General features: G+C 72.0%; 45 protein-coding genes and 3 pseudogenes (1 of these 48 only partly in view). 19 read left to right on the top strand and 29 right to left on the bottom strand.

Going from position 1 to position 49,967, the window contains the following annotated elements; translation table 11 throughout:
• Nucleotides 1–163: 163 nt before the first annotated feature.
• Nucleotides 164–886, top strand: coding sequence for a DUF2625 family protein (locus OO52_RS31945; protein ID WP_030651288.1), 723 nt, complete (start codon nucleotides 164–166; stop codon nucleotides 884–886).
• A gap of 54 nt (nucleotides 887–940) precedes the next feature.
• On the opposite strand, the gene OO52_RS31940 is transcribed toward OO52_RS31945, so the two are convergent.
• Both OO52_RS31940 and OO52_RS31935 read right to left on the bottom strand, forming a co-directional pair.
• Nucleotides 941–1,579: a DedA family protein gene (locus tag OO52_RS31940; RefSeq protein ID WP_030651285.1), complete on the bottom strand. Its 639-nt coding sequence runs from the start codon at nucleotides 1,577–1,579 to the stop codon at nucleotides 941–943.
• 322 nt (nucleotides 1,580–1,901) lie between these two features.
• On the bottom strand, nucleotides 1,902–2,981 hold the full coding sequence (locus OO52_RS31935) for an endonuclease/exonuclease/phosphatase family protein (protein ID WP_030651282.1): 1,080 nt from the start codon (nucleotides 2,979–2,981) through the stop codon (nucleotides 1,902–1,904).
• A 276-nt stretch (nucleotides 2,982–3,257) separates the two neighbouring features.
• On the opposite strand from OO52_RS31935, the gene OO52_RS31930 reads away from it, so the two are divergent.
• Entirely contained in the window at nucleotides 3,258–3,953 is a 696-nt protein-coding gene (locus OO52_RS31930; RefSeq protein WP_030651278.1) for a response regulator transcription factor, read from the top strand.
• Nucleotides 3,946–5,034, top strand: coding sequence for a sensor histidine kinase (locus tag OO52_RS31925; protein WP_030651275.1), 1,089 nt, complete (start codon nucleotides 3,946–3,948; stop codon nucleotides 5,032–5,034). Before OO52_RS31930 ends, OO52_RS31925 begins: the two co-directional genes overlap by 8 nt.
• A gap of 62 nt (nucleotides 5,035–5,096) precedes the next feature.
• On the opposite strand, the gene OO52_RS31920 is transcribed toward OO52_RS31925, so the two are convergent.
• The 3 genes from OO52_RS31920 to OO52_RS31910 all read right to left on the bottom strand — a co-directional run bounded on the left by OO52_RS31920 (nucleotide 5,097) and on the right by OO52_RS31910 (nucleotide 7,351).
• Entirely contained in the window at nucleotides 5,097–5,501 is a 405-nt protein-coding gene (locus OO52_RS31920) for a tautomerase family protein (protein ID WP_030651272.1), read from the bottom strand.
• A 49-nt stretch (nucleotides 5,502–5,550) separates the two neighbouring features.
• Complete coding sequence (locus OO52_RS31915) at nucleotides 5,551–6,354, bottom strand: MBL fold metallo-hydrolase (protein WP_030651269.1); 804 nt, start codon at nucleotides 6,352–6,354, stop codon at nucleotides 5,551–5,553.
• A 139-nt stretch (nucleotides 6,355–6,493) separates the two neighbouring features.
• The gene (locus tag OO52_RS31910; RefSeq protein ID WP_231406663.1) at nucleotides 6,494–7,351 is read right to left on the bottom strand and encodes a LysR family transcriptional regulator; all 858 of its coding nucleotides are present in this window, start codon (nucleotides 7,349–7,351) and stop codon (nucleotides 6,494–6,496) included.
• Nucleotides 7,352–7,690: 339 nt separating this feature from the next.
• Between OO52_RS31910 and OO52_RS31905 the strand changes: the two genes are divergently transcribed.
• Nucleotides 7,691–8,719: a nitronate monooxygenase gene (locus OO52_RS31905; protein WP_030651265.1), complete on the top strand. Its 1,029-nt coding sequence runs from the start codon at nucleotides 7,691–7,693 to the stop codon at nucleotides 8,717–8,719.
• A 33-nt stretch (nucleotides 8,720–8,752) separates the two neighbouring features.
• Here the strand turns inward: OO52_RS31905 and OO52_RS31900 are convergent, their stop codons facing one another.
• The 3 genes from OO52_RS31900 to OO52_RS31890 all read right to left on the bottom strand — a co-directional run bounded on the left by OO52_RS31900 (nucleotide 8,753) and on the right by OO52_RS31890 (nucleotide 11,715).
• The gene (locus OO52_RS31900) at nucleotides 8,753–9,397 is read right to left on the bottom strand and encodes an FMN-binding negative transcriptional regulator (protein WP_030651263.1); all 645 of its coding nucleotides are present in this window, start codon (nucleotides 9,395–9,397) and stop codon (nucleotides 8,753–8,755) included.
• Between the two features lie 8 nt (nucleotides 9,398–9,405).
• Entirely contained in the window at nucleotides 9,406–10,359 is a 954-nt protein-coding gene (locus OO52_RS31895) for a MerR family transcriptional regulator (protein WP_030651261.1), read from the bottom strand.
• 135 nt (nucleotides 10,360–10,494) lie between these two features.
• The gene (locus OO52_RS31890) at nucleotides 10,495–11,715 is read right to left on the bottom strand and encodes a metallophosphoesterase (RefSeq protein WP_030651259.1); all 1,221 of its coding nucleotides are present in this window, start codon (nucleotides 11,713–11,715) and stop codon (nucleotides 10,495–10,497) included.
• Nucleotides 11,716–11,896: 181 nt separating this feature from the next.
• Between OO52_RS31890 and OO52_RS53120 the strand changes: the two are divergent.
• Nucleotides 11,897–12,216, top strand: a pseudogene (locus OO52_RS53120) (transposase family protein); the annotation flags it as partial.
• 213 nt (nucleotides 12,217–12,429) lie between these two features.
• Here the strand turns inward: OO52_RS53120 and OO52_RS31885 are convergent.
• Nucleotides 12,430–12,804 carry a hypothetical protein gene (locus OO52_RS31885; RefSeq protein ID WP_030651257.1) on the bottom strand — a complete coding sequence of 125 codons (375 nt, stop codon included), beginning with the start codon at nucleotides 12,802–12,804 and terminating at the stop codon, nucleotides 12,430–12,432.
• A 253-nt stretch (nucleotides 12,805–13,057) separates the two neighbouring features.
• On the opposite strand from OO52_RS31885, the gene OO52_RS31880 reads away from it, so the two are divergent.
• On the top strand, nucleotides 13,058–13,717 hold the full coding sequence (locus tag OO52_RS31880) for a class I SAM-dependent methyltransferase (protein WP_030651255.1): 660 nt from the start codon (nucleotides 13,058–13,060) through the stop codon (nucleotides 13,715–13,717).
• Nucleotides 13,718–14,077: 360 nt separating this feature from the next.
• The gene (locus OO52_RS31875) at nucleotides 14,078–14,422 is read left to right on the top strand and encodes a DUF4333 domain-containing protein (RefSeq protein ID WP_030651253.1); all 345 of its coding nucleotides are present in this window, start codon (nucleotides 14,078–14,080) and stop codon (nucleotides 14,420–14,422) included.
• Nucleotides 14,423–14,716: 294 nt separating this feature from the next.
• Here the strand turns inward: OO52_RS31875 and exaC are convergent, their stop codons facing one another.
• The 8 genes from exaC to xylB all read right to left on the bottom strand — a co-directional run bounded on the left by exaC (nucleotide 14,717) and on the right by xylB (nucleotide 24,645).
• Nucleotides 14,717–16,240, bottom strand: a complete 1,524-nt coding sequence (gene exaC / locus OO52_RS31870) for an acetaldehyde dehydrogenase ExaC (protein ID WP_030651252.1) — start codon at nucleotides 16,238–16,240, stop codon at nucleotides 14,717–14,719.
• 55 nt (nucleotides 16,241–16,295) lie between these two features.
• On the bottom strand, nucleotides 16,296–17,603 hold the full coding sequence (locus tag OO52_RS31865; protein WP_030651250.1) for a GAF domain-containing protein: 1,308 nt from the start codon (nucleotides 17,601–17,603) through the stop codon (nucleotides 16,296–16,298).
• A gap of 187 nt (nucleotides 17,604–17,790) precedes the next feature.
• The gene (locus OO52_RS31860; protein WP_030651248.1) at nucleotides 17,791–18,390 is read right to left on the bottom strand and encodes an N-acetylmuramoyl-L-alanine amidase; all 600 of its coding nucleotides are present in this window, start codon (nucleotides 18,388–18,390) and stop codon (nucleotides 17,791–17,793) included.
• Between the two features lie 81 nt (nucleotides 18,391–18,471).
• On the bottom strand, nucleotides 18,472–19,485 hold the full coding sequence (locus OO52_RS31855; RefSeq protein ID WP_030651246.1) for an acetamidase/formamidase family protein: 1,014 nt from the start codon (nucleotides 19,483–19,485) through the stop codon (nucleotides 18,472–18,474).
• A gap of 79 nt (nucleotides 19,486–19,564) precedes the next feature.
• The gene (locus OO52_RS31850; RefSeq protein ID WP_030651243.1) at nucleotides 19,565–21,049 is read right to left on the bottom strand and encodes an APC family permease; all 1,485 of its coding nucleotides are present in this window, start codon (nucleotides 21,047–21,049) and stop codon (nucleotides 19,565–19,567) included.
• Nucleotides 21,050–21,405: 356 nt separating this feature from the next.
• A complete protein-coding gene (locus OO52_RS31845) occupies nucleotides 21,406–21,897 on the bottom strand; it encodes an NUDIX hydrolase (protein WP_037630058.1) in 492 nt (163 codons plus the stop codon).
• Nucleotides 21,898–21,939: 42 nt separating this feature from the next.
• Complete coding sequence (locus OO52_RS31840) at nucleotides 21,940–23,148, bottom strand: ROK family transcriptional regulator (protein ID WP_030651238.1); 1,209 nt, start codon at nucleotides 23,146–23,148, stop codon at nucleotides 21,940–21,942.
• A gap of 51 nt (nucleotides 23,149–23,199) precedes the next feature.
• Nucleotides 23,200–24,645, bottom strand: coding sequence for a xylulokinase (xylB, locus tag OO52_RS31835; protein ID WP_030651235.1), 1,446 nt, complete (start codon nucleotides 24,643–24,645; stop codon nucleotides 23,200–23,202).
• Between the two features lie 159 nt (nucleotides 24,646–24,804).
• On the opposite strand from xylB, the gene xylA reads away from it, so the two are divergent.
• Nucleotides 24,805–25,971 carry a xylose isomerase gene (gene xylA, locus OO52_RS31830; RefSeq protein ID WP_030651232.1) on the top strand — a complete coding sequence of 389 codons (1,167 nt, stop codon included), beginning with the start codon at nucleotides 24,805–24,807 and terminating at the stop codon, nucleotides 25,969–25,971.
• A gap of 59 nt (nucleotides 25,972–26,030) precedes the next feature.
• On the opposite strand, the gene OO52_RS31825 is transcribed toward xylA, so the two are convergent.
• The 3 genes from OO52_RS31825 to OO52_RS31815 all read right to left on the bottom strand — a co-directional run bounded on the left by OO52_RS31825 (nucleotide 26,031) and on the right by OO52_RS31815 (nucleotide 31,639).
• A complete protein-coding gene (locus OO52_RS31825) occupies nucleotides 26,031–27,371 on the bottom strand; it encodes an esterase-like activity of phytase family protein (RefSeq protein WP_030651230.1) in 1,341 nt (446 codons plus the stop codon).
• Between the two features lie 129 nt (nucleotides 27,372–27,500).
• Nucleotides 27,501–28,784 carry an SWF or SNF family helicase gene (locus OO52_RS31820; RefSeq protein ID WP_030651228.1) on the bottom strand — a complete coding sequence of 428 codons (1,284 nt, stop codon included), beginning with the start codon at nucleotides 28,782–28,784 and terminating at the stop codon, nucleotides 27,501–27,503.
• Nucleotides 28,781–31,639, bottom strand: a complete 2,859-nt coding sequence (locus tag OO52_RS31815; RefSeq protein ID WP_030651227.1) for a DEAD/DEAH box helicase — start codon at nucleotides 31,637–31,639, stop codon at nucleotides 28,781–28,783. Before OO52_RS31815 ends, OO52_RS31820 begins: the two co-directional genes overlap by 4 nt.
• Nucleotides 31,640–32,380: 741 nt before the next feature.
• Here OO52_RS31815 and OO52_RS31810 point away from each other — a divergent pair.
• Nucleotides 32,381–32,563, top strand: a complete 183-nt coding sequence (locus OO52_RS31810; protein WP_014671229.1) for a hypothetical protein — start codon at nucleotides 32,381–32,383, stop codon at nucleotides 32,561–32,563.
• Between the two features lie 179 nt (nucleotides 32,564–32,742).
• On the opposite strand, the gene OO52_RS31805 is transcribed toward OO52_RS31810, so the two are convergent.
• On the bottom strand, nucleotides 32,743–33,582 hold the full coding sequence (locus OO52_RS31805; RefSeq protein ID WP_030651226.1) for a hypothetical protein: 840 nt from the start codon (nucleotides 33,580–33,582) through the stop codon (nucleotides 32,743–32,745).
• Nucleotides 33,583–33,725: 143 nt separating this feature from the next.
• On the bottom strand, nucleotides 33,726–34,022 hold the full coding sequence (locus OO52_RS31800) for a hypothetical protein (protein ID WP_030651224.1): 297 nt from the start codon (nucleotides 34,020–34,022) through the stop codon (nucleotides 33,726–33,728).
• Nucleotides 34,023–34,146: 124 nt separating this feature from the next.
• Between OO52_RS31800 and OO52_RS54720 the strand changes: the two are divergent.
• Nucleotides 34,147–35,036: pseudogene (locus OO52_RS54720) on the top strand (oxygenase MpaB family protein).
• On the opposite strand, the gene OO52_RS31790 reads toward OO52_RS54720, so the two are convergent.
• A complete protein-coding gene (locus OO52_RS31790) occupies nucleotides 35,013–35,546 on the bottom strand; it encodes a PadR family transcriptional regulator (protein WP_030651222.1) in 534 nt (177 codons plus the stop codon). The pseudogene OO52_RS54720 and the gene OO52_RS31790 overlap by 24 nt on opposite strands.
• A 106-nt stretch (nucleotides 35,547–35,652) precedes the next feature.
• Between OO52_RS31790 and OO52_RS31785 the strand changes: the two genes are divergently transcribed.
• On the top strand, nucleotides 35,653–36,408 hold the full coding sequence (locus OO52_RS31785) for an alpha/beta fold hydrolase (RefSeq protein ID WP_030651220.1): 756 nt from the start codon (nucleotides 35,653–35,655) through the stop codon (nucleotides 36,406–36,408).
• Nucleotides 36,409–36,468: 60 nt separating this feature from the next.
• Here OO52_RS31785 and OO52_RS31780 read toward each other — a convergent pair whose 3' ends face one another.
• On the bottom strand, nucleotides 36,469–37,068 hold the full coding sequence (locus OO52_RS31780; RefSeq protein WP_037630067.1) for a class I SAM-dependent methyltransferase: 600 nt from the start codon (nucleotides 37,066–37,068) through the stop codon (nucleotides 36,469–36,471).
• 152 nt (nucleotides 37,069–37,220) lie between these two features.
• Here OO52_RS31780 and OO52_RS31775 point away from each other — a divergent pair, with 152 nt between their 5' ends.
• From OO52_RS31775 to OO52_RS31755, 5 genes are all read left to right on the top strand, one after another.
• Nucleotides 37,221–37,994, top strand: coding sequence for an MHYT domain-containing protein (locus OO52_RS31775; RefSeq protein ID WP_030651217.1), 774 nt, complete (start codon nucleotides 37,221–37,223; stop codon nucleotides 37,992–37,994).
• A 47-nt stretch (nucleotides 37,995–38,041) separates the two neighbouring features.
• On the top strand, nucleotides 38,042–40,663 hold the full coding sequence (locus OO52_RS31770; RefSeq protein WP_199819988.1) for a sensor histidine kinase: 2,622 nt from the start codon (nucleotides 38,042–38,044) through the stop codon (nucleotides 40,661–40,663).
• On the top strand, nucleotides 40,660–41,097 hold the full coding sequence (locus tag OO52_RS31765) for a roadblock/LC7 domain-containing protein (RefSeq protein ID WP_030651213.1): 438 nt from the start codon (nucleotides 40,660–40,662) through the stop codon (nucleotides 41,095–41,097). The genes OO52_RS31770 and OO52_RS31765 overlap by 4 nt, the downstream gene beginning before the upstream one ends.
• Before the next feature lie 18 nt (nucleotides 41,098–41,115).
• The gene (locus OO52_RS31760) at nucleotides 41,116–41,529 is read left to right on the top strand and encodes a DUF742 domain-containing protein (RefSeq protein WP_030651212.1); all 414 of its coding nucleotides are present in this window, start codon (nucleotides 41,116–41,118) and stop codon (nucleotides 41,527–41,529) included.
• Between the two features lie 230 nt (nucleotides 41,530–41,759).
• Complete coding sequence (locus tag OO52_RS31755; RefSeq protein ID WP_030651209.1) at nucleotides 41,760–42,362, top strand: GTP-binding protein; 603 nt, start codon at nucleotides 41,760–41,762, stop codon at nucleotides 42,360–42,362.
• Between the two features lie 9 nt (nucleotides 42,363–42,371).
• Here OO52_RS31755 and OO52_RS31750 read toward each other — a convergent pair whose 3' ends face one another.
• Nucleotides 42,372–42,800 carry a PPOX class F420-dependent oxidoreductase gene (locus tag OO52_RS31750; RefSeq protein ID WP_030651207.1) on the bottom strand — a complete coding sequence of 143 codons (429 nt, stop codon included), beginning with the start codon at nucleotides 42,798–42,800 and terminating at the stop codon, nucleotides 42,372–42,374.
• A gap of 91 nt (nucleotides 42,801–42,891) precedes the next feature.
• Here OO52_RS31750 and OO52_RS31745 point away from each other — a divergent pair, with 91 nt between their 5' ends.
• Both OO52_RS31745 and OO52_RS53115 read left to right on the top strand, forming a co-directional pair.
• Complete coding sequence (locus OO52_RS31745) at nucleotides 42,892–43,305, top strand: roadblock/LC7 domain-containing protein (protein WP_030651205.1); 414 nt, start codon at nucleotides 42,892–42,894, stop codon at nucleotides 43,303–43,305.
• Between the two features lie 126 nt (nucleotides 43,306–43,431).
• Nucleotides 43,432–44,268, top strand: a pseudogene (locus tag OO52_RS53115) (DUF6397 family protein); the annotation flags it as partial.
• 573 nt (nucleotides 44,269–44,841) lie between these two features.
• Here the strand turns inward: OO52_RS53115 and OO52_RS31735 are convergent.
• Together OO52_RS31735 and OO52_RS31730 are read right to left on the bottom strand one after the other, a co-directional pair.
• Complete coding sequence (locus OO52_RS31735; RefSeq protein ID WP_030651200.1) at nucleotides 44,842–45,708, bottom strand: acyl-CoA thioesterase; 867 nt, start codon at nucleotides 45,706–45,708, stop codon at nucleotides 44,842–44,844.
• A gap of 40 nt (nucleotides 45,709–45,748) precedes the next feature.
• Entirely contained in the window at nucleotides 45,749–48,262 is a 2,514-nt protein-coding gene (locus tag OO52_RS31730) for a DEAD/DEAH box helicase (protein WP_030651197.1), read from the bottom strand.
• Between the two features lie 145 nt (nucleotides 48,263–48,407).
• Between OO52_RS31730 and OO52_RS31725 the strand changes: the two genes are divergently transcribed.
• Nucleotides 48,408–49,202: a metal-dependent hydrolase gene (locus OO52_RS31725; RefSeq protein ID WP_030651194.1), complete on the top strand. Its 795-nt coding sequence runs from the start codon at nucleotides 48,408–48,410 to the stop codon at nucleotides 49,200–49,202.
• A 32-nt stretch (nucleotides 49,203–49,234) separates the two neighbouring features.
• Here the strand turns inward: OO52_RS31725 and OO52_RS31720 are convergent, their stop codons facing one another.
• Nucleotides 49,235–49,498, bottom strand: a complete 264-nt coding sequence (locus OO52_RS31720) for a type B 50S ribosomal protein L31 (RefSeq protein ID WP_030651191.1) — start codon at nucleotides 49,496–49,498, stop codon at nucleotides 49,235–49,237.
• 51 nt (nucleotides 49,499–49,549) lie between these two features.
• Nucleotides 49,550–49,967, bottom strand: partial view of a DUF5709 domain-containing protein gene (locus tag OO52_RS31715; RefSeq protein WP_030651189.1) — the 3' portion only. Its footprint extends 50 nt past the window's final position; only the last 418 of its 468 coding nucleotides appear in the window; the start codon falls outside the window, past its right edge; it ends in the stop codon at nucleotides 49,550–49,552.

The raw sequence follows: 49,967 nt of genomic DNA, 5'->3' as shown, positions 1-49,967 counted from the left end.
CGCCACCCGGTACGACAAGACCACCGAGTCCTACCAAGCAGCCATCACCCTCGCATCGCTCCTGATGTGGGCGTGACATTTGACGACAGAACCTAGGGCGGCAGGCCCGTACGGCGTCGCAGGCCGGTGAGCCGACGCCGGACCCTGCTGCGATCATCTACGGATGCGAGAGATCGACGAGCTGGTCCAGGTGGCCGATCCGGCCTGGCCGGAGCTTCAGCAGGCGTTCGCCGGCAGTGCCGTACCCGTCCGCGTGCTGCCCGCCGACCTCGACGAGGGCCGCCGCTGCCTCCACCGGTTGCAGGTGACCGCGCGGTCGGTGCTGGGTGCGCTGACCCTGCACTGCGGCGGGCTCGTCCTGGACGACGGCTGGCTGCGGGTGTACGGCGCGGGCAGCGCCGGCGGCGGGTTGCCGAGCCTCGGCCGGGTCAACGGGTTTCCCGAGGAGCCGGCCCCCGACTGGCACCCGGCGGCCGGGCTCGTCGTCGGCCATGACGTGCTCGGCGGTGTGTTCTGCCTCAACGGCCACGACCCGGCGGGCAGCGGCCGGCCCGGGGCTCCGGGACAGATGACCTACTTCGCGCCCGACACGCTGGAGTGGGAAGCGCTGGACATGGGTCACTCGGCGTGGATCGGCTGGCTGCTGTCCGGCGGACCGGACAGGTTCTACGAGGGGCTGCGCTGGCCGGGCTGGCGGGAGGAGGCGGCGGCCCTGGAGCTGTCCCAGGGCATCAGTGTCGTCCCGTTCCTCTGGTCCAAGGAGGCGCACGAGGACCTCGCCGCCACCAGCAGACGGGCCGTGGCGCTCCGCGAAGTCGTGGGCGTGTCCGCCGACTTCGCCCGGCAACTGGGACCGGCGGATCCGGGGTTCCTGGGCGAGCTGTGACCCCACCGGGGAGCGGGGCCGGTGCGGACATCCAGCGGGTGAGCCGGGGCGCGTTCAGCGTGTGGAGTCGCGTCGGTCCCGGCGGGCGCGGAGGGCCTCCGGCAGTAGCGGAAGCAGCGACAGGACGACCACCACGGCGACCAGCGGCAGCAGATAGTCGTCGATGTGCGGGACGGACGCACCCAGGGTGTACCCGGCGAGCACCAGTGTCTGCGACCACAGCACACCGCCCACCGTCTGCCAGAGGGTGAAGGTCCGTGCCGGCACGCCCAGGACCCCCGCCACCGGGTGCAGGACCGTCCGCAGCAGCGGCACGAACCGGCCGATCACCAGCGCCTTGCCGTAGCCGTAGCGCGCCAGCAACCGCTCCGCCCGCGCCGCCGCGCCCTTCACCCGGGCGCTGCTCGTGCGCGCGAGCAGCGCCCGGCCGCCGTGCCGGCCGATCAGATACCCCACCTGTCCGCCCGCCACCGCCCCGATCGCCGCGCACACCAGCACCTGCCACAGCGCCAGCCGCGGCGGCTGCTGGGCGCTGCCCGCGCACAGCACACCGGCCGGGAACAGCAGCGTGTCACCGGGAAGGAAGAAGCCGACGACCAGCAGACCCGACTCGGCGAAGATCATGACCAGGACGCCCAGCGCGCCGAAGGCGGCCAGCACCGAGGCGCTGTCCAGCGGGTTGACGGCGATCACCGGCCACGCCTCCCGGCCTCCTCGGGGACCTTGTCCGCTCCCAGCATCGCCTGCCCGGCGCACGTGTGCGCGCCGGTCGCGGAGATCAGCCGTAGGAGACGTCTCGTCGGGCGGTGGGCCCCGGCGTGACGACCTGGTCGCCGCGGCACGCCGGCCGGCGCTCGCCATGGCGGATCCGCGGCCCGTTCGCGGGTGCCTGGGGTTCGTACCCCGACACCTCCGGGGGCCCGCCTGAGGCCCGGACCAGCGTGCCGTCGGCGAGCGGCCGGCCAGGTGCCGGGTGACCCGCCTGTCGCTTCGGTGGGGACGCTTCGAGCGGTGTTCACCAGCTGATCCTGGCGGCCACCGGCAGGTGGTCGCTGCCGGTGGCCGGCAGCACCCAGGAACTGTCCGGCCGGACGCCGCGGACCAGGATCTGGTCGATCCTCGCCACCGGGAACTTCGCAGGCCAGGTGAAGCCGAAGCCGTTCCCGGCCTCGCCCTGGGCCGAGCGCATCCGCGAGGTGATGCCGGCGAGCGCGCGGTCGTCCACGGTGCCGTTCAGGTCGCCGAGCAGCACCACCCGCTTGTTCCGCTCGGCGGCGACGGCCTCGGCGAGCGCCGTCGCGCCGCGGTCCCGGCTCTCCGTCCAGAAGCCCTTCCTGGGAAACACGCGTACGGACCCCAGGTGGGCCACGTACACCGCCAGCGGACCCCGGTCCGTGGCCACCGTGGTCCGCAGCGCCCGGTTGTAGGTCATCTTGACCGCGGCCGGCTTGGTGTCCCCCAGCGGCCCGTAGTCCATCTTGATGTCGACCGGCCGGGTGTCCGACAGCGGCAGCTTGCTCCACAGCCCGACCGTGCCCTGCACCGTGTGGTACGGGTACGCCTTCGCCAGTTCCTTCTCGTACGTTCCCCGGGCCCGCTCGGTCAGCTCCACCAGGGCCAGCACGTCCGCCCCGGAGTCGGTCAGGTGGCGGGCGGTGCCGACCGGGTCGGGATTGGCGTCGCCGACGTTGTGCTCGGCCACGGTGAGGTCACCGCCCGGGTGGGACCGGTCGCCGAGCAGCCCGCCGAAGAGGTTCAGCCAGGCCACGACCGGCACCAGCAGCGCGACCACCGCGGAGGCGGAGCGACGCCACAAGGCCGCGACGAGCAGGACGGGGATGAACAGGCCGAGCCACGGCAGGAAGGTCTCCACCAGGCTGCCGAGGCCCCCGCGGTCCGTGATCCGCGCGTGCAGCAACAGGATCAGGCCGAGCAGCACCGCCAGCGCCGTGAGCACCAGGCCGCGCTTCCAGGGCCCCGGCCGGGCGGCGGCGCGCGCCGCCCGGCGGATGCGCGCGGGCCAGATCCCGGCCCCGGTGTCCCGGCGGCCGGCGCCGCCGCTTCGCCCGGCCTCCGCCGTGTCCACCTGCGTCATCGCCCGTCCTCGCTCACTGCCGGTTCCCGGCGGAGGGCGGGCGCGGCGGAAGACGGCGCGGCGGCCGAGGGCCGCGGCACCCGGGAGACGCGGGCTGCGGAGGGCGCCGCCACGGCTGTCAGGCAGACGGCGGGGAGCCGGCGAATCCGGTGGGTCGTGGCGCGTGTGGAAGGTGCGGTTCGGCGCATGCCGCCCAGTCAAGGCGACGTGATGTTGCAGGCACGTATGTGTTTTCCGATACGCCGACGATATGCGCCGACTCGTAGCATTACGTGCATGCGTGTGTTGATCGTCGAGGACGAACCTTATATGGCGGAAGCCATCCGCGATGGCCTGCGCCTGGAAGCGATCGCGGCCGACATCGCGGGCGACGGCGACACCGCGCTGGACATGCTGGGCACCACCACGTACGACATCGCCGTACTCGACCGCGACATTCCCGGGCCTTCCGGTGACGAGATCGCCAAACGCATCGTCGCCTCCGGCAGCGGCATGCCGATCCTCATGCTCACCGCGGCCGACCGTCTCGACGACAAGGCGACCGGGTTCGGACTCGGCGCCGACGACTACCTCACCAAACCCTTCGACCTCCGGGAACTCGTGCTGAGGCTCAGGGCACTCGACCGCAGGCGTGCCCACAACAGGCCGCCCGTGCGGGAGATCGCGGGGCTGCGGCTGGACCCGTTCCGCCGCGAGGTCCACCGCGACGGCCGCTACGTCGCGCTGACCCGGAAGCAGTTCGCGGTGCTCGAAGTCCTCGTCGCCGCCGAAGGCGGAGTCGTCAGCGCCGAGGAACTCCTCGAACGCGCGTGGGACGAGAACGCCGACCCGTTCACCAACGCCGTGCGCATCACCGTCTCGGCACTGCGCAAGCGTCTCGGCGAACCCTGGATCATCGCCACCGTGCCGGGCGCCGGCTACCGCATCGACACGGGACCGGAGGCCGGGCACGAGGGACGCGACCGTGGATAGGGCGCCCGGGCTGAGCGTCCGCCTGAAACTCGCCCTCAGCTACGCCGGATTCCTCATGGTCGCGGGCGCCCTGCTGCTCGCGGCCGTGTGGGTGTTCCTGCTGCGTTACGTTCCCGAGCGTGCGCTCCTCGTCAACGCTGACACCCCCACCGACGGTGTCTTTCCCGTCCGGTACAACCTCCTGCGCGCCTTCGCCCCTTCGGCAGCCGCGGTACTGGTCTTCCTGCTGATGTTCGGTCTCCTGGGAGGGTGGCTCCTCGCCGGCCGCATGCTCGCGCCCCTGACCCGGATCACGGACGCCACGCGCATGGCCACGAACGGATCGCTCTCCCACCGAATCGGGCTGGCGGGCCGCAAGGACGAGTTCCGCGAACTCGCCGACGCCTTCGACGCGATGCTCGCGCAGCTCGAAGCACACGTCGCCGAACAGCAGAGATTCGTAGCCAACGCCTCTCACGAGTTGCGTACCCCGCTGGCGATCTCGAAGGCGCTCCTCGACGTGGCCCGCACCGACCCGGACCGCGACACCGGTGAACTCGTCGACCGCCTCCACGCCGTCAACACCCGGGCGATCGACCTCACCGAGGCCCTGCTCCTGCTCAGCCGCGCGGAGCGGCGGTCCTTCACCCGGGAACCCGTCGATCTGTCCTTGCTGGCCGAAGAGGCTACGGAGACGCTCCTGCCCCTCGCGGAGAAGCACGGTGTCACCGTCGAGACGAGCGGCGACATCGCCCCCACGAGCGGGTCGCAGGCGCTCCTGCTGCAACTGACCACGAACCTCGTGCACAACGCGATCGTCCACAATCTGCCGGAACAGGGCGCCGTGCGGGTCAGCACCGGCGTCCGCCCCCGGAGCGTGGTGCTCACCGTCGAGAACACCGGCGAGAAGCTGACCCCTCGGCTGGTGTCCACGCTCACCGAACCGTTCCGGCGTGGCACCGAACGGGTCCGCACCGACCACGCGGGCGTCGGCCTCGGCCTGGCGATCGTCAGGACCATCACCCACGCACACGACGGGACACTCACCCTCACCCCGCGCGCCGCCGGCGGCCTTCGCATCACCGTGGAGCTACCCCGCTGAATCGAGGACAAGAAGCCCGAGGGGCCGGGGGCGAGGGACGACGGGCGAGTTCAGCGACGCCTTCAGCGGCCCGGTACCGCCAAGTCACCCTCCACGTACTGGGCGCGACCGAAGCCGAAGGACCAGTCCTGGGGGCCGTTCTCCACGAAGCTGACGAAGACGTCCTCGCCGGCGATGCCGAGGGCTTCCAGCTGCTTGGCGACGGTCCGGTAGACGCGTTGCTTGACCTCGGTCGAGCGCCCCGACTGGGTGAAGATCTGGATCATCACCAGACCGTCGGTCCGCTCGAAGCCGAGGCCGGCGTCGAGGGCGATGACATGGTCGGCGTCGTGCTCGGTGATGATCTGGAACCTGTCCCGCTCGGGGATGTCCAGCACATCCACGAGCGTCCGGTGGGTCGCGTCGGCGATCGCCCTGATGTCGTCGGGACGGCGTCCGCGGATGAGATCGATGCGTACGAGCGGCATGTGCCCCGTTCCTCTTCTGGGGGGTGCTGTCGTGCGGAGGGCGAGGGGTTCAGTGGGTCAGCGGCACCCACGTGCCGTGGGGTGCGACCCGCAGCAGGGAGGAGAGACCGGCCTCGTGGAAGGCCAGTTCGAGCTCGGGCAGCCCCTCGGAGAAGTGGGCCCAGCCGTCGTAGTGGGCCGGTACGACGATCTCCGCGCCCAGGACGGCGGCAGCGGCGGCGGCCCGGCGGCTGTCCAGGGACAGGGGCCGCCCGTCGAACTTCGCCGGCACGCGTGCCGCTCCCGCGTGCAGGACGGCCGCGTCGATGCCGGGCACCCGGCGGGAGATCTCCGCGACCGTGCGGATCGAGGCGTTGTCGCCGCTGACGTACACGGTCGGCAGCCCCTGCCCGGACAGCACGAACCCGATGACCTCGCAGTTGACGTTGCCGTTGGCGTCGCGTTCGCCGTCCTCGGGGCCGTGGACGGCGGGAACGGCCAGCACGGTCAGCTCGCCGCCGCCGTCCGGGCGCGGCAGACGGTGGCCGGTCCACGGGGAGAGGCCGACGGCGGGTGAGCCCAGCCGCTCCGCCGCGAGCGGCCCGGTGAGCACCAGCGGGGCGGTCTTCGCGAACGCGCGGCCCCGGCCGTCGAGATTGTCCGGGTGGGCTTCATGGCTGACCAGGACGAGGTCGACCGGTCCCACCGCGTCCTCGTCGGCGGCAGGCCCGGCGGTCTTGGTGAGGTACCCCTGGGGACCCGCCGCGTCGAAGGTCGGGTCGCTGACGATGCGCAGGCCACCGATGTCGATGACGGCCGTCGGACCGCCCAGCACGGTGACCGCGCATTCCTGCCGGGACAGCCCAGTGCTCATCGCGGCCCCCGCCGAGTGCGCTTGGTGGTTCGGTTCACGGGGTCGACGCTAACGATGTCCCGGTGGCCCGTGAAATGCCTGCGGTGACGCATCCATGCGTCGCGGACATGGACGCCGCATCACCCGGTCACGGCGGGTGTCACTCCGCCGCCGTCTCAAGGGAGGCGTCCAGGAACCGGCGGACCAGTGTCCGCTGGGAGTCCGGGAAGTACACGAGGCGCACCGCGCTCGGCGGTGCGTTGGTGAGGGGGACGAAACGGACCGCGGGGTGCTGGGTACGGCGCCGCGCGACCTCCGGGACGATGCCGATGCCACGGTTGGCCGCCACCGACTCCAGCCACTCGTCGTAGTTCGCCGTTTCGATGATCCGGTCCGGACGCTGGTCCGCCGGCCATGACCAGGGACCGGTCGTACCGCTGACCGTGTTGACCACCAGCGGCCAGTACCGGACGTCCGACCAGTCCAGATGACCGAGCCTGGTCAGATCGTTGTGCTCGGAGCACACGGCGACGCGCGGCTCGTCGAACAGGTGCACGGTGTGCGCCCCCGCCGGTGCGTCACGCTCGCCGCGGACCACCGCGACGTCGACGGTGCGCCGGCGCAACGCCTGAAGGGGATCGTCGGTCCGGATCAGGGCAACCGTCGCTCCGGTGCTCTCCTCGAAGCGGCCGACGGTCCGCTGCGTCCACGGATCGGGCAGCAGCCAGCTGAAGCCGAGCCGCAGGGTGACGCGGTGGCGGGCGACGGCGAGGGCCTGGTCCAGGGTGGCGAGGACCCGCTCGACGTGCACGAGGAACTCCGCACCGGTCTCCGTCAGTTCGACGTGCCGTGAGGACCGGTCGAGCAGGCGGACGCTCAGGTTTCCCTCCAGCTGCGCGATCGTACGGCTCAGTGCCGGCTGCGTGATCAGCAGTTCCTCTGCGGCCCGGGAGAACGAGCGGTGGCGGGCCACGGACGCGAAGGCCCGCAGGTGACGCAGCTCGACGTCCATGCTCATCGCGCCTCTTCCGGGCAACCATGCCTGCCGTGCATAGCGCCAGCGTAACCGGCATTTCGCAGGCGGACGCCGGCTGCCTGGCGTCGTACCCGGCACCCCGACCGCCGGCAAGAAGGTGATCAAGACCGTGCAGTCTTCGACGCCTCCTCGTCCGGAGGCTCCCGTTCGTCGGGCTCACGCGCACCCAGGCCGGGCTCGGGGCGGACCAGGCCACGGCCGACTTCCTCGGCGACCTCGCCGGCGCCCCGCTCGGCATCACCGCACCCGCCGTCGCAGTCCGCGTCCGCTTCCGCACCACCTTGGCCCCGCCCGCTGCACATCCCCGCATGAGGAGTCGTCGTGAGCAGACTGCTGTCCGACCTCGGAGCAGACCTTCCCCTCCTCGCCGCGCCCCTGGCCGGCGGACCGAGCACACCGGAACTTGTGACCGCCGCCGCCCGGGCCGGCGGCCTGGGCTTCCTGGCCGGCGGCTACAAGACCGCCCAGGCCCTCGCCGGACAGATCCACAGCACGCGCGCGGAAGGTGTCCCCTTCGGCGTCAACCTGTTCGTGCCCAACCCGGTGCCGGTCTCCGACGAGGCGTACCGGCGCTACGCCCGCTCGGTACAGGCGGAGGCCGACCGCTACGGGCTCACGCTGCCCCCGGAACCGATCGAGGACGACGACCACTGGTCGGACAAGATCGACCTGTTGACCTCGGCTCCCGTGCCGTGGGTGTCCTTCACCTTCGGCATTCCGGACCGCGCGCTCGTCAGCGCCCTGCGGCGCGCCGGGAGCACCGTGCTGCAGAGCGTGACCTCGGCCGACGAGGCACGCAGGGCGGCCGCGTCCGGCGTGGACGCGCTGATCGTGCAGGCTCCGGCGGCCGGCGGGCACTCGGCCACCCTCACCCCGGACCGGCCCCTCGCGCCGGTCCGGCTGCCCGACCTGGTCGCCTCCGTCCGCAGCGCCGTCGCCCTGCCCGTCATCGCCACGGGAGGCATCGCCACCGCCACCGACGTGACGGCCGCCCTGCGCGCGGGGGCGGAGGCCGCGATGGTGGGCACCGTGCTGCTGCGCACCCACGAGAGCGGAGCCTCCGCACCGCACAAGGCGGCACTGGTCGATCCGGCCTTCGCCACCACGACCGTCACCCGCGCCTTCACGGGACGGCCCGCCCGCGCGCTCCGCAACCACTTCACCGACCGCTTCGACGCCCTCGCCCCGGCCGGCTACCCGGCCCTGCACCGCCTCACCGGCCCCCTCCGCAAGGCCGCCACCGCGGCCGGCGACACCCGCCTGGTCCACCTGTGGGCCGGAACCGGTCACCGTGAGGCCAGGGCGGAGTCCGCCGCGGACACCTCCGAACGGCTCGCCGGCCGGATGTGAGGGTGCGGGTGGGCCGCGCGGGAGGCGCGGACGTCAGACCGTGGTGGCGTGCGGGGCGTGGGCACGGACCGCGGCGGCGACCGCCGCGTCGTCGGACCGGCCGCGTGCTTCGAGGCCGGCGATGACTCCCTCGACGTTCTCCCGCGGCTGGTTCTGGCTGAGCTTGACCTTGGCCTCGACGCGGCTGATGACGAGTTCGACACCGACGACGGCGCGCAGCTGCCGCTCGATGAACTCCGCCGGGGCCTGGTCGACGGACCAGGGCTCGTCGTTGCCGGCCTCGTGCCGGTCGGTCAGACGGCGGATCTGTGCCTCGATCCAGGCCGGGTCGTCGTGCACGGCCAACTGCCCGTAGACGTGCGCGGTCATGTAGTTCCAGGTCGGCACCACGCGATGGTGCTTGCGCTTCGTGGCGTACCAGGTCGGCGTGATGTACGCCTCGGGCCCGCGGACGATCACCATCGCCTCGCCCCGCACCGGCCGGCGCCACTGGTCGTTGGCGCGGGCCATGTGGCCGATCAGGGCGCCGTGTTCACCGGTGTCCGGGTCGTACGCGAAAGGCAGCGGAGTGGCCACGAGCCCCTGCGGTGTCATGGTGATGAGGTCGGACGCTCCGCTGTGGGTCAGCAGGTCGCGGACTGCGTTCTCGTCGGGCGTGAAGTGTCGGGGGACGTACACGGGCATCCTCACAAGGGGTTCTCGCGCAGCCACGCCAGCACCTGCTGTGCGTGGGCGTCCGGGGGGAAGATCGGGTAGAAGGCGTGCTCGATCACGCCGTCGCGGACGACGAGCGTGAGGCGCTTGAACAGTCGCATCCCGCCGGCCTCGAAGGTGGGCAGGCCGAGGGCGGCGGCGAGGCCGAGCGCAGGGTCGGAGAGCATGTCGAAGGGCAGGCCGAGCCGTTCCACGACCTCCCTCTGGTAGTCGGTGTCCTGACTGGACAGCCCGTACACGCGGCCGGCCCCGGCCTCCAGGAGATCCTGGAAGTGATCGCGGAAGCCGCACGACTCGGGCGTGCAGCCGCGGGCGCCGGGGATGGAGTTCCAGCCCTCCGGCAGGTCGGTGCCGGGGCGGCCGGTGAGGGGGTAGACGTAGGTCACCGTCCGGCGTGGACCGAGCGCGTCCAGGCGGACCGGTCTGCCCGCCGTGTCATGGAGGGTGAGCGGCGGCACCGCCGTGCCGGGGAGGTGGGCGGCGGCACCGTCGTCCCCCGGTACGGGCAGGTCCGCGGGCAGCACCAGGTAGCCCGCGTCCGCCGGTCCGGCCTCCTGGAGTACGACCCTGCTGCCCCGGTGGGCCGCCACCCGCAGATTGGCGATCAAGGCCGTACGGCGGGCGGTCAGGGCCTCGATGCGCTCGGTGAGCTCGTCGATGGCCTCCCGGTAGGTGGCCAGCGAGGCGGGGCAGTCGTCGGCGTGCGCGCTCCCGGCGGCCAGGCACTCCAGGAACGGGCGGGTGCGCTCGACGGGGATGCCCAGCCGGTGGAGGGCTCTGATCTCCCGGACGAGGCGTACGTCGTCCTCGGTGTAGGTGCGGTAGCCGTTGGCGAGTCGCTCGGGCTCGAGCAGGCCCAGCGCTTCGTAGTACCGCACCGCTTTCGTCGTCACGCCGGCCCGACGGGCAAGCTCACTGATCTTCATGCCGTTCACCTCGCCGCTCACGCTAAACCTTGCCCCGAGGGGCAAGGTCAAGCGCCGGGGGTGAGCTGCGTATCGACGGGCCGACGTGCGGAAGGGCGCCCTTGTCCGACAAGCGGAGGTGTTGTCGCGTCCCGTCTACGGCGAGGCGGGCAGATGCGGGGAGCGGAGCACGAGCAAGGTGATCTCGCTGGGGGCGAAGACGCGGAACGGCGGGCCCCAGAAGCCGGTGCCGCGGCTGGTGTACAGGAGGGTGCGGGTGCCGTGCCGGCTGAGGCCGGCGAGGACGGGCTGGTCGATGCGGACCAGGTGGTGGAAGGGCCAGATCTGGCCGCCGTGGGTGTGGCCGGAGAGCTGGAGGTCGATGCCGGCGGCTGCCGCCCGGTCGACGAACTTGGGCTGGTGGGCCAGGAGCAGGACGGGCAGGTCGGGGTCGGCGCCGTTCAGGGCTCCGGCGAGGTGGGCGCGGTGGCCTGCCAGGCCGGAGGACTCGGCGGTGACGTCGTCCACGCCGGCGACCACGAGGGTGTCGCCACCGCGTTCGATCAGCAGATGGCGGTTGCGCAGCGGCTCCCAGCCCAGCTCGTCCATCAGGTCGACCCAGCCCTGGGCCTCGCTGTAGTACTCGTGGTTGCCGGTGACGTACACACGGGCCCGGGTGGCCCGCACGGTACCGAGTGGGACGGCCTGGGCGCGGCGGCGTTCGGCCGTGCCGTCCGCGATGTCGCCGGTGTGGCAGACCAGGTCGGCTTCCAGGCCGTTCACCGTCTCGCACACCCGTGCCGACCAGCGAGCGCGATCGAGTGGCCCGTAGTGGGTGTCGGTGATGAGGACGACGCGAATGCCGTCCAGCCCGGCACCGAGTCGCGGGAGTGGTACGTCGAGTCGGCGCACGCGCGGTACGCGGCGGGCCTCGGCGTACCCCCAGCCGAGCAGTACGGCGGTGACGGCGAGGACGGCCCAAGTGACGATGCGGGCCCGGTCCTGGCTCTCGCCGACCCCGGCCACGGTCAGGGCGAGCCGCAACAGGACGCCGAGCAGAACGGACCAGGTGAACAGGACCCAGCTGGTGCCCAGCAGGGTGTCACCGATGATCGCCGCCCAGTCCTGCTGGCGCCGGCCGTGGCCGCGCACCATCGCGAGCGGCATACCGATGAGTCCGAGGAAGAACAGGGCGGTGCCGAGCAGCGTGACGGGCAGCGGCCAGTGCTGGCCGGTGTACAGGAGCACCCCGCAGGGCACGGCCCACAGCAGGACGGGGGCGATCAGGGGGATGTAGCGCATCAGGCGGTGCAGCCGGCTCTGCCGCGGCGCTTGCGCTTCACCCTCGGCGGGCCGGGTGTTGCTGGTGTCGGTCACGCTACCCCTCCCTGACCAGGCTGCCGTCTCCCGCACTGTATCCGGTCGCCCTCGGGCCGGCCGGACGGCGTTCATGGGAGCGGCCCCTTCGGGCGGAGGGGCTTCGCGGGATGGCAGGCTCCCGCACCGAGTGCGGCAGGTCGTGCCCGGAGATGGATGAGCGTGGCCACCAGCGCCGTTCGGTGTCGACCGTTCCACCATCAACCGAGCCGTCGGAGAGACACGCGCCCTCCTGGGCCCAGCGGGCTCGCGCCGTCCCCGACCAGCCCGGTCTGCGCCTGAGGACGCCGGTGGACGTGTTCGGTTACGCCCGGGCCGAGCGCGGCGAGCTCCGCCCGGGCGCCACGGAGATCCCGGCACGTGGCGGACTGCGGCGGCGGATGCATGATGCGGCCGTAGCACGCGACGAGGGCATCGCCCTCTGATTCCGGAGACTTTCCCGACGTGGAGGTCCTCCTGGAGGACGGCCACCTCGGTCTGCGACGTCCCCACCCGGGCCAGACATCACCGTCGACTCTGCTTTCGCCGGCCACAAGCATGGGAGGCAGCTCGCACGACGACTGGGGGACGAGGTGCTGTGATGAGACGCGGATGCCGGCAGACAGCGGCTGGGGGCCGTCGAGTGAGTTGATGGAAGCGTGGCGCCGTGATGGTCGAGTGACGTTCGTGATGAACCGGTCGGAGCGGAGCCCGCTGCCCCTGATGCGCCTCCGCTCAGAGGCCGCGAAAGCCATTGAGTGTTTTGCCTGCACCGGTGGCTGACCTCAAGTAGTCGTTCTCCGACTTCAGGTGCTCGTTCTCCGACTTCAGGGCCGCGTTCTCCGTCGCCGATTCCGCCAACTGCACAACCAGTCCTGCCGCCATGGACTGGAGTGCCTTGTACTTCCACGCGGAGAACCCGACGACGGCGGCGACGGCCAGAACTTTCGCGCCGGCCTTGGCCGCGGCCCTGGCCTTGCCGAACTTGCCTTCGGCCGGCTCGGCATCATTCTTCCGGGTGCCGACGTGGCCCGTCTCGTGCGAGTGCTGTTGAAGCTCATCGAGATCGTCGCTGCCATACGAGCACGACCCGCACTGGTAACCGGCCATCAGTCGTTCCTCTCCCCGTGGGCGACGCCCTTGCCAGGTCGCGTGCTCCGGCGACCACTTGGTCACCCGCCTTCCGTGCACGGACGGACCCATGCTGGCATGCGAGCCGCTGGTTTCGGGCCGGGACACCTACGCTCATGCGTGCTTGCCGGGCGGCAGCACAAGCGGGTGCACGTCATGGGGCGTCAACTCGCCCAGCGCTCCTGGACCTTCGAAGGTTCTTGGGCTGCGGGCCCTCACTAGAGTCGCCCGCATGCCTGACTTCTCCTACCTCGCCGCCGTCCGGGAGTCGTACGACACCGTCGCCTCCGACTACTTCGAACAGGTCAAGTCCCCGGCGGAGTTGGATCCCCTGTCGCGAGGGATGCTGAACGTCTTCGCCGAGGTGGTCCGGACGGCCGGCCTCGGGCCCGTTGCCGACCTGGGATGTGGGCCCGGCAAGGTCACGGCCTACCTTGCCGAGCGGCAAGTGCCTGTGTTCGGCATGGACTTGTCGCCCGCCATGATCGAGCTGGCCCGTAGCGCCCACCCCAACCTGCGCTTCAGCGTCGGCTCGATGACCTCGCTCCCGATCGAGAACGACAGCCTCGGCGGCATCCTCGCGTACTACTCCACCCACCACACCCCACCGACGTTGCTGCCCGTGGTGTTCGGCGAGTTCCACCGCACTCTCGCGCCAGGCGGCTGTTTGATGCTGGCCGGCCATGTAGGGGCCGGCCAGCATCTACGTCCCACACAGGCATACGGCGGTCATCCTGTGTCTTACGAGTCCTACCTGCTGCCACCTGATCGGATTGCCGAACTCCTGAAGCAGGCCGGGCTCGTCCTCACCGCACGTCTGGTGGAGGAGCCCGGGGGAGAGGCTGAGAGGACTTTCGCCACCTTTCTTGCCCATAAACCCGAACGGTCATGAGGTTCTGCTTCGTCCGGAATGGTGGAGTGGAATCGATGAAGACGGGCAAACCGAGATCGACCAGGTGTGGTCCACTGTCGGCCGTCGGCTGGTGCCCGGCTGAGGCCGGTGAGCTCGGCGATCGCGGCGTCGAGGCCGACCTGGAGTTCTTTACGCCCGTCAGCACATGTCATCCGCCAGGGATTGCAGCAGTTTCCGGGTCTATGGCTGCAATATTCGCGTCATCGGGAGCAAAGAGCGGCTCCGGTGAAGAAATCGTGACTTGGATAGCCAAGAAGAGACGCCCTACCCCACTTCTCAGAACGACTTCCGTCACCACACGGGTTGTATGAGCACGGACAGCCGGATAGGACTGTCCTCGTGACTGATCAACGCAGCTTCGCCCGTACCGTCATCGCGCTTTCCCTGGCCGTGATCGCCTGTTGTGCGCTCACTTTCACCATCATGCTGTTGGCCGGGAGCCCCGCCGTGCAGCCGCAGCGCGTTCTGGATCAGGACGCGCTGGCGCGGGCCGTGCTCAACCACGTCGAATCCGACGACGCCTTCGACAAGCCCCCGACCATCGACGACGTCACCTGCCCCGCTTCCATCCCCGTCGAGGCGGGCCGGGAGTTCGAGTGCAACGTCGTCGGCGTCGGCAGCAGCGGCCACGCCTGGGTCAAGGTGAAGATCAAGGACGATCAGGGCGACCTGTCACTGGGCTGAGGAACGACCGAGCGGGCGAGCTTGCCCTCGATCCAGCCCGGCGGTCGCACGACCTGCGCCATGCGGGCATCTCTTCTCCTGGCTGCTCCCAGGAGTCGACCCGGCCGAGTGTGCGCGCAGGGCGTGAGAAGTCCATGCGGCGGTGGCTCGCGGCGAGGACTCGGCGGAGGGTGCGTCGGCCCGGGCTCGGCCCGGATACGCCCAGAGAACTGCTGGGCAGAGCTGGGATACCGGTAGGAGAAGACGGGGCGCCTGCCAGGAGTTCGTCCTGGTCAGGCGCCCTGTCTTGGGCGGCTAGAAGAAGCCCAGCCTCTTCGGCGAGTACGACACCAAGAGGTTCTTCGTCTGCTGGTAGTGCTCCAACATCATCTTGTGCGTCTCACGGCCGATCCCCGACTGCTTGTAGCCGCCGAACGCCGCGTGCGCCGGATAGGCGTGGTAGCAGTTGGTCCACACACGGCCCGCCTGGATCGCACGGCCCGCGCGGTAGGCGGTGTTGATGTCCCGGGTCCACACACCCGCGCCCAGACCGTACAGCGTGTCGTTGGCGATTTTGATCGCGTCGTCGAAGTCGTCGAAGGAGGCAACCGAGACGACCGGGCCGAAGATCTCCTCCTGGAAGATCCGCATGCGGTTGTCGCCCTCGAAGATGGTCGGCTGGACGTAGTATCCCCCCTTCAACTCGCCCTCGTGTTCGACGCGTTCACCGCCCGTGAGGATCTTCGCGCCCTCCTGGCGGCCGATGTCCAGGTAGGAGAGGATCTTCTCCAGCTGGTCGTTGGAGGCCTGCGCGCCGATCATGGTGTCGGTGTCCAGCGGGTGGCCCGGCTTGATGAGGCGGGTGCGCTCGACGGCCGCCTCCAGGAACTCCGCGTAGTGGCCGCGCTGGATCAGCGCCCGGGACGGGCACGTGCAGACCTCGCCCTGGTTGAGCGCGAACATCGTGAAGCCTTCGAGCGCCTTGTCGCGGAAGTCGTCGTCGTGCGCCCACACGTCGTCGAAGAAGATGTTCGGCGACTTCCCGCCGAGTTCCAGGGTCACCGGCTTGATGTTCTCCGAGGCGTACTGCATGATCAGCCGCCCGGTCGTGGTCTCCCCGGTGAACGCGACCTTCGCCACCCGCGGGCTCGACGCCAGCGGCTTGCCCGCCTCCACGCCGAAGCCGTTGACGATGTTCAGCACGCCCGGCGGCAGCAGGTCCGCGACCAGGCTCAGCCAGTAGTGGATGGAGGCCGGGGTCTGCTCGGCCGGCTTGAGGACGACCGCGTTGCCCGCCGCCAGCGCCGGCGCGAGCTTCCAGGCCGCCATCAGGATCGGGAAGTTCCACGGGATGATCTGCGCGACGACACCGAGCGGCTCGTGGAAGTGGTACGCCACCGTGTCGTCGTCCAGTTCGCCCAGCGAACCTTCCTGCGCCCGGATCGCCCCGGCGAAGTAGCGGAAGTGGTCGATCGCGAGGGGGATGTCGGCGGCCAGCGTCTCCCGGACCGGCTTGCCGTTCTCCCAGCTCTCGGCCACCGCGAGCGGCTCCAGATGGGCCTCCATCCGGTCGGCGATCTTCAGCAGGATGTCGGAGCGCTCCGCGACCGGCGTACGGCCCCATCCGGGCGCCGCCTCGTGCGCCGCGTCCAGCGCCCGCTCGACGTCCTCCTCGGTACCGCGCGCGATCTCCGTGAACGGCTGACCGTTGACCGGTGACGGGTTCTCGAAGTACTGCCCGCGCGTCGGCGGCACATAGTCGCCGCCGATGTAGTGGTCGTAGCGCGCCTGGTAGGAGACGATCGCGCCTTCGGTGCCCGGCGCCGCGTAACGAGTCATCCTGGTTGCCTCCCGGTGCAGCGCTGCCCGCCGTTGGACAGCTCTCGGCGCGAGGCTAGACAGGCGGACGTTGCAAGTACGTTGCGCCGCGGGTCCGCGTCCCTGCCCGGCCGGCCGGCGCCACCAGTTCGGCCTCCAGCGCGGTGAGCCGGGCCCGGACCGGTGCCGTCGGACGTACGGCGGCGAGCGCCCGCCACACCTCCAGGTCGTCCTCGCCCCACGGGGCGTGCGCCCAGTCCGCGAGCAGGTCCGGGTCGCCGTGCGCGATCAGCGCCGTGCGCAGCCCGCCGGCGAGCCGCTCCCGCAGCCGGACGATCGCCGGGGCCTGGGAACCGGGCAGCAGCGGGCCGGTGTACGCCTCCACCGCCGCGGTCAGCGCACCCGTCTCCAGCCGCCGTTCGACCACGGTGGCGTCCGACTCGACCGCGGCCGTCAGCCGGTACGGCCGCGAGGCGAGCAGCCCCGGACCCAGCAGCCTGCGCAGCCGCGCCAGCTCGGCCCGCAGCGTCACCGGGGTCACCGACTCGTCCGCGTACAGCGCGCACAGCAGCTCGTCGCCGCTCAGGCCCTCGGGGTGCCGGGACAGCAGCACGAGGATCTCGCTGTGCCGACGGCTGAGCCTGGTCCGCCGCCCGTCCAGGGCGAGTTCGGCCTCGTCCCGGCCGAGCGCGCTCAGCAGCGGCCCCTCCTCGGCGAGGCGGGGCGGAGCGAGCAGCGCGAGCTGTGCCTCCGCGGCCCGCGCCACCGCCTGCACGAAGCCGAGGCTGTGCGGATGGGCGAGGCCGTCCCCGCCGGTGATGTCCACGGCCCCCAGGACCCGTCCGGTGCGTGGATCGTGCACCGGAGCGGCGGCGCAGGTCCACGGCTGCACCTGCCGTATGAAGTGCTCGGCGGCGAACACCTGCACGGGCCGGTCCACGGCGACCGCGGTGCCCGGTGCGTTGGTGCCGACCGCGCTCTCCGACCAGCGGGCCCCGGGCACGAAGTTCATCCGGTCCGCGCGGCGCCGGGTCGCCGCGTGCCCTTCCACCCACAGCAGCCTGCCGTGCGCGTCGCACACCGCCAGCAGATGCTCGCCGTCGGCCGCGAAGGTGCCCATCAACTCCCGGAACAGGGGCATCACCCGGGCCAGCGGATGCTCCGCGCGGTAGGTGCCGAGATCGCCGTCGGTCAGCTCCACGCTGGCGGCGCCGTCCGGCCCGACACCGGCCCGCGCGCTGCGCCGCCACGACTCCGCCACCACCGATCGCACCGGGCGCGGCACCGTGCCCACGGTGGTGAACGTCTCGTGCGCCCGGCGCAGCAACCGGACGCGCTCGGCGGGGTCGGCCCCCGGCTCCAGGGCAACCCACGGATCGGTCAACTCGGCCTCCCCGGACAGTGGAACGGTGGCGATGTGGTGCGGCACGGGATGGTGATACGGCGTACGGCGGCTCCGGGCGGTGATGCGGCGGTCTCGGCGGTGGCACAGAGGCCGCCACGACGGCTGGCACCATCGTCACCCCGGGTGTTCGCGCGGACAACCGGTGCGACGGCGGCTTCGCCTCCGGCTAGGCGAAGTTGACCATTCTGATGTACCGCACCCAGTCCCAGTTCGGCCCCGGGTCGGTGTGGTCGGTGCCGGGCACCTGGTAGTGGCCGATGATGTGCTCCCTGTCCCGGGGGATGCCGTACTTGGCGCAGATCGCCGCCGTGAGCTTCGCCGACTCCTCGTAGAGGGCGTCGGTGAAGTAGGCGGGCCGGTCGATCCAGCCCTCGTGCTCGATGCCGATGCTGCGTGTGTTGTAGCTCCAGTTGCCGGCGTGCCAGGCGATGTCGGCCTCGTGTACGCACTGGGCGACGTGCCCGTCCGCCGAGCGGACCACATAGTGCGCGGAGACCTTCTTCTGCGGGTTGCTGAAGATCGCCAACGTGTCGGTGTACGTCTCCTGCGTGACGTGGATGATCACTCGGTCGATGGCGTAGTCGTCGGGGCGGTCGGACGCCGTGTAGTTGGAACTGCTGGCCGCCTGCCACTCGGCGGTCGGATAGTCGACGGCCGCGCTCAGCGCGCCGGCCCGCGGGTCGGGAAGCAGGGCGTAGGGGACGGCGGCGAGTGCCGCGCCCTTGAGCAGCCGGCGCCGGCTGAGCCGGGGTCTGGCTCGGTCCATGTCCATGGCGGGATGCCTTTCGGGATGCCTTGGGGAATGCCGTTCGGCAGGCTTTCTGGGGTCGGGGGCACGACGGCGACGTCAGTGGCGCAGGGCCCGTGCGGTCTCCCGCAGCCGCGCGTGCACGCCGCGGTACGTCTCCCGCGCGGGCACCCACTCCTTGCGGAGCTTGGCCACGCATGTGTAGTTCGTGTCGCACACGTTGGCCAACGGTGATTCGACCGCCTGGGTTGCGAATTGGTATGCGTCCAGCTCACTGAACCCGTAGTCGCGCACCAGCCACTGCACCAGGTCGAGCTGGGATATCCGGAACGCGTCCTCCAGCGGCCGGGCCGAGCCGGTCGAGATGATGTGCGTGTCCGACTCCAGCCGGGGCCACGGCGTGGCGACGTCCTTGAGGAGGTCGACGACCACCACCGTGTTCATCGCGCACTCAACGGCCACGCCACAGGTCTCGCCCTCGCCCTGCCGGGCGTGCCCGTCGCCGAGGCTGAGCAGGGCGCCCTCGACGTTGACGCCCAGGTAGCAGGTGACGCCGGCCCGCATCTCGGGCGTGTCCATATTGCCGCCGTGGGCGTCCGGCACCAGGGCGGAGCGCACCTCCAGGTTGGCGGGTGCCACGCCCACCGTGCCGTGCATCGGATCCATGGGCAGCTCCACTTGGAGGTCGCTGTCCCGCGCCTGGAACAGGGCCGTCCTCCGGGCCCGGTCGAGCTGCCAGATCCACACCCGCTCCGGCAGCGGTGGCTGCAGGGTGGCCGTCGTGTGCGTGGAGGTCAGCGCGCCGAAGAGGGGCACCGTCGTGGACGCCGCCCAGTCGCGGGCCGGTTCGATCGACACGAAGTGCACGGCCACGGTGTCTCCGGGCTCGGCGCCCTCGATGTGGAAGGGGCCGGTCTGCGGATTGAGGTAGGGGAACTCGCACACCTCGGACACCAGGTCCTTCTCGGAGCGGACCCGGCCGGCGAAGCAGTCCTCCGTGTAGAGGTCGAGAACCGTACCGGGCGCGATCCGCGCCAGGGGTGCCGCGCCGCCGAACGTCCAGGCGTACTGGTCGGGTTCGGGGCGCACGGTGAGGATCCGGGGGTCGGTCATCGTGGCGTGACTCCCTTCTGGAGGCTATCCCCGGAGCGGGGATGCTGTGGGCGTGGCTGTCGCGCCACATGAGGGCCGGTCAGCTCGGAACGGATCCGTCCAGACGGCCGGCGCCGGGGTCGTGCGCGTCGAGGTGCACCCGCGCGGTTTCGGCTATGCGCTCGGGGTGCCGTCGTATGAGCACGAGCAGCACGACCACACCCACCGCCATCCACACGCCGACGACCGGACCGGCGTAGGACACCGGTGCCGTCAGTTCCGTCACGAAGTCGAACACCGGCAGGCCGGCGGCTGTCAGCAGGGCGGGGACGAACGCGACGATGCCCAGTACCGGGAACAGCAGGTGCCGTACCGGTTTGAAGGCAGCGCGGCGGGAGCGCAGGAAATGACCGGCGCAGGAGAGGTTCACCACGATGTAGACGCCGACGACGACCGTGACGATCACCGTCGCGAGCATCAGGAACGCGGTCACCGGGTCGTAGGCGAAGCCGAGCCCCAGCACCGCTCCGACCGCCACGACGGTCTGGAGGGCGATCCCGGCCACGGGGGAGCGGTGTCGGGGATGGAGCGTGGCGAGCAGACCGGGCAGGACGCGGACGCGGGCCAGGGCGAAGGCCGTGCGGGTCGAGACGTTCGCGCTCGCGTTGGCGTTGGCGATCGTGGAGTTGACCACCGCGAGGAACACGAGCACCCAGAACAGACCGAACGAGGCCCGGGCGACGCCCTCCCAGGACGCCTCGCCCGAGGCGCCGAACCCCGCGAAGCGGTCGGGGCCGAAGTACACGGTCATCGCGTACGTCGTGAGGACGTAGAACAGGCCGATGCCCAGGGCCGCTCCCAGGACCGCGCGGTGCATGGTCCGCCGTGGGTCGCGGGTCTCCTCGGCGAGTGGCGCCGCCGCCTCGAACCCGGCGAAGGCCAGAACCGTGTACACGGACCCGGCGAACACCCCGGCGGCTCCCTCGTACCCGTCGGCGGTGTGGGACGTACCGAACACCGACAGGGTGTTGGCGCTGCCCGCTCTGCCGATGAGCAGCACGGCGAACACCAGGAGAACGAGGATCTCGAAGACGCCGAGGACGGTGCCGAAGCGGGCTGAGGCGCGGACGCCGAGATAGCCGGAGACGGCGATCACCCCGGCACCCGCCAGCGCCCACGGCCACCACAGGTCCGCCGGATACGCCGACCACTCCGCGTGCAACGTGCCCGCCGCCGTGAAGCCCAGCTGGAGGAGCAACAGGGGTGGCACCAGCATCTCCACGAAGACGTAGGCCCACCCGACGAGGAAGCCGACGGCCGGGTGCAGGCCCCTTGCCGCGTACGTCGCCACCGAGCCCGCCGCGGGCAGCTCCCGCGCCAGCTCGGCCACGCAGGAGGCGGTGAACAGACAGGCCACCAGGGCCACGAGCACCGCGAGCGGCAGGCTGCCGCCCGCGAAAGCGGCGCCCGACGGAATCGACGCCGCCACCGCGGCGGCCGGTGCCATCGCCGTGATGCTCTGGAACAGGACCTCGCGCAATCCGATGGCGTCGCGCCGCAGCGTCCCCTTCGTCTCCCCGTGCATGCGTCCCCCGATACGTGTCAGTCCGTTGCCACCGCCGCCTGCGCGTTCCTCATGTCGCTTGCCAGCGGCCGTTGGTGACGATCCGTCGGCAGTGCCTCGCGTGAATCACGGTACGGCTCGGGCGGGTTGGGCAGAAGGGCGTGCCACGGTTCCGTGGACGAGTCGCGGCTTGTGGATAACTTGCTCACTCGATCGGGTGATGTCTGGCTGTGAGCGGGGGCACCTGACACGTCATAGCCGACCCCGGAGACCGGGCGCCTGGCCAGTGCCGGAGGCTCGGCGCCGGGATCGTCACGGTCGCTCGCGGAGGTGGATTCCGTACCGGCGCCCGACGGGAGGGCGTACCGGTGCCCGCCTCACAGCGCCACACCCTCCCGCAGGTACACCACACCCCCGCCGCGCACCGCCCCGAGCAGCGCCGTCAGCGTGGACCGCCGTATGGCGAGCGGCAGCTCCTGCAGTTCGTCGAGCGAGAACATCCCGTGCCGATCGTGCTCCGCGCTCAGCCGCACCGGTGTGTCGACGGCCAGCGTGCCGCCGTGGAAGTAGCAGTCGAGAACCGGTCCGGTCCCGAGCACGTCCGCCCGGTGGTCGACGCCGAGCAGCGCGGGCCCGGGGCCGATGTCGACGCCGGTCTCCTCGCGCATCTCCCTGCGCGCCGCCGACCGGGGATCCTCACCGTGGTCCAGCATCCCGCCGGGCAGCCACCAGTGCCCGGCGTCGGGCCGTCCCGGACCGTAGCGCAGCAGCAGGACGCGCCCCCGCTCGTCCAGCATCAGCACACAGGAGGCGAGCAGTGCCCGCGGCTGAGACTTGATCCATTTCTCGCGTGGCACCCACTCCGTCACCCGACCTCCCGCAGTCGTGGTCCCGGCACGCGCCGAGCCGCGTCAGGATCGTTCCGCGACCACCGCCGGATCGTCCAGTACCGCTCGGACGACCGAGTGCGCGGCGCCCAGCAGGGGGCCCTGCGGGCCCAGTGGGGAGACGGTCACCGGGCAGGCCGGGCCGGCCGTACGCCCCGTCAGCTCCGTGTCCAGCGCCGGCAGCAGCCAGGGGGACAGCTCCGCCAGCGCGCCGCCCAGGACCACCGTCTCGGGGTCGAGCAGGTTCACCGCCCCGGTCAGGGCGATGCCGAGGGCCGTACCGGCGTCCCGCAGCGCGGCCCGTACCCTCTCGTCGCCCGCCTCGGCCCGCTCGGCCAGCAGGCCCACCCGGTCGTCCCGCGGCTCCAGCCCGGCCGCGCGCAGGACCGCTTCCTCGCCCGCGTACTGCTCCAGGCATCCCCGGCTGCCGCACGGGCAGGGGGGACCGTCCGGCCGTACGGGCACGTGGCCCAGCTCGCCCGCGAACCCCCGGGTGCCGCGCAGCAGCCGGCCGTCCACGACGACCGCCGCGCCGATGCCGATCTCGGCCGACACGTGCAGGAAGTCGCCCGGCGTCCCGGCACCGAGCCACAGCTCGGCCAGAGCACCGAAGTTGGCCTCGTTGCCCACGGTCAGCGGCCGGTGGGCGGGCAGCAGGGGACCGAGGTCGATGTCGTGCCAGTCGAGGTTCGGGGCCCGTACGACCGTCCGTCCGTCCCTGGCGACCAGGCCGGGCACGGCGACCGCGAGCCCGGCGGGCCAGAGTTCCGCGCGTTCCGCCTCCGCGACGACCTGGTGGATCAGCGCCGTCAGTTCCTCGATCACCGGTTCCGGCGCCCGGCCCCGGTTGGCACCGCGCCGGACCGCCCGCGCGCGGACCTCGCCGCGCAGGTCGACCGCGCACACCGCGAGGTGGTCGACGCCGATCTCGGCCCCGATCCCGGCGGGCCCCCGGCCGCTCACCGCGAGCGCCGACCCGGGCCGGCCCACCCGCCCCGGCCGCTCGGGGCCCAGTTCCTCCAGCAGCCCCCAGCGGATCAACTCGTCCACCAGGGTCGACACCGCCGCGCGCGTCAGGCCGATCCGGGAGGCGACCGCCGCCCGGGACAGCGAGCCCTCGGCGCTCACGGCGTGCAGCACCCGGGCGAGGTTGCGCCGGCGCATGCCCTGCTGGGTGTCCGGCAGGGCGCGCCCGGCGCCCGGGGGGCGCGCCTCGTGCAGCGGTGCGGTCATGCCTCCGTCAATCCTCGGTGTCTGCCGTCCGGCTGGTCGCGGGCGGCTCGGTCACTCGGTGTCCGTCCCCCGCTCCAGCAGCGGGGCCGCGTCGGAGAGTACCCCGGTGATCCGGTCCAGCGTCGTCCGGTCCCGCTCCACGGGCTCCAGGACCGGGCCCGCCGCCGTGTTCCAGCGGCGAGCGACCGCCGCGGGATCCTCGCCGGTCAGCAGCCCGGCCGCCTGGGCCGCCGCACCCAGGGCGACCAGTTCCCTGGCCTCCGGGACCTGGACGGGCCGTCCCGAGAGCCGGCGCACGGTCTGCTGCCAGGCCGTCCCGCGGGCACCGCCGCCGATCAGGAGCAGCGGGGTGTCGCGGTCCGCGTCCTCGTCCAGGACCAGGTCGAGAGCCCCGAGCAGCGCGTGCACCGCGCCGTCGTACGCGGCCTGCAGGAGCTGGCCCGCGGTGGTGTCGTGCCGCAGACCGTGCAGCACGCCGGAGGCGCGCGGCAGGTTCGGGGTGCGCTCGCCGTCCAGGTACGGCAGCAGGGTCACGGAGCCGCCGGATTCCACCGCCTCGCGGTCCAGGCCCAGCAGGGCCGCGACGCGGTCCACCGCGAGGGTGCAGTTCAGGGTGCAGGCCAGGGGGAGCCAGTCCCCGCGCGCGTCGGCGAATCCCGCCACCGTGCCGGTCGGATCGGCGGGGCGGTGCCGGGAGACGGCGTAGACCGTGCCGGACGTGCCGAGGCTCAGCACCGGCGTGCCGGGCCGCAGGCCGAGGCCCAGGGCCGCCGCCGCGTTGTCGCCGGTGCCCGGCGCCACCAGCGTGCCCTTCGAGAACGGCAGATCATGGCTGTCACGCACGGTGCCGGCCACCTCACCGGGCCGCACCACACGGGGCAGCAGCGCCGGGTCCAGGCCGACGTGCGCGAGGGTCTCCGCGTCGTACGACTCCGTCCCGGACGCCCACCAGCCGGTGCCGGAGGCGTCGCCGCGGTCGGTCGTGCCCTGCCCGGTCAGGCGCTCGGTGAGGTAGTCGTGGGGGAGCCGCACCGCCCGGGTCGCGCGGACGGCCTCCGGCTCGTGCTCGGCGAGCCACGCCCACTTGGTGACCGTGAAGGACGCCCCGGGCACGCTGCCGGCGCGCTCCGCCCAGCCCTTCGGGCCGCCCAGCTCCTCCACCAGACGGCGGGCCTGCGGCGCCGAGCGGACGTCGTTCCACAGCAGCGCCGGACGCACCGGCTCGCCGTGCTCGTCCAGGGTGACCAGGCCGTGCTGCTGGCCGCCGATCGACACCGCCGCCGCCTCGTGCGCCGCGTCACCGCACTGGCGCAGCGCCTCGCACAGCGCGTCCCACCACTGACGCGGATCGCTCTCCCGGCCGGCGCCGGACGACACCGTGTGCGGTGCCTGGCCGCTCGCCACCACCTGACCGGTGGCCGCGTCGACGACCAGTGCCTTCGTGGACTGGGTGGACGTGTCCACCCCGACGACGAGCGGACCCTCGGCTGCTGACATCGGGCTCTCCTCTTCCGCGGCTCCGCGGGATGTGCGCTGGGCTGTGTTCGAAGACACCTTGCTGTCAAAAGACATCTTGTCTCTTCCCAGAGGTGCGTCGGCATACTAATTTGTAAACCGCCATGACGAAATAGTCGCAACGCAGCAAGGAGCCGCGGCATGAGCTACCAGCCCACCCCCGAGGACAGGTTCACGTTCGGACTCTGGACCGTCGGCTGGCAGGGAAGGGACCCGTTCGGCGACGCCACCCGCCGCGCCCTCGACCCGGTCGAGACGGTGCAGCGCCTGGCGGAACTCGGTGCCCACGGAGTGACCTTCCACGACGACGACCTGATCCCCTTCGGTTCGTCGGACACCGAGCGCGAGTCGCACATCAAGCGCTTCCGTCAGGCCCTGGACGCCACCGGCATGACCGTCCCGATGGCCACCACGAACCTCTTCACGCACCCCGTCTTCAAGGACGGCGCGTTCACCGCCAACGACCGCGACGTACGCCGCTACGCCCTCCGCAAGACGATCCGGAACATCGACCTGGCGGTCGAGCTGGGTGCGAAGACGTACGTCGCCTGGGGCGGCCGCGAGGGCGCCGAGTCCGGCGCCGCCAAGGACGTGCGTTCCGCCCTGGACCGCATGAAGGAGGCCTTCGACCTGCTCGGCGAGTACGTCACCTCGCAGGGCTACGACCTCCGCTTCGCCATCGAGCCCAAGCCGAACGAGCCCCGCGGCGACATCCTGCTGCCCACCGTCGGGCACGCGCTGGCCTTCATCGAGCGCCTGGAGCGGCCCGAGCTCTACGGCGTCAACCCGGAGGTCGGCCACGAGCAGATGGCCGGTCTGAACTTCCCGCACGGCATCGCGCAGGCCCTGTGGGCCGGGAAGCTCTTCCACATCGACCTCAACGGCCAGTCCGGCATCAAGTACGACCAGGACCTGCGGTTCGGCGCCGGCGACCTGCGGTCCGCCTTCTGGCTGGTCGACCTCCTGGAGAGCGCCGGTTACGAAGGCCCCCGCCACTTCGACTTCAAGCCGCCGCGGACCGAGGACCTCGACGGCGTGTGGGCTTCGGCGGCGGGCTGCATGCGCAACTACCTCATCCTGAAGGAGCGCGCGGCCGCCTTCCGCGCCGACCCGGAGGTGCAGGAGGCGCTGCGCGCCTCGCGCCTGGACCAGCTGGCCCAGCCGACCGCGGCCGACGGCCTGCAGGCACTGCTCGCCGACCGCGCGTCCTTCGAGGACTTCGACGTCGAGGCGGCCGCCGCGCGCGGCATGGCGTTCGAACGCCTCGACCAGCTCGCGATGGACCACCTGCTGGGAGCGCGGGGCTGAACGCAGGAGGGCCGGGGTGAGCACAGCGCTCATCCCGGCCCCCGGCCGCGAGGCCGGCGTCAGCGGCCCTCGGGCAGCCGGACGTACGTCACGATCGTCCTGATCCCGCTGTCGACCAGGCGGCCCTGGGCGTCGAACGCGCCGGTCCCGTCGGTCATGCCGAAGTCGTTGTCGTTGATGAGCGCGAGCGTGTCGTGATCCACGCGCGCGATGCCCTCGATCTTCCCGGGCACCCCTGACACCTTGCCCAGGTCGACCACCAGGCGCTTGGCCAGCACCGGCACGCCCTGTGCCGCCGGGTCGTCGAGCTGCTCCAGTGACGGAGCCGTGGTGTCGTCGTCCCAGGGGCCGCCGAGGATGTCGGACGTGCGCGCGAGGCTGACCAGCTGGAGCCGGGCGGCCTTGTCCGTGCGCTCCTCGACCAGCAGCCGGTCACCGACGACCGCAACGACCGAGGAGATCTTCAGCTCGGAGGTGTCGTCCTCGCTCGGGTCCACCTCGTCCACCGGGTCGAAGCGGTAGGCGTATTCGGCCGTGACGGCCTTCTCACGGGGCGAGAAGCGCAGCAGACGGGTGGTGCGCGAGGCGTCCCCGGCGTCCGCGTCCGGCAGCGACAGCGGGCTCTGCAGGGCCATCACAAGATCCCCGCCCGGAAGCTGCGCCAGCCCCTCGAACCCCCGGTTGATCTTGCGGTGCAGCAGGACCGACGGCAGCGCCTCCACCACCGGGTAGTCCGCGCCGGTCAGACCGAGCCCCTTGGGCACATAGCGCGCGAGGACCTTCCCGCGCGCGGACACGTGCACGAGCGACGGCCCGTACTCGTCCACGAGCCAGAAACTGCCGTCCCCCGCTCGTACGATGCCCTCGGTGTCGAGGCCGTTCGGGTCGTACGAGAGGGGTGTCCGCGCGTCGTAGGTGTACGGCGCCTCGTCCCGGCCCTTCTGGTCGGGCAGTCCGGTGACGGCCCTCCCGGAGGAGGTGGTCAGCGGTATCGCGTCGATGACCTCGACCGTGCTCCCCGAGACCCGGATCTTCACGATCGCGGGATCGAATCCCGGGACCGGGAAGGTGCGGCGCTTCTTGCCGTCCACCTTGATCTGACCGTTGGGACCGCGGTCGGTCACGGTCCAGAACTCGCCCTCGCGGCCGGCCGGGTAGATGTCGCTGCCGATGCCGCCGAGCTTGATCCCGTGGTCGTCGGCCACGCTGCCGGGCAGCAGCGCGTTGCTGAACGCGCCGAGCGGGATCTCACCGAGGGTCGCCGTCCGGACGACGCGGGCGTCCCCGGACGGCGTCGCGGTGGCCGTCCCCGCCGCGACGAGGACGGCGGCCAGGGCCAGGGGCAGACCCGTGGCGAGGGAACGGTGGACGCGGCGCCGGCCGGCGGCATGCGGGGACATCGGGCCTCCTGGAGCAAGGTCATGGGCTGCCGACACCATTGGGCCCCCGGAGGAACGCCGCACGACCGGGAGGTGAACAGCCGGAGTCCGGCGGTCATCGGATCGCGCCGATCTCGCGATGACCGCCCGTCAGAACTCCTCCGGACCACCGGATTCCGCATCCAGCCGCGCGGAGGCCAGTGCCGTCGCGGGATCGGGATCGGCCCCACCCGCCGGAACCCAGCGTCCTCCTTCGTCGCGGTACGGCCACCAGTGGCCCTCACGCCCGAGCCGCAGCTGAACGCCTTCCTCCTGGACGGTCCACCGGTTGCCGCTCCTCCGGAACGCCGGCCGCTCGTCCGCATCCCAGGCCGTTTCCAGCGCCGCACGCGCGCGTGCGAGCGCCACACCCTCCACCTCCCGGTCCTCGTCGAGCACCGTCAGCGCCACCGTGCCACCGGTCCGCCAGGCGCGAACGGCTGTCATGAGCCCGTCGCGTCCACGCCCCGACCCCGTGGCGAGCCGCTCCGCGACGGCGGCCGGTGCCGGCCCACACGCCAGGCGTACGGCGTCCTGAGCGGCCGTCAGGTCCGCGTCGACCCGTGTCTCACCACGCAGCGCCGTCGCCAGCAGCCGGTACGCCTCCACGGCGGTGCGGCCCGCCAGGTGTTCCAGCGCCGCCGGATCCACCCCTGGTGCGGCCGGTGACCCGGTGGCGAACGACGGTGGCGCACCGGGTGCCGGCGGGAGCCCGGGCAACTCGGGCAGCGGTGGCAGGATCTCGGCAGCCGCCCATGCCTCGGCCGCGTCCACCCCCGGGGCCGGGGGCGTCGTCCCGGGCGGCTCCGCGGTGCTGCGGACGTGCAACTGCGCCAGGAAGTCGTCCTTGTCCCGCCCGCGCATCAGCAGGAGCAGAAACGGATCCTCGTCCAGCAGCCGCGCCACCTGGTGACACAGGGCGGCGGTGTGCCCACAGTGGTCCCAGGCACCGCAGTCGCACTCGGGTTCCAGATCGCCCATGCCCGGAAGGAGTTCGATCCCCACGGCGGCCGCGTCCTCGATCAGATGCGGCGGCAGCTCCCGGTCGAGCAGTGCGGCCATGTGGCCGGCCTGCTCCACGGCGAGATCCTCGAACCGTGCCCACTCCTCGTCGGACAGCTGCGGCAGCAGGACGTCGGCCCGGTGGGCCGCACCTCCGGGATCACGTACGACGGCGGTGACCCGGCCCGGCCGTACGGTCACCGCACCCACACCGCCCGCGCGCGCGAGCCGGCGCCCGGCCTTGACCGCCAGGGCTTCCAGGGCCGCGTCCTCCAGGGCCCGCAGCCAGGCGCGACCCCACCAGCTCTCGGCGAAGGCACGCCCGCGCGCGGGCGGCAGCGCGGCGAACGTGCGCCCCGCGTCACGGCCGTGCTCGTCGTCGTAGCGGCTCATCGCGCCTCCCCGCGCAGTTCCACCAGTGCGGCCAGTTCCTCGTCCGACAGTTCCGTCAGCGCCGCCTCACCGGAACCGAGCACGGCGTCGGCCAGCTCCCGTTTGCGGCCCAGCATCTCCGCGATGCGGTCCTCCAGGGTTCCCTCCGCGACCAGCCGGTGCACCTGCACCGGCCGGGTCTGCCCGATGCGGTACGCGCGGTCGGTGGCCTGTGCCTCCACCGCCGGATTCCACCAGCGGTCGTAGTGCACGACATGGTCGGCACGGGTGAGGTTCAGCCCCGTCCCGGCGGCCTTGAGGGACAGCAGGAACACCGGGGCCTCGCCCGCCTGGAAGCGCCGTACCAGCTCCTCACGCGCGGTGACCGGCGTCCCGCCGTGCAGCAGCAGCGAGGGCACCCCGCGGGCCGCCAGGTGCCGTTCGAGCAGCCGGGCCATGCGCACGTACTGCGTGAAGACGAGCACGCCCGAGTCCGCCGCCAGGATGGTGCCGAGCAGTTCGTCCAGCAGTTCCAGCTTCCCCGAGCGTCCCGCGAGCCGCGGATCGTCCTCCTTGAGGAACTGTGCCGGATGATTGCAGATCTGCTTCAGGCCGGTCAGCAGCCGCATGATCATGCCCCGGCGGGTCATGTCGTCGACGGACGCGATGCGGTCCAGGGTCTCGCGCACCAGCGCCTCGTACAGCCCCGCCTGTTCAGCCGTGAGTGCCACCGGGTGATCCGTCTCGGTCTTCGGTGGAAGCTCCGGGGCGATGCCGGGGTCGGATTTGCGCCGACGCAGCAGGAACGGTCCGACGAGCCGGGCGAGCCGCTGTGCGGCGGCGGGGTCCCGGCCGCCCTCGACGGGCTGTGCGTATCGCGCGCGGAAGCTGCCGAGGCTGCCGAGCAGGCCGGGTGTCGTCCAGTCGAGGATCGCCCACAGTTCCGTGAGGTTGTTCTCCACCGGAGTGCCGGTGAGCGCCACGCGCGCGCGTGCGCCGATCGTGCGCAGCGCCCGCGCGGTCGCGGAGTAAGGGTTCTTCACATGCTGCGCCTCATCGGCCACGACCATCCCCCACGGGACCGCGGCGAGCCGCGCGGCGTCCAGGCGCAGCGTGCCGTACGTGGTCAGGACGAACTCGCCGTCCGCCAAAGACGTCAGATCGCGCCCGGGTCCGTGGAACCGGCGCACCGACACCCCGGGGGCGAACCGCTCGATCTCGCGCTGCCAGTTGCCCAGCAGCGAGGCCGGGCAGACCACGAGGGCGGGGCCCGCCGCCGCGGGATCCGTCTGCCGGTGCAGGTGCAGCGCGATCAGTGTGATCGTCTTGCCGAGCCCCATGTCGTCGGCCAGGCAGCAGCCCAGTCCGAGCGATGTCGTGCGGGCCAGCCAGTCGAGGCCGCGGAGCTGGTAGTCCCGCAGGGTCGCGGCCAGGCCCGGCGGCCGTCCGACGGTGAGGGCCGGATCCTGAGCCGTCAGCCGCTCCCGCAGTCCCTCCAGCCACCCCGTGGGCCGTACGTCGACCCGCCGGCCGTCGACTTCCGCCGAGCCCGTCAGAGCGGCGGCCAGCGCCTCGACGGGAGCGACGGAACGGTCCCGCTCGGTCCGGGCCCGCTCCGCCTCCCGGGGATCGACCAGGACCCAGCCGTCGCGCAGCCGCACCAGCGGACGCTTGGCCTCCGCCAGCCGGTCCAGCTCCTCCCGGGACAACTCCCGGCCGCCCAGGTCGAACCACCAGCTCAACGTGACCCTCTCGTCCGCGGAGAGCAACGACGGAACGGTGGCGGTTCCGGACGATGCGGTGCCGTCGTCCGGCGGGCCGATGGCCGCGTGCGAGGTGAGGCCACGTGCCAGGTGCTTGGGCCAGTGCACGTCGACGCCCACGGCGGCCAGCGCCCGCGCACCCTCGCCCAGCAGTTCGGCGATCTCGTCGTCGGCGAGGTCCACGGCGTCCGGCACGGCGGCTGAGAGCAGCGGTGTCAGCGGCGGCCAGGCCTGGGCCGCCCGGCGAAGCGCCAGCAACGCGTCCGCACGCGCGCGTGGAGCGAACGCCGCGCGCCCGGTGTCCGCACCGGCCCAAAGTCCGGCGGCATCCATGACGTCCGCCGGTCCGCTCTGACCGTGCACCTGGAGGACCGCACGGAAGCGGACCGGAGCGTCGGCCTGTGAGACGGCGTCGTCGAGACCGGACGCCTCCACACGCAGCGACAGCCGCACCCCCGCGTCATGGCCGACGGCGATGTCGTCTGCCCACGCCCGCAGCGCGGGCAGACGCTGTGGCTCCAGTGCCGTGTACGCGGGGCCGCCGGTCACCATCGGGGCGGCGGGGGAGCGCGGCAGCACGTCGGCGATCGCGTCGAGGAAGGCGCGCAGCAGCCGCTCCGGCTCGGGCAACAGCGGCGGCCCGTCCGCCGTGAGCGGCACGGCGTGCGCCTCCGGGGGCATGGCGGCGGCGAGTTCGCGGACCAGTTCCGCATCGCGCGCGGACAGTGGTCCCACGCGCCAGGCGTCGTGATCGCCGGCGGACAGGCCCGGCAGGAGCAGACCGCGGGCCAGGAAGCCGAGGGCCATTTCGTACGCGGTACGCCAGAACGCGGCCGCCCGTGGCAGTGCACGCGCGCGTGCGAGCACCGGAAGGGCGGTGCGGACGGGAAGCAGGAGGACGGGCAGTGGGACTCGTTCGACGCCGCCGTCGGCCGAGGGCAGTATGAGGTCCAGATCTGCCGGCGAGCCCTCCGCGTGTGCGGGCGGAACTCCACCGTCCGGTCGCCAGAAGCCGATGTGGCCCGTGCGCGGGGGATCGGACGGCAGGAACACGACGCAGCACTGGGTCAGTTCGTTCAGGTCGGAGGGTGATGCCGTGGGGATGGTCTGCACAGCTCTGCCGAACTCCTCAAATTTGACTACTCGACCGGAGTCGCCGAGGGTACAGGACGTCCACGGCGTTCCCGTCCTGTCGAGGCCGTGAGGTGGATCACTCCACGATCTGTTCGAAGGGTCGCGTTCGTCGCGTGTACGGGCGGCAAGCGCGCGGGGCCGGAAGAATGTCCGCCACCGCTGTGCCGGACGATCACGGGTCGTCGCCGACTGGCACTACGAGGAGACCCTCGAGCTCACGCATCAGAAGGTCTTCGCGGTGTTCTGCCTGTCCGCGGAGCGTCACGTGACGGTCGCGGCGGGGACTCGCACCCTCCGCGGGGAAGCGCGCCGCATCAGGCGGCTGGGACGTCGAGTGCCATGAGGCGTTGATCCGACGGGCGTGATCCGGCGGGCGTGATCCGGCGGGCGTGATCCGGCGGGTATGTGGCGGCGTGTCTGTTGGTGGCGGGTGGGACGGGGTGAGGCGGTTGCAGCCGGGGCTTGATCGGGCTCTGCGCACGGGTGCCGGGCCATGGGGTCCACGTTCGCTGGGCCCGATGGTTCGCTGGGCCCGGTGCCGAAGAGGGCCACTTGCCGCCAAGTCAACTTGCAGCCAAGCCCGCGTGCCGTTTGGTCCGCGTCGGGAACCACTAGGGGGCGCGGCTCAGGGATGTCTCAGGGGCGGGGCGTGGAACCGCGGGGAGCGGGGGGCCGTTCTCAGATCAGAGAGCGGCAGTGGCCGCGAAGGAGGCGACGCTCATGTCCATGAACGCGAAGATCGCCGCAGGGGGCGTGGCGGTCGGGCTGATCCTGCTCATATGGCTGCCCTGGTGGGTGGCGTTCCTGATCGTCGTGGGCGTTCCGGCGGCCGCGTACCTCGCGCTGGACCCCTCTCAGCGGCGCAGGCTGCGCAGGGTCGCCCGCAAGGAGCTCGGCCGCTGAGGCACCGGCGCACGGCAAGGCGTCACTCGCCGAGCCGCCCGGACGGGCCGGCCGAGCCGTCGGGAGCCGCGTCGCCCAGGTGCGGCGCGGCTGCCGGGGGACCGACCGGGAGGTCCCGTCCGGTCGCCCCGGCTCGACGGCGAGAACGTCGGCGATCTCCGCGACCCGCCGGGCGAGCCTCACAGGGGCCGCACGGCCATCTTGTCGAGCGCCTCCAGCAGACCGGGCAGCTCCGGCCCCCGGCCCACCGGCAGTACCTCGCCCGGCTCCTCGTCGAGCAGGACGAACGCGATGTCGTCGGTGCGGGCCACGATCGACCAGCCGGGACCGTCGGCGCGCAGCGTACGGGCCTCGCCGGGAGCGAACGACGAGCGGACGCGGCCGAGCGGCGGCGGGGAGTCGACGTAGGCGCGCGCTTCGGCGAGCACCCGGCGGACACCGGCGTGGCCGCCGGCCCTGGCGCCCTCGCCCTCCTGTGCGGACTCCACGGCACGCGCCCGCTCACCGGGCACGGGGAAGTCGGCGTCGTCGATCTGCTCCCGCCAGGCGGCCCACTGCAGCGCTATCTCGTCGGCACCCAGCCGGCGCTGAGCGGGCCCCCAGGAACCGGTGTCCGGCGGGCTCAGCGCCGACCGTCCCGCCTCTTCGGCGGGCGGATCGTGGGGAGCGGGCACGCCGGGTGCCGCGACGGCGACGGCCAGGGGCCAGCCCGGCAGGGCCGTCACGACCGCGTGCTCGTCCGGCGACAGCTCGTACTCCATGCCGCAGTCCCAGGACGCGATCGCCACGGCGACCAGCGAGACGTCGTCGATGACCACCGTCCAGCGAGCGCCGCCCCCGTCCTGGCCCAGGACCAGGCCGTACCCGTCGGCGCGCGGCGCCAGGTCCAGCGCCGCACACGCCTCCGGGTAGTCGTCGCCCAGCACGCTCGGAAACTGTGCCGGCGTCAGCAGCACCGCCGTCAGCACGTACAGCGCATCGTCCGCGGCGGCGACGGGCTCATCGTCCGTCCCTGCCATCCCTGCCTCCCCAGTGGTTCGTCCATCGGCGCGCACCCTAGTGCGAGCGGAAGCCGCTTGTCACGACTTCGCGCACCACGCGGAGCTGCAGGTTTCCGCCTGGACGGGGGCGAAACGGCCACATGCGGAGCAGGGAATTCCGTTCAGGCCGCGGGCAGCCCCAAAAGGTCGCGGGCCACCGCGGCGGGCGATTCGTCGCGCTCCCGGGCCAGCGCGACGACCGCCCGGCAGGCCAGCTCGCTCACCCCGAACGACAGCGCCTCCGGGGACACCCACGCCGCCGCTTCCTCGATCCGGTCCTGGTCGTCCTCCGCGCGGGCCGCGACATAGACGGCCGCCGCTTCGAACAAATTGTGTGTGCGCCTCTCCCGGGTACCCTCCGGTCGCCCCTGCGTGGACGTGCCGAGCCGGCCGGCGTACCTGCGGATCCTGTCGAACACGCGGACCACCTTTCCCTGGAACGGGGGCAGTGCGATCGCCCATCTGCTGCTCCACAACGTAGAGTTGGACGTTCGGTGGCAGAAGGGGGATGACGCTGTGAAGCGGTAGGAGCGGCTCGCGGAGATCCGCCGGCTGGGCCCGGTGGCGCACGCGCTGGAGAGCTACCGGATGCCGGATCAGCGTCAGGTACGAGTTCCCCTGGGACTGCACGGCGCTCTCGAACTGGCTCCGTACCGCACCTGCGCGGTGCCCGGCATCGGGCGGCTGCCCGCGCGGACGGCGGAGCTGACCGAGCGCCCCCAGAAGCGGTGCGACGACAGCGTGCTGCTCCTCGACACCGACGCGGAGCACGACTTCGCGGCGTTGGGGGGACGAACCGCGATCCGCCGCATCAACCAGATGCACCGCAGCTACGACATCAGCAACGTCGGCACCCGGTACGTGCTCAGCACGTTCGTGGTCATGCCCCAGCGCTGGATCGAAGCCCACCGCCGGCGCCGTCTGTCCCGGCACGAGATCGTCGCCACCACCGAGTACTACCGGACTCTCGGCCGGCACATGGGCATCCCGGACATCCCCCGGACCTACGAGGAGTTCGAAACCTTCCCGACTCCTACGAAGAGGCCCGCTTCGGCTGGCACGAGGAGGCCCAGGCCCACCGGGTCTCCGACGCCACCCTCGGTCTGATGGCGTCCCGGTGTCCGCGCGCCCTGGCACCGCTGCTGCGGACGGCCACGCTCGCGCTGCTCGACGAGACCCTGCCGCGCGCGTTCCGCTCCCCGCGACGCGGCGCGCCCACCTCCGCGCTGGTGCGCCGCGCCGTGCGGACGCGCGGCCGGTTCTTCCGTCTGCTGCCGCCGCGCCGCGGCCCCCACTTCGCGCGCCAGGACTGGGAGGTCAAGGGCTGCCCGAACGGCTGTCGCGTCGCCGACCTGGGCACGCGTCCGGTCCCCGGTCTGCGCGGTTGCCCGGTACGGCACCGGGACAGCTCAGCGGCCGGCCCCGTCGAGTGACGCCAGGGTGTCACGCAGCCAGGCCAGTTCGGCCCGACTCGTGGCGCGAGCGATGGTGAGAACGCCGCGCCGGAACGGGTCGTCCAGTTCCTCGGCGCGCAGCGGCCGGTCGCCTTCGTAGAAGAAGCTCGCCGGCTCCTCCAGGAAGGCCAGTCGGCGCCGCAGCACGGCTGCCTGCGCGGCGGGGTCCTCCAGGTGCCGCAGGAACGCGAGCAGCGTGAACCAGTTGTTCTCGTCGGTGATCTCACGCTGGGCGGGCTCGGCCAGTCGGCGCTTGAGCTCGCGCCCGCCTTCCTCGGTCAGCGTCAGCACATGGCGCGGCGCGGCCACGGCGCCTGGCTCGGTGGCCCGCACCAGCAGACCGGCCTTCTCCAGGCGCTTGATCGCCGGGTACAGCGTGCTCTCGGCGACGGGCCGCACATGGCCGGTGAGCGCCGCGATGTGGCGGCGCAGGACGTAACCGTGCAGAGGGGTGCCGTACAGGAATCCGAGGATGGCGAGTTCGAGCATGACCGCATTCTCCCGCAGAGATACCTCGCCGAGCCAATACCACCTTGACGGAATACATCGTCCTCGAGGTATTGTCCCAGTGTCGCGGAAAACAGGGAGGGGCACAGTGCGCCAGGCCACGTTCGACAGCAGGGGAAGCCGGATCCGGTGGACCGAGGTGCCCGGGGCGGAGCCCGCCCGGGTGTATCTGCACGGACTCGGAGCGATGTCCGCCGCGTACCACGCGCACATCACGGCGCGTCCCGAACTCGCGGGCCGTCGCAGCCTGTTCGTGGACCTGCCCGGACACGGCACCAGCGACCGCCCCCAGGACTTCGGGTACACGCTGGAGGACCACGCCGACGCGGTGGCCGTCGCGCTGGACGCGGCCCGGGTCGCCGGTGCCGAACTGATCGGGCACAGCATGGGCGGCGCCGTGGCCATCGTCCTCGCCCACCGGCGGCCCGACCTGGTCTCCCGGCTGGTGCTGACGGAGGCCAACCTGGACGCCTGTCCGCCGCCGACCGCAGGCAGCAGCGGAATCGCCGCCTACGGGGAGGACGAGTTCGTCGCAGGGGGGCACGCGCGCGTGCTGGAGGCGGTCGGGCCGCTGTGGGCGGCGACCATGCGGCTGGCCGACCCGCGCGCGTTGCACCGCAGTGCCGTCGGCCTGCGCAAGGGTTCGGACCCGGTGATGCGGACGGTCCTGGAGGGACTGCCGGTCGATCGCGTCTTCCTCCAGGGCGAGCACAGCGGCGAACTCGTGGGCCGGGAGAGCCTGCAAGCCGCCGGGGTGCGCGTGGTGACGGTGCCCGGCGCCGGGCACAACGTCATGTTCGACAACCCCGACGCCTTCGTGGCGGCCGTCGCCGGAACGGGCTGACCCGCCCGGCCCTCAGCCCTCGCGTACCCGAGCGGGCCGGAGGGCTGACCCGCCCGGGCCTCAGTCCTCCCGCACCGCGAGCGCCAGGAAGCGGGCGTCCTCGTCGGTGTACGACGTCATCCGCCAGCCCGAACGTGCGAGGAGCGGGCGGAGGTTGGTCTCGGCCCGCAGGTCGTCGGGGGTGATCCGGCGCCCCTGACGTGCCGCCAGCGCCGCCCGGCCGATGGGATGGAAGAGCGCGAGCGTGCCGCCCGGTCTTACCCCACGGGCCAGTTCCCGCAGATTGTCCACCGGACGCGGCAGGTGGGCGATCAGGCCGGCGGCGAACACGGCGTCCAGGCAACCCGAGCGCAGCGGAAGCGCGGCGACGTCGGCGAGCATCAGCCGCCCGTCGCGGTGCCTGCCCGCCCGTATGGCGGCCTGGAGCATCGCCGGCGTCAGATCCGCGCCCAGCACCACCCCGGAGGGGCCCACGGCGGCCCGCAGGGGCGGCAGGGCCCGCCCCGTGCCGCAGCCCGCGTCCAGCACGCGGTCCCCCTCCCGGAGCCCGAGGTCGGCCACGGCCGCCGCGTAGGCCGGGCCGTCGTCCGGGAACCGGCTGTCCCAGTCGGCGGCGCGGGCGGTGAAGAAATCCTGGACATGTGTGTGGTCGTCGTTCATGTTCCGCATGATTCCTCACCGTCACGAGGGATGCCCTTGTGCGCATGTTCGAGCGGGACGCGATCGTTCCGGCACAACTGTGCGTCATATTCCGGCACCTTTCGAAATGCGCCCCCTTTGTGCGCCCGTGCCCCCGCTAGCGTCCCGGGGCCATGGGACACCTGGACCACGCCGCCTTCGGCTGGCTGACCCCCGCGCTGTCGTACGTGATGGCCTGCATAGGCGCCGCACTCGGACTGCGCTGCACCGTCCGCGCGCTCGCCGCCACCGGCCGCGCGCGCCGCAACTGGCTCGTCACCGCCGCGTCTTCGATCGGGACGGGCATCTGGACCATGCACTTCGTGGCCATGCTCGGCTTCCGCGTCAGCGGCAGCGACATCCGCTACGACGTGCCGCTGACCATCCTCAGCCTGCTCGTCGCCATGGTCGTCGTCTGCGCCGGCGTCTTCGCCGTCGGCTACAGCCGCGATCGCAACCGTGCTCTCCTCCTCGGCGGCCTCACCACCGGGCTGGGCGTCGCCAGCATGCACTACCTGGGCATGGCGGCCGTGCGGCTGCACGGCGACGTCACGTACGACCCGGTCCTCGTCGGACTGTCGGTGCTGATCGCCGTGGTCGCGGCGACCGCGGCCCTGTGGGCCGGACTCAACATCAAGTCTCCCCTCGCGGTCACCGCCGCCTCCCTCGTCATGGGAGCGGCCGTCAGCAGCATGCACTACACCGGGATGTTCGCGGTGAGCGTGCGCGTGGACCCCTCCGGCGACGCCCTGCCCGGGGCCACGGCGATGCAGTTCATCTTCCCCCTCGCCGTCGGCCTCGGGTCCTACCTGTTCATCACCTCGGCCTTCGTCGCCCTCTCGCCCACGGCCGACGAGCGCGAGGCGTCCGCCTCCGCCCAGCGGCCCGTCGAAAGCGTCGCCCGCTAGCGGGACCCCGGCCCGAGCGCACCGACCACGTCCCGAGCGAGGAGGCCATGCGCCCACCCCGTACACCCGAGAATGCCGCCGCCCCGGCGAACCGTCCGCGCGGACGCCGCGCACACGCCGGACCGCCCGCCGACGAAGGCCGCCGCACGCTCGGTTCGCCGCCCGACACCGCACGCGCGCGTGGGAGCCGTCGGCACCTGCGCCCCCGGACCGTGCGCGCCAAGGTGGTCAGCCTCCTGATGGTGCCCGTCGTCTCCCTGCTCGCGCTCTGGGCGTACGCCACCGTCAGCACCGCTCAGGACGTCGCCCGGCTGCGCCAGTCGCAGCGCGTCGACGCCGAACTGCGCGCCCCGGTGGCCGCGGCCGTCACCGCGTTGCAGGCCGAGCGCACCGCGGCCGTCCGCTACGCCACGGACCCTCGCGCCGGCAACGGCGGCGATCTCGAAGACCTCGCGGCCCGCACCGACCGAGCCGTGGACAAGCTGCGGCTCGGCCGGGACAGCACGGTCGCCGACAGCCAGGAACTACCCGCCGGCGTCTCCGGGCGCCTCGATGCCTTCGTCACCGGCGCCGAGCACCTCCGCACACTGAGAACAGCCGTACGGGGCCACGAGACAGGCTGGGACGACGCGTACACGCAGTACACGAAGACCATCGGCGCCGCCTTCGCGGTCGACGGTGCCCTCACCGACGTCCAGCAGGCCGACGTCGCGTCCGACGCGCGCGTGCTGCTCGAATTCTCCCGTGCCGCCGAGGCACTGGCCCAGGAGGACGCCCTACTGGGCAGCGCACGGACCGCCGGAACCCTGCAAGGGGAGCGACTGCGGCTTTTCAATGCCGCCGTCGCCACGCGCCGTGCCCTCACCGAGACCGCCGTCTCCGATCTGCCCGCCGCCCAGCGCGCCGCCTGGCGGGAGCTGACCAGCGGCCGTTCCTACACCGCCCTGGGCGCCGCCGAGGACGACCTGCTCGCGGCAGGACCGGGCGTCAAAGTCGCCGACACGGCACCGCAAGGGGCCTGGAGCGCCGCCCACGCGCGCGTACAGGACGGCATGCGGACCATCGCGGCGGCCACGGGCCGTGCCGTTGCCGGCCGCGCCGACCCGGTCGCCCGCGGTCTGCTCAGCCCCGCCGGAGCAGCCGTACTCCTCGGACTCGCCGCCGTCGCCGCCTCCCTCGTCATCTCCGTCCGCATCGGACGGGCCCTCGTGGTGGAACTCGTGAGCCTGCGCAACGACGCGCTGGAGATCGCCCGCCGCAAACTCCCGGAAGCGATGCGGAAGCTGCGCGCGGGCGAGGAGATCGACGTCCGGGCCGAGGCACCCTCCGGACCGCCGGCCGACGACGAGACCGGTCAGGTCGCGGAAGCCCTGACCACCGTGCACCGCGCCGCCCTGCGAGCCGCCGTGGAGCGCGCCGAACTCGCCAGCGGCATCTCCGGAGTCTTCGTCAACCTGGCCCGCAGGAGCCAGGTCCTGGTCCACCGCCAGCTCAGCCTCCTGGACAGCATGGAACGACGCTCCGACGATCCCGACGAACTCAGCGACCTGTTCCGCCTCGACCACCTCACCACCCGGATGCGCCGTCACGCCGAGAGCCTGATCATCCTGTCCGGCGCCGCGCCCGGCCGGGCCTGGCGGATGCCGGTGTCCCTGACCAACGTCGTACGCGCCGCCGTCTCGGAGATCGAGGACTACGCGCGCGTGGAGGTACGCCAGTTCCCCGAGGCGCACGTCATCGGAGCGGCGGTCGCCGACCTCACCCATCTGCTCGCCGAACTCGTCGAGAACGCGGCCCAGTTCTCACCACCGCACACGCGCGTGCGGGTCACCGGCGAACCCGTCGGCAACGGCTACGCCCTGGAGATCGAGGACCGGGGGCTCGGCATGGGCGCCGAGACCCTGGCCGAGGCCAACCGCCGCATCGAGCAGTCGGAGGCGCTGGACCTCTTCGACAGTGACCGTCTCGGCCTCTTCGTGGTCAGCAGGCTCGCCTCCCGGCACGACATCAAGGTCCACCTGAGGACCTCCCCGTACGGAGGCACCACCGCGGTGGTCCTGCTGCCGAAGCCCCTGCTGCACAGCGGCGCGACGGAATCGTCCACCCGCCAGGGTGAACAGGCCCGACCCGACGAGGAACGCGCCTACGCGCGCGTGCCCGGCACGACATCGCCCCAGGAGGCCGCCGTCACCGCGTGGCCCGACCGGCCCGCCCTGGCAGCCACCGCACCCGGACCGCGCGGCGCCACGCGGACACCCGGACCCCAGAACACCGGGAGGGCGAACGACCCCCACGGCATCCGGCCGGCACCAGGCCCGGACGGCACCAGCGAGGCGGCCCGCTCCCACGACACCCCCCATGAACCGCCGCCCCCCGGCGTCACCGCCTTGAGACTGCACCGCTCGCCGGACGACTCCGAGCCCTCCGACGACCTCCCGCGCCGTGTGCGCCAGGCGAGCCTCGCCCCGCAACTGCGCCACCAGCGCCCCGAAGAGCCGGCCCAGCAGCCCGCCGGCCGCGGCGACGACCGGCGCACCCCCGAACTCGTACGGGACCGCATGACGGCGTACCGCGACGGCTGGACGCGCGGCGGTGGCAGGCAGCCCGGCCGCGGCGCCGCACCGGAACCGGATACGGGCAGTCACAGCAGCGAAGGAGACCCGGCATGATCCAGGACCCGACATCGAGGACCGGCCGGCGGTCCGGCGAACTGGACTGGCTGCTCGACGACCTGGTGACACGCGTGCGCGAGGTACGGCACGCCGTCGTACTGTCCAACGACGGCCTGGCGGTCGGCGCCTCCACCGACCTCGCGCGGGAGGACGCCGAGCACCTCGCCGCCGTGGCCTCCGGCTTCAACAGCCTCGCCAAGGGCGCGGGACGGCACTTCGGAGCGGGCGGAGTGCGCCAGACCATGGTCGAGATGGACGACGCGTTCCTCTTCGTGGCCGCGGCCGGTGACGGTTCCTGCCTCGCCCTGCTCACCGCGGTCACGGCCGACATCGGGCTGGTCGCCTACGAGATGGCCCGCCTGGTCAAACAGGTCGGCGAGCATCTCTACACGGCGCCGCGCGTCGCGGCGCAGCCGCCCGCCGCCGGGTGAGCCGGGAAGGCGGCACCGATGACGGAGAACACGAACGGCGAGCCCCGGGAGCCGGGCAGCCAGTGGTACGACGGCGAGGCCGGGCCTCTGGTCCGCCCGTACGCCATGACGGGTGGCCGCACCCAGCCCGGGCCCACCGGAGTGCGGTTCGACCTGATCGCACTCGTCACCCTCGACCCCGCAGCACCGGCGCTCGACGACGACACCGCGCTCGGCCCCGAGCACCGGACCCTGATCGACCTGTGCCGCCCGGAGACGCAGTCCGTCGCCGAACTCGCCGCGGACGCGGACCTTCCGGTCGGCGTGGTCAGGGTGCTGCTCGGGGACCTCCTGGAACTCGGCTGTGTGACCATCAGCCGCCCCGTGCCCCCGGCGCACCTGCCCGACGAGCGGATTCTCCGCGAGGTCATCGAGGGATTGCGAGCGCTGTAGATGAATGTCCGGACACCGCCGTACGCCTCGCCGTGTCAGCACTTGTACGCCCGGCCGCGTCAGGGTCCGTCCGATCCGGGCACGTTGCGCCGACGATCTGGCCCCAGCCGCTCAGATCAGGTGCACTTCGGTCCCCTCGCCCCGATCCGCACCCCCGTTGTCATGATGCTGCCTTCACCCCAGGAGCACGCGGACGCCGGCCGCGGCCGGCCCTCCCGAGAGAAGTGATCATGGTCTCCGAGCACACCGACGCCGTCGGCGACACCTCCGCCCTGGCGCTGAAGATACTGGTCGCCGGTGGTTTCGGCGTCGGCAAGACGACCCTGGTGGGGGCCGTCAGCGAGATCCGGCCGCTGCGCACCGAGGAACTGCTCAGCGAAGCGGGCCAACTGGTGGACGACACCGACGGGGTGGACCAGAAGGTCACCACCACCGTGGCCATGGACTTCGGCCGCATCACGATCCGTTCCGGCCTCTCGCTCTACCTCTTCGGCACACCGGGACAGGACCGCTTCTGGTTCCTGTGGGACGAACTCGCCCAGGGAGCCCTCGGTGCCGTTGTCCTCGCGGACACCCGGCGACTGGAGGACTGCTTCCCGGCCGTCGACTACTTCGAGCACCGGCACATCCCGTTCGTGGTGGCCGTCAACTGCTTCACGGGTGCCCGCTCCTACGGCGCCCACGACGTCTGCCGGGCGCTCGACCTCGACCATGGCACACCCGTGGTGCTGTGCGACGCGCGTGACCGCGACTCCGGCAAAGAAGTGCTGATCAGGCTGGTCGAGTACGCCGGGCGGATGCACACCGCCCGGCTGCTGGACTCCGTCGGCTGAACCCGTCGCTCAGGCCGCGACGTCCCGCATGGCCAGCACGTTCTCGATGGTCACGCGGACGAGCAGTTCACCCGGTACGCCGTTGCGGGCGCCGTACTCCTCGGCGCGGTCCTCGCCCATGTAACGGGCGGCGATCCGGGTCGCCCACAGACGCACCTCGGCCAGATCCTCCGACAACCGGGCGCGGCCGTTCAGCACCACGAAATGGAACGGCGGACGGTCGTCGTCCACGCACAGGGCCACCCTGCCGTCACGGGCCAGATTGCGTCCCTTCGCCGTGTTCTTGCCGGTGTTGAACACCAACTCGTCCCCGTCCAGCAGAAACCAGATCGGAGCCACATGCGGGCTCCCGTCGGCGCGGACGGTGGAGAGCTTGCCGGTGCGAGTGCCGTCCAGGACGAACGCCCGCCATTCCTCATCGGTCATCTTCTCTGCCATGAGCCCATCCTCCTTGCCCGCACGGCGGTCGTGGGGAAGGCTGGCGGGGAGTTCCTCCAGCCAGGGGGAGACATCACACGGGGAGACGGACATGACGCAGAACCAGGGTCTCGGCTGGCTCCTGGACGATCTGACCGAGCGGGTGGACCACGTCCGCCACGCACTGGTCCTGTCGAACGACGGGTTGGTCACCGCGGCGAGCACGGGGTTACGCCGCGAGGACGCCGAACACCTTGCCGCCGTGGCATCCGGGCTGCACAGCCTGGCCAAGGGCTCGGGACGCCACTTCGGCGCGGGCAGGGTGCGTCAGACGATGATCGAGTACGACGACGCCGTGCTGTTCGTGACCGCGGCCGGCACCGGCAGCTGTCTGTGCGTACTCAGCGGGGCCCAGGTCGACATCGGCCAGATCGCCTATGAGATGACCCTGCTCGTCAACCGGGTCGGCGAACACCTCCGCATCGACGCCAGGAAACCCGAGAGGTCTCCCACCACAGACCTGTGACCTGGCGCTTTTCCCGCCCCCGTGCAGTTATCCACAGGATCGCCACGAGTTGCGACCAACCGGCTACGGTGAGTGCACGGCGAACGCACAAGGCGTGAGCCACCGACTCCACGGGGGAGTACGACCATGTCGGCAAGCACCTTCGACCCAACCCGCCCCGGTACCTGCACGCCGAGCCGCGCCGCTCGCGAACTGGGGCTCAGGCGAGTCGAGTTCGACCTCGCTGTCCAACTCGGCCGCATCCGGACCGTGCCCGACGAGGGCGGGGGAGGAGGCCGGCGCGTGGCGCACGCGGAGATCGAGCGCCTCCGCGCACAGCACGGCTTCCCCGAGTCACTTCGCGAGCGGGTTCGGGTCGTGGGTACGGCCGAGGGTGCCGCCCTCATGGAGATCCCGGCCGGCCGGTTCACCCGGCTCGCCCGCCTGGGCCTGCTCGTGCCCGTCAAGTTCTACTTGAACCGGTATCGGGCCGTGGTCTGGCTCTATCTCGCGGAAGAACTGCACCAGTTCACGGCGAGCCCGGAGCACGCGCACCTGCTCAAGGGGCGTACGCCCGAGACATTGCGGGGCCAGCTGGCGGCCGGAGTGGATCTGCGGGCACGCAACTGGCGCGCACGCCAGGTCGGATTCCTGCTGCGGCAGGCCGACGACCCGTGGGCCCGCGCCGGAGCCCTGGCCGCCTTCCTCGCGCCCGTCGAGGTCGCCGACGTGGTCAAGGACCCTTACGAGCGTGCCCACCTGAGCCGGTTCCGGCCCGTGCCACCGGGACACGGTGTTCCCGGGTCTCCTTCCGCCCACCTTGCCGAGCGCATCACGACGGCGCAGGACGCGGACGAGGTCGGCTGGCTGCGCAGCGAGTTGGCGCGCTCGGTCGACGAGGCCCGCGACGTCTCGCCGGCCCCGCGCCCGGCCGCTCAGCGGGTTCCGCCGGCGATGCGAGCGGCCGCACGGCCCATCCCGCCGATGGCACGGACGGTCACCCGGCCCAGGGAAGAGGCCACGAGGCCGTGGGAGTCGGCAGCACGGTCCCTGGAGTCGACGGCGCCGCCTTCGAAGTCGGGTGCACCGTCCCCGGAGCCGGTGCGCGGGGCGACACCGTCCTTGGAGGCGACGACGACAGCGCTCCCGGAGTCGGTGACACGCCATCAGCGGGAGGCGACGCGGACCCCCGAGTCTGGACCCCGCGTCCTTGAGATGCGCACGCGGCTTCCCAAGCCGGTGGCGGCACAGCTCATGGAGGCGGCGGCAGCGCCCACGGAGCCGGTCGTGCGGCACCCCGAGTCGCGGGGGCGGTCCAGGGAGTTGTACGTCGTTCCCCGGGAGTCGGCCGTGCGGCCGGCGGTGTCACCGGTCCCTCGCGACCACGAGCCGGCGCAGCCCGCTACGCCGCCTTCCTCCCGCGGTCTGCGGGCCTGGCTGCGGCGGAGAAGCGCACGGCCGCCACGGCCCGCACGGGTCTGAACAGCCGGTCCCACCGTCGTCGCCAGGTGCTACAGGGCCCACAACCGGCCCTGTCCCCGCCTTCGCCGCCAGGTGCTACAGGGCCCTGAACAGGCCCTCCTGCACGACCGAGACGAGCAACCGTCCCTTCAGGTCGTAGATGCGCCCACGGGCCAGCCCGCGCCCGCCGGTGGCGATCGGCGACTCCTGGTCGTACAGGAACCACTCGTCCGCGCGGAACGGCCGGTGGAACCACATGGCGTGGTCCAGCGAGGCCATGTCGAAGTTGCGCGGCCCCCACAGGGGCTCCACCGGGAGGCGTACCGCGTCCAGGAGGGTCATGTCGCTGGCGTAGGTCAGCGCGCACGTGTGGACCAGCGGGTCGTCGCCGAGCGGGCCGACCGCGCGCATCCACACGGCGCTGCGCGGCTCGGCGCCCTCGATCTCCTCGGCGTTCCAGCGCAGCCGGTCGACGTACCGGATGTCGAACGGCTGGCGGCGCGCCATCCGCTCCAACTGCTCCGGCAAGGCCCCCAGATGCTTGCGGATCTCCTCGGACACCGTCGGCAGCGACTCGGGGTCCGGCACCTCGCGGGCCGGCGGCAGCTGGTGCTCGAACGGTCCTTCCTCAGGCTTGTGAAAGGAGGCGGTCAGATTGAAGATCGTGCGACCCTGCTGCACGGCCGTGACCCGGCGTGTGGTGAAGGAGCGCCCGTCGCGGACCCGCTCGACCTGGTACACGATCGGCACGCCCGGGCGGCCCGGACGCAGGAAGTACGCGTGCAGCGAGTGCACCGGGCGCTCGCCGTCCGTGGTGCGGCCGGCGGCGACCAGCGCCTGGCCCGCCACCTGGCCGCCGAAGACCCGCTGCAGGGACTCCTGCGGGCTGCGGCCACGGAAGATGTTGACCTCTATCTGCTCCAGGTCGAGGAGGTCGACCAGTCTCTCGGCCGGATTCGTCATCGGTGGGATTCTCCTTGGCTTGCCACTGGCCGGGGACGGCTCACAGCTGGCCGACATCGGTGACGCGGACGACCGCACGCCCCTCGGCGTCGGAGGCCGCGAGGTCGATCTCCGCGCTGATGCCCCAGTCGTGGTCGCCGTTCGGGTCGTCGAAGATCTGGCGGACGCGCCAGAGGCCGTTCTCCGGCTCCTCGTGGATGACGAGCAGCTTGGGCCCGCGGGCGTTGGGCCCGGTGCCGAGGTCGTCGTACTCGTCCCAGTACTTGTCCATCGCCTCGCCCCACGCCTCGGCGTCCCACCCGGACTCGGCGTCCAGCTCGCCCAGTTCCTCGACCTGGTCCAGGGCGGCAAGCTCCACGCGGCGGAACATGGCGTTGCGGACCAGGACGCGGAAGGCGCGGGCGTTGGTGGTGACCGGCTTGACCTCGTCCGCCTTTTCCTGGGCCTCCTCGGCGGTCATCTCCTCCGGGTTGGCGAGCTGCTCCCACTCGTCCAGCAGGCTGGAGTCCACCTGGCGCACCATCTCGCCCAGCCACTCGATCAGATCCTGCAGGTCCTCGGACTTCAGGTCGTCCGGGATGGTGTGGTCCAGGGTCTTGTAGGCGCTGGCGAGGTAGCGCAGCACGATGCCCTCGGTGCGGGCCAGCTCGTAGAAGGACACCAGCTCGGTGAAGGACAGCGCTCGCTCGTACATGTCCCGGACCACCGACTTCGGCGACAGCGGATGGTCGCCGACCCACGGGTGGCTCTTGCGGTAGGTGTTGTACGCGTGGAAGAGCAGCTCTTCCAGCGGCTTCGGGTACGTGACGTCCTGGAGGCGCTCCATGCGCTCCTCGTACTCGACGCCGTCCGCCTTCATCGCGGCCACGGCCTCGCCGCGCGCCTTGTTCTGCTGGGCGACGAGGATCTGCCGGGGATCGTCCAGGGTGGATTCGACGACGGAGACCATGTCGAGCGCGTAGGACGGCGACTCGGGGTCGAGGAGTTCGAACGCGGCCAGGGCGAAGGTGGACAGCGGCTGGTTCAGCGCGAAGTCCTGCTGGAGGTCGACGGTGAGCCGGACGATGCGGCCCTCGGCGTCCGGCTTGTCCAGCTTCTCCACGATCCCGCCGTCCAGCAGCGAGCGGTAGATCGCGATCGCCCGGCGGATGTGCCGCAACTGCTGCCGGCGCGGCTCGTGGTTGTCCTCCAGCAGGTGGCGCATCGCCTCGAACGCGTTGCCCGGCCGGGCGATCACCGACAGCAGCATCGTGTGCGTCACCCGGAATCGCGAGGTCAGCGGCTCCGGCTCCGATTCGATCAGCTTCTGGAAGGTGTTCTCCGTCCAGCCGACGAAGCCCTCCGGTGCCTTCTTTCGCACCACCTTGCGCCGCTTCTTCGGGTCGTCGCCCGCCTTCGCCAGCGCCTTCTCGTTCTCGATGACGTGCTCCGGCGCCTGCGCGACCACGAGTCCCGCCGTGTCGAAGCCGGCCCGGCCGGCCCGGCCCGCGATCTGGTGGAACTCCCGGGCCCGCAGCGTGCGCACCCGGCTGCCGTCGTACTTGGTCAGCGCGGTGAACAGCACGGTGCGGATCGGCACATTGACGCCCACGCCGAGCGTGTCCGTGCCGCAGATGACCTTCAGCAGACCGGCCTGGGCGAGCTTTTCCACCAGGCGCCGGTACTTGGGCAGCATGCCGGCGTGGTGCACGCCGATGCCGTGCCGGACGTAACGGGAGAGGTTGCGGCCGAACTTGGTCGTGAAGCGGAAGTTGCCGATCAACTCGGCGATCTGGTCCTTCTCCTCGCGCGAGCACATGTTGATGCTCATGAGCGCCTGCGCCCGCTCCACGGCCTGCGCCTGTGTGAAGTGCACGATGTACACCGGTGCCTGCTTGCTCTCCAGCAGGTCGGTGAGCGTCTCGGTGAGCGGGGTCAGCTTGTACTCGTAGGAGAGGGGCACCGGGCGGGTCGCCGAACGGACCACCGAGGTGGGGCGGCCGGTGCGGCGGGTGAGGTCCTTCTCGAAGAAGGACACATCGCCCAGAGTGGCCGACATCAGGATGAACTGCGCCTGTGGCAGTTCCAGCAGCGGAATCTGCCAGGCCCAGCCGCGGTCGCCCTCGGCGTAGAAGTGGAACTCGTCCATGACGACCTGGCCGACGTCCGCGTGCTTGCCGTCGCGCAGCGCGATCGACGCCAGCACCTCGGCGGTGCAGCAGATGACGGGCGCGTCGGCGTTCACGGAGGCGTCACCGGTGAGCATGCCGACGTTCTCGGTGCCGAAGAGCTTGCACAGCTCGAAGAACTTCTCCGACACCAGGGCCTTGATCGGTGCCGTGTAGAAGGTGACCTCGTCCCGGGCCAGCGCCGCGAAGTGCGCGCCCGCGGCGATCATGCTCTTGCCGGAGCCGGTGGGCGTCGAGACGATCACGTTCGCCCCCGAGACCGCCTCGATCAGCGCCTCCTCCTGGTGGGGGTAGAGGGTGAGGCCGCGCTCCTGCGCCCACGACTCGAAGGCTTCGTACAGGGCGTCGGGGTCGGCGGTCGGCGGCAACTGATCGATGAGGGTCACGCCCCCATCTTGCCTGGCCTTCCGCCCGAGCGGGGAATCGGCTGCGGATGCGAAGATCACGACCGCTACGCTGTGTCGCCGACGCGGCGTCAGCGCACCAGGTCAACTGGTCAGCGGCATACGAGGAATGGGGCGGGAAGCGGCCATGATGGGACCAGCACACTCACTGTCGGGGGCCGCGGCCTGGCTCGGCGTCGGAGCCGCCACCGCGGCGGCCGGACACCCGATGCCCTGGCCGGTCCTCCTCTCCGGCGCCCTGATCTGCGCCGGAGCCGCACTCGCCCCGGACCTCGACCACAAGGCCGCCACCATCTCCCGCGCCTTCGGCCCGGTCTCCCGCTGGCTCTGCGAGATCGTGGACAAGCTGTCGTACGCGGTCTACAAGGCCACCAGGAAGCAGGGCGACCCGCGCCGCTCCGGCGGTCACCGCACGCTGACGCACACCTGGCTGTGGGCGGTCCTGATCGGCGCCGGCTGCTCGGCCGCGGCCATCATGGGAGGCCGCTGGGCGGTGCTGGCGATCCTGTTCGCGCACATGGTGCTCGCCATCGAAGGTCTGCTGTGGCGGGCTGCGCGGGGCTCCAGCAGCGATGTCCTGGTCTGGCTGCTGGCGGCGACCAGTGCGTGGATCCTGGCCGGAGTGCTGGACAAGCCGGGCAACGGCTCCGACTGGCTGTTCACCGCGCCCGGGCAGGAGTACCTCTGGCTGGGGCTGCCGATCGTGCTCGGTGCGCTGGTGCACGACATCGGGGATGCGCTGACGGTGTCCGGCTGTCCGATCCTGTGGCCGATCCCGATCGGCCGCAAGCGCTGGTACCCGGTGGGGCCGCCGAAGGCGATGCGGTTCCGGGCGGGCAGCTGGGTCGAGCTGAAGGTGCTGATGCCGGCGTTCATGCTGCTCGGGGGAGCGGGCTGCGCCGCGGCCCTCAACGTGATCTGAGGGAGCCCGCGGGGGTGGGGGAGCCCTCCGGGTCAGGTCGCCTCGTCGGCGTCGGCAGCGCCGTACCGGCGCTCGAAGCGGGCGATGCGGCCCTCGGTGTCGACGGTGCGGGCCTTGCCCGTGTAGAAGGGGTGGCTCTCCGAGGAGATCTCCACGTCGATCACCGGGTAGGTCTGGCCGTCGTCCCACTCGATGGTCTGCTCGCTCCGTGCGGTGGACCGGGTCAGGAAGGCGTAGCCGGCGGCGCGGTCACGGAAGACCACGGGGTGGTAGTCGGGGTGCTTGTCCTGCTGCATGGCGGCTCCTTGTGCGGGGCGCTCGGGGCGGGAGCGGCCGACGGGTCCGGCTCAGCCGGGGAGGGAGTCCTCGTCGACGATGTGCATCGCGGCCTCCTCGGCGGAGGCTGCGGCACCGTCGATGCCGACGTCGGTCGCGACGAGGGCGGCCTCGTCGTCCTCGTGGGCACCCTCGTCGGGAGCCACCAGGCGGCCGGAGCGGAAATTGCCGACCTCGTTGTCCAGAAGCTCGCCATCCGTGCCGTCGCAGTCACCGATGCCGTCGCCGTCGGGAGCGGCGAGGTCCGGCTGCTCCTCGGCGAGCCGCTGGTCGAGGGTCTCGCCCGCCTGGCGTTCGGCCGCCGTCACGCCGGTGTGCTCGACCGCCCACGGCCGCTCGGGAGGGGACCAGCCGCGGTCGAGAGGGTCGGCGACGCCGTCGAAATCCAGTGTGTCCTCGACGTCGAGCACCCCCGAGTCCTCCCGGATC

The organism is Streptomyces flaveolus (assembly GCF_000716535.1).
Lineage (GTDB): Bacteria > Actinomycetota > Actinomycetes > Streptomycetales > Streptomycetaceae > Streptomyces > Streptomyces flaveolus_A.
The sequence above is the reverse complement of the archived record's forward strand: the minus strand, read 5'-3'. Positions and strand labels throughout refer to the sequence as shown.

Excerpts from the sequence above, each read along its gene's own strand:
- OO52_RS31735 (WP_030651200.1), bottom strand. The coding sequence starts at position 45,708 with ATGACGAATCCGGCCGAGAGACTGGTCGACCTCCTCGACCTGGAGCAG.
- OO52_RS31885 (WP_030651257.1), bottom strand. The coding sequence starts at position 12,804 with ATGGCCGGTTACCAGTGCGGGTCGTGCTCGTATGGCAGCGACGATCTC.
- OO52_RS31790 (WP_030651222.1), bottom strand. The coding sequence starts at position 35,546 with ATGCTCGAACTCGCCATCCTCGGATTCCTGTACGGCACCCCTCTGCAC.
- OO52_RS31945 (WP_030651288.1), top strand. The coding sequence starts at position 164 with ATGCGAGAGATCGACGAGCTGGTCCAGGTGGCCGATCCGGCCTGGCCG.
- OO52_RS31765 (WP_030651213.1), top strand. The coding sequence starts at position 40,660 with ATGATCCAGGACCCGACATCGAGGACCGGCCGGCGGTCCGGCGAACTG.
- OO52_RS31915 (WP_030651269.1), bottom strand. The coding sequence starts at position 6,354 with ATGAGCACTGGGCTGTCCCGGCAGGAATGCGCGGTCACCGTGCTGGGC.
- OO52_RS31895 (WP_030651261.1), bottom strand. The coding sequence starts at position 10,359 with ATGAAGATCAGTGAGCTTGCCCGTCGGGCCGGCGTGACGACGAAAGCG.
- OO52_RS31775 (WP_030651217.1), top strand. The coding sequence starts at position 37,221 with ATGGGACACCTGGACCACGCCGCCTTCGGCTGGCTGACCCCCGCGCTG.
- OO52_RS31725 (WP_030651194.1), top strand. The coding sequence starts at position 48,408 with ATGATGGGACCAGCACACTCACTGTCGGGGGCCGCGGCCTGGCTCGGC.
- OO52_RS31880 (WP_030651255.1), top strand. The coding sequence starts at position 13,058 with ATGCCTGACTTCTCCTACCTCGCCGCCGTCCGGGAGTCGTACGACACC.
- exaC (WP_030651252.1), bottom strand. The coding sequence starts at position 16,240 with ATGACTCGTTACGCGGCGCCGGGCACCGAAGGCGCGATCGTCTCCTAC.
- OO52_RS31745 (WP_030651205.1), top strand. The coding sequence starts at position 42,892 with ATGACGCAGAACCAGGGTCTCGGCTGGCTCCTGGACGATCTGACCGAG.
- OO52_RS31720 (WP_030651191.1), bottom strand. The coding sequence starts at position 49,498 with ATGCAGCAGGACAAGCACCCCGACTACCACCCCGTGGTCTTCCGTGAC.
- OO52_RS31850 (WP_030651243.1), bottom strand. The coding sequence starts at position 21,049 with ATGCACGGGGAGACGAAGGGGACGCTGCGGCGCGACGCCATCGGATTG.
- OO52_RS31780 (WP_037630067.1), bottom strand. The coding sequence starts at position 37,068 with ATGAACGACGACCACACACATGTCCAGGATTTCTTCACCGCCCGCGCC.
- xylB (WP_030651235.1), bottom strand. The coding sequence starts at position 24,645 with ATGTCAGCAGCCGAGGGTCCGCTCGTCGTCGGGGTGGACACGTCCACC.
- OO52_RS31760 (WP_030651212.1), top strand. The coding sequence starts at position 41,116 with ATGACGGAGAACACGAACGGCGAGCCCCGGGAGCCGGGCAGCCAGTGG.
- OO52_RS31820 (WP_030651228.1), bottom strand. The coding sequence starts at position 28,784 with ATGAGCCGCTACGACGACGAGCACGGCCGTGACGCGGGGCGCACGTTC.
- OO52_RS31930 (WP_030651278.1), top strand. The coding sequence starts at position 3,258 with ATGCGTGTGTTGATCGTCGAGGACGAACCTTATATGGCGGAAGCCATC.
- xylA (WP_030651232.1), top strand. The coding sequence starts at position 24,805 with ATGAGCTACCAGCCCACCCCCGAGGACAGGTTCACGTTCGGACTCTGG.
- OO52_RS31770 (WP_199819988.1), top strand. The coding sequence starts at position 38,042 with ATGCGCCCACCCCGTACACCCGAGAATGCCGCCGCCCCGGCGAACCGT.
- OO52_RS31855 (WP_030651246.1), bottom strand. The coding sequence starts at position 19,485 with ATGACCGACCCCCGGATCCTCACCGTGCGCCCCGAACCCGACCAGTAC.
- OO52_RS31920 (WP_030651272.1), bottom strand. The coding sequence starts at position 5,501 with ATGCCGCTCGTACGCATCGATCTCATCCGCGGACGCCGTCCCGACGAC.
- OO52_RS31755 (WP_030651209.1), top strand. The coding sequence starts at position 41,760 with ATGGTCTCCGAGCACACCGACGCCGTCGGCGACACCTCCGCCCTGGCG.
- OO52_RS31910 (WP_231406663.1), bottom strand. The coding sequence starts at position 7,351 with ATGAGCATGGACGTCGAGCTGCGTCACCTGCGGGCCTTCGCGTCCGTG.
- OO52_RS31935 (WP_030651282.1), bottom strand. The coding sequence starts at position 2,981 with ATGACGCAGGTGGACACGGCGGAGGCCGGGCGAAGCGGCGGCGCCGGC.
- OO52_RS31825 (WP_030651230.1), bottom strand. The coding sequence starts at position 27,371 with ATGTCCCCGCATGCCGCCGGCCGGCGCCGCGTCCACCGTTCCCTCGCC.
- OO52_RS31750 (WP_030651207.1), bottom strand. The coding sequence starts at position 42,800 with ATGGCAGAGAAGATGACCGATGAGGAATGGCGGGCGTTCGTCCTGGAC.
- OO52_RS31805 (WP_030651226.1), bottom strand. The coding sequence starts at position 33,582 with ATGGCAGGGACGGACGATGAGCCCGTCGCCGCCGCGGACGATGCGCTG.
- OO52_RS31840 (WP_030651238.1), bottom strand. The coding sequence starts at position 23,148 with ATGACCGCACCGCTGCACGAGGCGCGCCCCCCGGGCGCCGGGCGCGCC.
- OO52_RS31860 (WP_030651248.1), bottom strand. The coding sequence starts at position 18,390 with ATGGACCGAGCCAGACCCCGGCTCAGCCGGCGCCGGCTGCTCAAGGGC.
- OO52_RS31810 (WP_014671229.1), top strand. The coding sequence starts at position 32,381 with ATGTCCATGAACGCGAAGATCGCCGCAGGGGGCGTGGCGGTCGGGCTG.